General features: G+C 45.6%; 56 protein-coding genes and 1 other RNA gene (2 of these 57 only partly in view). 36 read left to right on the plus strand and 21 right to left on the minus strand.

Annotation, left to right across the window (positions count from 1 at the left end):
* Together ACZ5ZC_RS19660 and ACZ5ZC_RS19665 are read left to right on the plus strand one after the other, a co-directional pair.
* Positions 1–533: the 3' portion of a type IV pilus twitching motility protein PilT gene (locus tag ACZ5ZC_RS19660; RefSeq protein ID WP_464932212.1), read on the plus strand. It extends 508 nt beyond the left edge of the window; only the last 533 of its 1,041 coding nucleotides appear in the window; the start codon falls outside the window, past its left edge; the stop codon is at positions 531–533.
* Positions 534–553: 20 nt separating this feature from the next.
* Positions 554–1,660: a PilT/PilU family type 4a pilus ATPase gene (locus ACZ5ZC_RS19665; protein WP_006743091.1), complete on the plus strand. Its 1,107-nt coding sequence runs from the start codon at positions 554–556 to the stop codon at positions 1,658–1,660.
* Positions 1,661–1,721: 61 nt separating this feature from the next.
* On the opposite strand, the gene ruvX is transcribed toward ACZ5ZC_RS19665, so the two are convergent.
* The 8 genes from ruvX to metK form a co-directional block, all read right to left on the minus strand.
* Complete coding sequence (ruvX, locus tag ACZ5ZC_RS19670) at positions 1,722–2,147, minus strand: Holliday junction resolvase RuvX (protein ID WP_005381017.1); 426 nt, start codon at positions 2,145–2,147, stop codon at positions 1,722–1,724.
* A gap of 34 nt (positions 2,148–2,181) precedes the next feature.
* Complete coding sequence (locus ACZ5ZC_RS19675) at positions 2,182–2,745, minus strand: YqgE/AlgH family protein (protein ID WP_317387989.1); 564 nt, start codon at positions 2,743–2,745, stop codon at positions 2,182–2,184.
* Between the two features lie 127 nt (positions 2,746–2,872).
* Positions 2,873–3,823 carry a glutathione synthase gene (gene gshB, locus ACZ5ZC_RS19680; RefSeq protein ID WP_006743090.1) on the minus strand — a complete coding sequence of 317 codons (951 nt, stop codon included), beginning with the start codon at positions 3,821–3,823 and terminating at the stop codon, positions 2,873–2,875.
* Positions 3,824–3,836: 13 nt separating this feature from the next.
* Positions 3,837–4,568 (minus strand): 16S rRNA (uracil(1498)-N(3))-methyltransferase, encoded by a 732-nt coding sequence (rsmE, locus tag ACZ5ZC_RS19685; protein WP_054868099.1) that lies wholly within the window; start codon positions 4,566–4,568, stop codon positions 3,837–3,839.
* Between the two features lie 116 nt (positions 4,569–4,684).
* On the minus strand, positions 4,685–5,380 hold the full coding sequence (gene endA, locus ACZ5ZC_RS19690) for a deoxyribonuclease I (protein WP_005393967.1): 696 nt from the start codon (positions 5,378–5,380) through the stop codon (positions 4,685–4,687).
* Between the two features lie 150 nt (positions 5,381–5,530).
* Complete coding sequence (locus ACZ5ZC_RS19695) at positions 5,531–6,028, minus strand: SprT family zinc-dependent metalloprotease (RefSeq protein ID WP_054868098.1); 498 nt, start codon at positions 6,026–6,028, stop codon at positions 5,531–5,533.
* A 68-nt stretch (positions 6,029–6,096) separates the two neighbouring features.
* Complete coding sequence (locus tag ACZ5ZC_RS19700) at positions 6,097–6,894, minus strand: DUF2189 domain-containing protein (protein WP_005393959.1); 798 nt, start codon at positions 6,892–6,894, stop codon at positions 6,097–6,099.
* A 401-nt stretch (positions 6,895–7,295) separates the two neighbouring features.
* A complete protein-coding gene (gene metK / locus ACZ5ZC_RS19705) occupies positions 7,296–8,450 on the minus strand; it encodes a methionine adenosyltransferase (RefSeq protein WP_005381027.1) in 1,155 nt (384 codons plus the stop codon).
* A 315-nt stretch (positions 8,451–8,765) separates the two neighbouring features.
* On the opposite strand from metK, the gene tkt reads away from it, so the two are divergent.
* Entirely contained in the window at positions 8,766–10,760 is a 1,995-nt protein-coding gene (gene tkt / locus ACZ5ZC_RS19710; protein WP_124008530.1) for a transketolase, read from the plus strand.
* A gap of 94 nt (positions 10,761–10,854) precedes the next feature.
* Here tkt and ACZ5ZC_RS19715 read toward each other — a convergent pair whose 3' ends face one another.
* Entirely contained in the window at positions 10,855–11,748 is an 894-nt protein-coding gene (locus tag ACZ5ZC_RS19715) for a LysR family transcriptional regulator (protein WP_006743086.1), read from the minus strand.
* A gap of 140 nt (positions 11,749–11,888) precedes the next feature.
* Here ACZ5ZC_RS19715 and ACZ5ZC_RS19720 point away from each other — a divergent pair, with 140 nt between their 5' ends.
* The 5 genes from ACZ5ZC_RS19720 to mscS all read left to right on the plus strand — a co-directional run bounded on the left by ACZ5ZC_RS19720 (position 11,889) and on the right by mscS (position 18,863).
* Positions 11,889–13,847 carry a ligand-gated channel protein gene (locus ACZ5ZC_RS19720; RefSeq protein ID WP_054868096.1) on the plus strand — a complete coding sequence of 653 codons (1,959 nt, stop codon included), beginning with the start codon at positions 11,889–11,891 and terminating at the stop codon, positions 13,845–13,847.
* A 131-nt stretch (positions 13,848–13,978) separates the two neighbouring features.
* On the plus strand, positions 13,979–15,016 hold the full coding sequence (gene epd, locus ACZ5ZC_RS19725; RefSeq protein ID WP_006743084.1) for an erythrose-4-phosphate dehydrogenase: 1,038 nt from the start codon (positions 13,979–13,981) through the stop codon (positions 15,014–15,016).
* Between the two features lie 153 nt (positions 15,017–15,169).
* Entirely contained in the window at positions 15,170–16,330 is a 1,161-nt protein-coding gene (locus ACZ5ZC_RS19730) for a phosphoglycerate kinase (protein WP_054868095.1), read from the plus strand.
* A 154-nt stretch (positions 16,331–16,484) separates the two neighbouring features.
* Positions 16,485–17,561 (plus strand): class II fructose-bisphosphate aldolase, encoded by a 1,077-nt coding sequence (gene fbaA / locus ACZ5ZC_RS19735; protein WP_005393947.1) that lies wholly within the window; start codon positions 16,485–16,487, stop codon positions 17,559–17,561.
* Between the two features lie 435 nt (positions 17,562–17,996).
* Positions 17,997–18,863, plus strand: a complete 867-nt coding sequence (gene mscS / locus ACZ5ZC_RS19740; RefSeq protein WP_005393946.1) for a small-conductance mechanosensitive channel MscS — start codon at positions 17,997–17,999, stop codon at positions 18,861–18,863.
* Positions 18,864–18,909: 46 nt separating this feature from the next.
* Here mscS and ACZ5ZC_RS19745 read toward each other — a convergent pair whose 3' ends face one another.
* Both ACZ5ZC_RS19745 and ACZ5ZC_RS19750 read right to left on the minus strand, forming a co-directional pair.
* Positions 18,910–19,335, minus strand: coding sequence for a YbaK/EbsC family protein (locus tag ACZ5ZC_RS19745; RefSeq protein ID WP_464932384.1), 426 nt, complete (start codon positions 19,333–19,335; stop codon positions 18,910–18,912).
* A gap of 76 nt (positions 19,336–19,411) precedes the next feature.
* Positions 19,412–20,041 (minus strand): LysE/ArgO family amino acid transporter, encoded by a 630-nt coding sequence (locus ACZ5ZC_RS19750; protein WP_065646102.1) that lies wholly within the window; start codon positions 20,039–20,041, stop codon positions 19,412–19,414.
* A 146-nt stretch (positions 20,042–20,187) separates the two neighbouring features.
* On the opposite strand from ACZ5ZC_RS19750, the gene ACZ5ZC_RS19755 reads away from it, so the two are divergent.
* Entirely contained in the window at positions 20,188–21,084 is an 897-nt protein-coding gene (locus tag ACZ5ZC_RS19755; RefSeq protein ID WP_046875104.1) for a LysR family transcriptional regulator ArgP, read from the plus strand.
* 227 nt (positions 21,085–21,311) lie between these two features.
* Positions 21,312–22,004, plus strand: a complete 693-nt coding sequence (locus ACZ5ZC_RS19760; protein WP_005393939.1) for an oxidative stress defense protein — start codon at positions 21,312–21,314, stop codon at positions 22,002–22,004.
* 60 nt (positions 22,005–22,064) lie between these two features.
* Here the strand turns inward: ACZ5ZC_RS19760 and serA are convergent, their stop codons facing one another.
* The 5 genes from serA to ACZ5ZC_RS19785 form a co-directional block, all read right to left on the minus strand.
* Positions 22,065–23,297 carry a phosphoglycerate dehydrogenase gene (serA, locus tag ACZ5ZC_RS19765; RefSeq protein ID WP_005393937.1) on the minus strand — a complete coding sequence of 411 codons (1,233 nt, stop codon included), beginning with the start codon at positions 23,295–23,297 and terminating at the stop codon, positions 22,065–22,067.
* A gap of 273 nt (positions 23,298–23,570) precedes the next feature.
* Positions 23,571–24,227 (minus strand): ribose-5-phosphate isomerase RpiA, encoded by a 657-nt coding sequence (gene rpiA, locus ACZ5ZC_RS19770; RefSeq protein ID WP_005380982.1) that lies wholly within the window; start codon positions 24,225–24,227, stop codon positions 23,571–23,573.
* A gap of 53 nt (positions 24,228–24,280) precedes the next feature.
* Positions 24,281–24,880, minus strand: coding sequence for a 5-formyltetrahydrofolate cyclo-ligase (locus ACZ5ZC_RS19775; protein ID WP_258505862.1), 600 nt, complete (start codon positions 24,878–24,880; stop codon positions 24,281–24,283).
* Between the two features lie 5 nt (positions 24,881–24,885).
* Positions 24,886–25,070: non-coding RNA, 6S RNA (gene ssrS, locus ACZ5ZC_RS19780), on the minus strand.
* Positions 25,071–25,078: 8 nt separating this feature from the next.
* Positions 25,079–25,387 (minus strand): cell division protein ZapA, encoded by a 309-nt coding sequence (locus ACZ5ZC_RS19785; RefSeq protein ID WP_005393932.1) that lies wholly within the window; start codon positions 25,385–25,387, stop codon positions 25,079–25,081.
* Positions 25,388–25,636: 249 nt separating this feature from the next.
* Here ACZ5ZC_RS19785 and ACZ5ZC_RS19790 point away from each other — a divergent pair, with 249 nt between their 5' ends.
* Genes ACZ5ZC_RS19790 through ACZ5ZC_RS19800 form a run of 3 tightly spaced genes read left to right on the plus strand, consistent with a single transcriptional unit; the run spans position 25,637 to position 28,657 of the window.
* Entirely contained in the window at positions 25,637–26,215 is a 579-nt protein-coding gene (locus tag ACZ5ZC_RS19790; protein WP_054868091.1) for a YecA/YgfB family protein, read from the plus strand.
* A 23-nt stretch (positions 26,216–26,238) separates the two neighbouring features.
* Positions 26,239–27,417: a 2-octaprenyl-6-methoxyphenyl hydroxylase gene (ubiH, locus tag ACZ5ZC_RS19795; protein ID WP_047008827.1), complete on the plus strand. Its 1,179-nt coding sequence runs from the start codon at positions 26,239–26,241 to the stop codon at positions 27,415–27,417.
* A 31-nt stretch (positions 27,418–27,448) separates the two neighbouring features.
* Positions 27,449–28,657, plus strand: a complete 1,209-nt coding sequence (locus ACZ5ZC_RS19800) for an FAD-dependent 2-octaprenylphenol hydroxylase (protein WP_258460220.1) — start codon at positions 27,449–27,451, stop codon at positions 28,655–28,657.
* A 65-nt stretch (positions 28,658–28,722) separates the two neighbouring features.
* Here ACZ5ZC_RS19800 and ACZ5ZC_RS19805 read toward each other — a convergent pair whose 3' ends face one another.
* From ACZ5ZC_RS19805 to ygfZ, 3 genes are all read right to left on the minus strand, one after another.
* Positions 28,723–28,929, minus strand: coding sequence for a DUF1107 domain-containing protein (locus tag ACZ5ZC_RS19805; RefSeq protein ID WP_005380970.1), 207 nt, complete (start codon positions 28,927–28,929; stop codon positions 28,723–28,725).
* A 639-nt stretch (positions 28,930–29,568) separates the two neighbouring features.
* Positions 29,569–30,042 (minus strand): aminoacyl-tRNA deacylase, encoded by a 474-nt coding sequence (locus ACZ5ZC_RS19810; protein WP_031780369.1) that lies wholly within the window; start codon positions 30,040–30,042, stop codon positions 29,569–29,571.
* Positions 30,035–31,003 (minus strand): tRNA-modifying protein YgfZ, encoded by a 969-nt coding sequence (gene ygfZ, locus ACZ5ZC_RS19815; protein WP_170903473.1) that lies wholly within the window; start codon positions 31,001–31,003, stop codon positions 30,035–30,037. Before ygfZ ends, ACZ5ZC_RS19810 begins: the two co-directional genes overlap by 8 nt.
* A gap of 189 nt (positions 31,004–31,192) precedes the next feature.
* Between ygfZ and ACZ5ZC_RS19820 the strand changes: the two genes are divergently transcribed.
* Positions 31,193–31,453: an FAD assembly factor SdhE gene (locus ACZ5ZC_RS19820; protein WP_005393925.1), complete on the plus strand. Its 261-nt coding sequence runs from the start codon at positions 31,193–31,195 to the stop codon at positions 31,451–31,453.
* Complete coding sequence (locus ACZ5ZC_RS19825; protein ID WP_464932213.1) at positions 31,401–31,883, plus strand: protein YgfX; 483 nt, start codon at positions 31,401–31,403, stop codon at positions 31,881–31,883. Before ACZ5ZC_RS19820 ends, ACZ5ZC_RS19825 begins: the two co-directional genes overlap by 53 nt.
* A gap of 22 nt (positions 31,884–31,905) precedes the next feature.
* Here ACZ5ZC_RS19825 and nadB read toward each other — a convergent pair whose 3' ends face one another.
* Positions 31,906–33,519 (minus strand): L-aspartate oxidase, encoded by a 1,614-nt coding sequence (gene nadB / locus ACZ5ZC_RS19830; RefSeq protein ID WP_031780368.1) that lies wholly within the window; start codon positions 33,517–33,519, stop codon positions 31,906–31,908.
* Positions 33,520–34,072: 553 nt separating this feature from the next.
* On the opposite strand from nadB, the gene rpoE reads away from it, so the two are divergent.
* The 11 genes from rpoE (at position 34,073) to acpS (ending at position 43,311) form a co-directional block, all read left to right on the plus strand.
* Positions 34,073–34,651, plus strand: a complete 579-nt coding sequence (gene rpoE / locus ACZ5ZC_RS19835; RefSeq protein WP_005380946.1) for an RNA polymerase sigma factor RpoE — start codon at positions 34,073–34,075, stop codon at positions 34,649–34,651.
* A gap of 26 nt (positions 34,652–34,677) precedes the next feature.
* Positions 34,678–35,304, plus strand: a complete 627-nt coding sequence (locus tag ACZ5ZC_RS19840) for a sigma-E factor negative regulatory protein (RefSeq protein WP_046875100.1) — start codon at positions 34,678–34,680, stop codon at positions 35,302–35,304.
* The gene (rseB, locus tag ACZ5ZC_RS19845; protein WP_005393918.1) at positions 35,301–36,266 is read left to right on the plus strand and encodes a sigma-E factor regulatory protein RseB; all 966 of its coding nucleotides are present in this window, start codon (positions 35,301–35,303) and stop codon (positions 36,264–36,266) included. The genes ACZ5ZC_RS19840 and rseB overlap by 4 nt, the downstream gene beginning before the upstream one ends.
* Positions 36,263–36,733 carry a SoxR reducing system RseC family protein gene (locus tag ACZ5ZC_RS19850; RefSeq protein ID WP_005384575.1) on the plus strand — a complete coding sequence of 157 codons (471 nt, stop codon included), beginning with the start codon at positions 36,263–36,265 and terminating at the stop codon, positions 36,731–36,733. The genes rseB and ACZ5ZC_RS19850 overlap by 4 nt, the downstream gene beginning before the upstream one ends.
* Positions 36,734–36,891: 158 nt before the next feature.
* A complete protein-coding gene (gene lepA / locus ACZ5ZC_RS19855; protein ID WP_005393909.1) occupies positions 36,892–38,685 on the plus strand; it encodes a translation elongation factor 4 in 1,794 nt (597 codons plus the stop codon).
* A 104-nt stretch (positions 38,686–38,789) separates the two neighbouring features.
* On the plus strand, positions 38,790–39,689 hold the full coding sequence (gene lepB, locus ACZ5ZC_RS19860; protein ID WP_104974801.1) for a signal peptidase I: 900 nt from the start codon (positions 38,790–38,792) through the stop codon (positions 39,687–39,689).
* A 20-nt stretch (positions 39,690–39,709) separates the two neighbouring features.
* Positions 39,710–40,387 (plus strand): ribonuclease III, encoded by a 678-nt coding sequence (rnc, locus tag ACZ5ZC_RS19865; RefSeq protein ID WP_005393907.1) that lies wholly within the window; start codon positions 39,710–39,712, stop codon positions 40,385–40,387.
* Positions 40,380–41,342, plus strand: coding sequence for a GTPase Era (gene era / locus ACZ5ZC_RS19870; RefSeq protein WP_006743309.1), 963 nt, complete (start codon positions 40,380–40,382; stop codon positions 41,340–41,342). The genes rnc and era overlap by 8 nt, the downstream gene beginning before the upstream one ends.
* A gap of 115 nt (positions 41,343–41,457) precedes the next feature.
* Positions 41,458–42,189: a DNA repair protein RecO gene (gene recO, locus ACZ5ZC_RS19875; protein ID WP_006743310.1), complete on the plus strand. Its 732-nt coding sequence runs from the start codon at positions 41,458–41,460 to the stop codon at positions 42,187–42,189.
* Positions 42,186–42,920, plus strand: coding sequence for a pyridoxine 5'-phosphate synthase (gene pdxJ, locus ACZ5ZC_RS19880; RefSeq protein WP_005384579.1), 735 nt, complete (start codon positions 42,186–42,188; stop codon positions 42,918–42,920). Before recO ends, pdxJ begins: the two co-directional genes overlap by 4 nt.
* A gap of 10 nt (positions 42,921–42,930) precedes the next feature.
* A complete protein-coding gene (acpS, locus tag ACZ5ZC_RS19885) occupies positions 42,931–43,311 on the plus strand; it encodes a holo-ACP synthase (protein ID WP_301610318.1) in 381 nt (126 codons plus the stop codon).
* Between the two features lie 69 nt (positions 43,312–43,380).
* On the opposite strand, the gene barA is transcribed toward acpS, so the two are convergent.
* A complete protein-coding gene (barA, locus tag ACZ5ZC_RS19890; RefSeq protein ID WP_464932214.1) occupies positions 43,381–46,179 on the minus strand; it encodes a two-component sensor histidine kinase BarA in 2,799 nt (932 codons plus the stop codon).
* A gap of 192 nt (positions 46,180–46,371) precedes the next feature.
* Between barA and rlmD the strand changes: the two genes are divergently transcribed.
* The 10 genes from rlmD to surE all read left to right on the plus strand — a co-directional run.
* On the plus strand, positions 46,372–47,691 hold the full coding sequence (gene rlmD / locus ACZ5ZC_RS19895) for a 23S rRNA (uracil(1939)-C(5))-methyltransferase RlmD (RefSeq protein ID WP_464932215.1): 1,320 nt from the start codon (positions 46,372–46,374) through the stop codon (positions 47,689–47,691).
* Between the two features lie 123 nt (positions 47,692–47,814).
* Positions 47,815–50,034, plus strand: coding sequence for a GTP diphosphokinase (gene relA, locus ACZ5ZC_RS19900; protein WP_005393896.1), 2,220 nt, complete (start codon positions 47,815–47,817; stop codon positions 50,032–50,034).
* 209 nt (positions 50,035–50,243) lie between these two features.
* A complete protein-coding gene (gene mazG / locus ACZ5ZC_RS19905) occupies positions 50,244–51,041 on the plus strand; it encodes a nucleoside triphosphate pyrophosphohydrolase (RefSeq protein ID WP_054868083.1) in 798 nt (265 codons plus the stop codon).
* Positions 51,042–51,251: 210 nt separating this feature from the next.
* On the plus strand, positions 51,252–52,892 hold the full coding sequence (locus tag ACZ5ZC_RS19910) for a CTP synthase (RefSeq protein ID WP_005393892.1): 1,641 nt from the start codon (positions 51,252–51,254) through the stop codon (positions 52,890–52,892).
* 78 nt (positions 52,893–52,970) lie between these two features.
* Complete coding sequence (eno, locus tag ACZ5ZC_RS19915) at positions 52,971–54,272, plus strand: phosphopyruvate hydratase (protein WP_005383785.1); 1,302 nt, start codon at positions 52,971–52,973, stop codon at positions 54,270–54,272.
* Positions 54,273–54,738: 466 nt separating this feature from the next.
* Positions 54,739–55,020, plus strand: coding sequence for a cell division protein FtsB (ftsB, locus tag ACZ5ZC_RS19920; RefSeq protein ID WP_005380907.1), 282 nt, complete (start codon positions 54,739–54,741; stop codon positions 55,018–55,020).
* Between the two features lies 1 nt (position 55,021).
* Entirely contained in the window at positions 55,022–55,726 is a 705-nt protein-coding gene (gene ispD, locus ACZ5ZC_RS19925) for a 2-C-methyl-D-erythritol 4-phosphate cytidylyltransferase (protein WP_047008818.1), read from the plus strand.
* Between the two features lie 17 nt (positions 55,727–55,743).
* Entirely contained in the window at positions 55,744–56,220 is a 477-nt protein-coding gene (gene ispF, locus ACZ5ZC_RS19930; protein WP_253651598.1) for a 2-C-methyl-D-erythritol 2,4-cyclodiphosphate synthase, read from the plus strand.
* A 46-nt stretch (positions 56,221–56,266) separates the two neighbouring features.
* Positions 56,267–57,310 (plus strand): tRNA pseudouridine(13) synthase TruD, encoded by a 1,044-nt coding sequence (gene truD, locus ACZ5ZC_RS19935; protein ID WP_145532509.1) that lies wholly within the window; start codon positions 56,267–56,269, stop codon positions 57,308–57,310.
* Positions 57,310–57,671: the 5' portion of a 5'/3'-nucleotidase SurE gene (surE, locus tag ACZ5ZC_RS19940; RefSeq protein ID WP_005393882.1), read on the plus strand. It continues 415 nt past the right edge of the window; the window shows 362 of its 777 coding nt (coding positions 1–362); the start codon lies at positions 57,310–57,312; its stop codon lies off the right edge, out of view. The genes truD and surE overlap by 1 nt, the downstream gene beginning before the upstream one ends.

Genomic DNA, 57,671 nt, shown 5'->3' on the forward strand with positions numbered 1-57,671 from the left:
AATGTTTGATCAACCAGCGTGAAGTACACCGTGATACGCATAGTTTCCAAAACGCACTGCGCAGCGCATTACGTGAAGACCCGGATGTCATTCTGGTTGGCGAGATGCGTGACAAAGAAACCATCAGCCTTGCGTTAACGGCGGCGGAAACGGGGCACTTAGTATTCGGCACGTTACACACCAGCTCGGCGGCAAAAACCATTGACCGTATTATCGATGTGTTCCCTGGCAGCGATAAAGACATGGTGCGCTCGATGCTTTCTGAATCCCTTCGTTCGGTTATCGCACAAAAGTTATTGAAACGTAATGGTGGTGGCCGTATTGCATGCCATGAAATCATGATGGCAACGCCTGCGATTCGTAACTTGATCCGCGAAGACAAAGTCGCGCAGATGTATTCGATCATTCAAACTGGTGCGGCTCACGGCATGCAAACCATGGAGCAAAATGCTCGTCAGTTAATGGCACAAGGTATGGTCGCTCGTGAAGAGGTCGATAGTAAGATCGGGTTAGAATTGCAGCAATTCTCGTAATACGTAGGTGAACACGGAAGATGGATCTAAATAAATTTCTCGAAGGTATGCTGGCGCTGAAAGCGTCGGATCTTTACATCACGGTTGGTGCGCCAATTTTGTTTCGCGTGGATGGCGAATTGCGACCTCAAGGTGAAAAACTCACCGAGAGTGATGTAGCGGCATTACTCGACAGCGCTATGGAGCCAGATCGGCGTCAGGAATTTCGTAAAAGTCGTGAGTCGAATTTTGCCATTGTGAGAGATTGTGGCCGCTTCCGTGTTAGTGCCTTTTTTCAACGGGAATTACCGGGTGCGGTGATTCGTCGTATTGAAACCAATATTCCCACCTTTGAGCAATTAAAGTTACCGTTAGTGTTGCAAGATTTAGCGATAGCCAAGCGTGGTTTGGTGCTGGTGGTTGGTGCTACTGGGTCAGGTAAATCCACCACAATGGCGGCAATGACGGGCTATCGAAACAGCAACAAGACGGGACACATTTTGACGGTCGAAGATCCGATCGAATTCGTGCATGAGCACAAGCGCTGTATCGTGACTCAACGCGAAGTTGGGTTAGATACGGAAAGCTATGAAGTTGCGCTTAAAAACTCGCTGCGTCAAGCGCCAGATATGATTTTGATTGGCGAGATCCGTAGCCGTGAAACAATGGAATACGCGATGACCTTCGCCGAAACGGGCCATTTGTGTATGGCAACGTTGCACGCCAACAATGCCAACCAAGCCTTAGAGCGCATTCTTCACTTGGTACCGAAAGATCAAAAAGAACAATTCTTGTTTGATTTGTCGATGAACTTAAAAGGTGTGGTTGGTCAGCAGCTGATCCGAGATAAGAATGGGCAGGGGCGCCATGGTGTATTTGAGATCTTGCTAAATAGCCCACGTGTGTCGGATTTGATCCGTCGCGGAGATTTGCATGAGTTGAAGTCAACTATGGCTCGCTCAAATGAGTTTGGTATGCTGACGTTCGATCAATCTCTTTATAAGTTGGTGATGCAAGGTAAGATCAGCGAAGAGGACGCGCTGCACAGTGCCGATTCGGCGAATGATTTGCGCTTGATGTTGAAAACACAGCGTGGCGAAGCATTCTCTACGGGCAGTCTTGCTAACGTTAAGATCGATATGGATTAAGCGTGTTTAGACGAAAAAAGGTTGGCACTTGCCAACCTTTTCTTGTTTTGAGTATTGTGTTTTATTCACCCCAGAGGGCTTCAAACCAGCTTTCTAGAATCACCACCGCTGACTGGCAGTCCACATTCCCTTTCGATAGGGCTTTGTAGCCGCCCATGCTGAACAACTCCGCACGAGCTTCTGCTGTAGATAATCGCTCATCATGCAGTTCAACAGGTAAGCCGTATCGGCCTTGCAGACGCTTAGCAAATTTTCGTGCACGAGGGGTTATGGTCTCAAGGTCTTTGCCATGAAGATCAGTTGGTAAACCGACCACTAGCAAATCTGGCTGCCACTCTTTGATTTGCTTTTCGATATCGTCCCAATTTGGAATACCGTCATTGGCTTTAAAGGCTTTTAATGGGGAAGCCGTACCAGTAATTTCTTGGCCAATAGCGCTACCAATGCTTTTGGTTCCAAAGTCAAAAGCCATAATTGTGCGTGACATAAGGTGTCTCTATCTAATGTAACTGTATTTCGGACTAAGCATGTCCAGAGTCTGCTGAAAGATGACTGGGGTCGATGCCCAGCTTTTCGACCGCTTTCTTCCAACGCTCGTTGATTGGTGTATTAAAGATAATTTCAGGCGTCGCTTCAATGGTGAGCCAAGAGTTTTCGACCAGCTCATTTTCTAATTGGCCTGCACTCCAACCTGAGTAGCCAAGTGCCACTAAGTAATCACTTGGTTCTGCTTCTGTTCCTAACACCGAAAGAATATCACGTGAAGTGGTTACAGCGAGGTCATCGGTCATTTGGACGCTGGACTCGTAGTAATCTTTAGGTTTATGCAGAATAAAACCACGATCTTCCGAGATTGGGCCGCCATTGTAGACTGGTCTATCTAGGCTGGCTTCAAATAGGCACGGGTGTACTGGCTGAACTTCCACCTGCTTGAGCATGTTGCCGACGGTGATATCAACAGGAGCATTGATCATTAACCCCATAGCGCCGTCTTCGTTGTGCTCACAAACGTAGATCACGCTGTTTTGAAAGTACGGATCTTTCATCCCAGGCATGGCAACCAAAAAGTGATTTGTGAGATTCATACTCATATTGACCCTTAACTCTCGTAAATGCCCTAAGCAAACATCATACAGTTTACCATCTAGGTATGTGCATGAGTTTGCTTAAGTTAATGTACTACGCTCTCTATTAACTGTAATACAGTTTGAGTTATTCGCCTTTTACTCGACGCTCAATCGCATCCATCAGTTTGCCAGTGATTGAGATGTCAAAAGCCGCTTCAATTTCGCGAATACAGGTTGGGCTGGTGACGTTGATTTCTGTTAGCTTGTCGCCAATTACGTCAAGGCCAACAAAGATAAGGCCTTTTTCTTTCAGTGTAGGAGCTACAGTTTGAGCAATCTTAATATCGGTCTCGCTTAGTGGTCGAGCCTCACCTGTGCCACCAGCCGCAAGGTTGCCGCGCGTTTCACCTTTTGCAGGAATACGAGCTAGACAGTAAGGCATTGGTTCACCATCTACGACTAAGATACGTTTGTCACCGTTGCTGATATCTGGCACGAAGGTTTGCGCCATTGCGTAGTTTTGACCGTGGTTGGTCAGTGTCTCGATGATTACAGAGACATTAGGGTCGTTTTCTTTTACGCGGAAGATAGATGCGCCGCCCATACCATCAAGCGGTTTTAGGATGACATCACCATGTTTTTCACGAAACTCTTTAATTTTCTCTGCTTTTCGCGTCACGATTGTCGTTGGTGTCAGCTCAGGGAACCACGCTGTAAACAGTTTTTCATTACAATCACGTAGACTTTGAGGTTTGTTAACGATCAGTGCACCTTGTTCTTCTGCACGCTCAAGGATGTAAGTCGCGTAGATGTATTCTGTGTCAAACGGAGGATCTTTACGCATTAGTACAGCGTCTAGCTCAGACAGTTCGATCGTTTGCTCTGATTTGAACTCGTACCAACCGTTTGGATCTTCTTTTAGCTCCACCACTTTAGTATCTGCAATGGCAACGCCTTGATCGAGATGCAGATCATTCATTTCCATGTAGTGGATTTCATAGCCGCGTCGTTGCGCTTCAAGCATCATGGCAAAGCTAGAGTCTTTTTTGATGTTAATGGACGAAATTGGGTCCATCACAATGCCGAGTTTGATCATTATTTTTCTCCGTTTAACCAAGATCGCCGAAACGAACTTGTAAGGCTGTAATTGCTGTCAGAGCCGCTGTTTCGGTGCGCAGAACGCGAGGGCCGAGTAGCGTTTCTTCAAATTGATATTCTCGAGTCATCTCGATCTCTTCAGACGATAAACCGCCTTCAGGGCCGATCAGTAGGCGCACTTTTTCAACCGGTGTTGGCAGTGTGTTGATTGAGTAGTTAGCACGAGGATGAAGATTGAGCTTTAAGCCATCGTACTCTTCTTTACACCACTCTTCCAAGCTCATAGTTGGACGAATTTCTGGAACGACATTGCGTCCACACTGCTCACAGGCACTGATGGCGATTTTTTGCCATTGCGCGAGTTTTTTCTCAAAGCGCTTTTGGTCAAGCTTGACGCCACAACGTTCGGAAATCAGAGGTGTGATGGTATTGACACCAAGTTCCACTGACTTTTGGATAGTGAACTCCATCTTATCGCCACGTGAAATAACTTGACCAAGGTGCAGGTCTAAAGGGGATTCAATACTGTTTTCTACACGCTCAGTAATGTTAACCAAAACCGTCTTTTTGCTGACTTCACTGATAACCGCTGGGAATTCTGCGCCGCTGCCGTCAAATAGGAGAACGTCTTGGCCTTCTTTCATGCGCAGAACACGGCCGATATGGCCTGCTGCGTCGTCACTTAAAGCAAGTGAGCCAAGTTGATGAATGGTTTCTGGATGATAAATTCGAGGGATACGCATGAGATTTCCAGCAAGAGAATAAACTTAAACCCTAACATGGATGCTTTAAACCGAAAAAACAAGGGGCAAGAAGCGTTTCAATATCAGTTATTGAAACGCTTCAAGGTAGAGGAGCACTAGAGTGCGCGACAGGCTTTTTGAACAAATGGGTTATGATTGCCTTGTACTTTGGCAATGCGCTCGTCACGCTCACATTCCCATTTATCGACTGGGTAGGTTTTGTTCCAAGCACTCATCAACTGCGTTTGCTGTTTTGATAATTTAAAGCCGTACTCTTTGCTCATGTATAGGTAGGTACGAGCAATCGAACCTCGAGCACGGTCTGGTGGCATGACTTTACGCTGCTTAAAGTTCACTTGCATCTCACAGCGACCATAACTCACGCCATCGACGCCGTTCCATTGGCTAAAGTTGTAGTTCGAACGGTCACCGTTTACTTCACCAATAGCAGGGGTTAGGTTGTGCAGGTCTGCTTCCATCAAGCGAAAGGTTTTGTCTTTTTTCTTGCAGTTTTTACGTCCGCCATCTTGCCAGCATTGACGCTGGTGGCCAAATTGCCACGCAGGTACAACGTGCTCCCATTCGATTCGTGCGGCCCGCTTTTCCTGTTTACGGACTTGGTAACCGCAAGAGGCTAAATCTGGGGAGCCTTTTTTGCCTTGCCATTGAATGTTGCAGCCACAGTAAAAGCTCGTTGGATGGTCTTGATAAATTTTTACCGCCTCACGTTTGGCGGCAGAGAATGAACTTGGTGGCGCGGCAACCGCAGTGCTAGAAAGCGCGATAAGTAACAGAGAGAATAGGTATTTCATGATTAAAGTCTTTATAAAGTATGACTTTATTCATGATAACACGCATAAAATGTCTTTAGTGATGAGTAAGTTAACAATAAGTGGCGAAGGGAAGGTTTTGATAAACTCGATCTTTATTTTGGGAACGCAAGTAACACTATGAGATATAGATTACGATAACTGAACGCCCGTGAAGTTAAGTGGTTGGCGGCATTTTTGACAAGAGTACGTCGCCTCTTTGCGCAGCGCTTTATTATGACGGCGAATCGATAGAGGGTAGGTCATACAGCCACAACGATACTCAAAGGTTTTACCTTGAACGGATTTTACTTCAAAGCTGTGAGTGGTTTTGGCGGGCACTTTAAATACGGCTTCCATGACACCTTGCCATTCTTTGCCGTGAGGCCTAACTCGTCCGTAAACCTGATAAGTAATCAGGTGTGCCACCTCGTGAGGAATGACTTCATCTAAGAATGCTTGGGTGTTTTCGCGAAATAAAACGGGATTCAGGCGCACTTGATTCAATTGAAGGTAGGCTTTTCCTGCCGCTTTCCCGCGGACGTTGAAGGTGATTGTTGGAATCGGGAAAGAACGTTTGAAAGCTTGCTCTGCCATCGCGATGCAGTCCGCCATCACTTGCTTGGCTTTATAGCTTAGTTCTATATCCACAATTCACCTCGATAAATCAAATAAAAAAACCCCCGCATTTGCGAGGGCCAGATCATAGCATCAGTTAATTACGGAGTGTGTTTTTTCTTGATGGTGGCATGGTAAGCATGCCATGTACCGTAGCCTAGAATTGGCATGGTAAACAACATTCCGATCCCGTAGGTCGCAAAGCCGATAAGAATACCGCCGCAGATGATCGCTGCCCAAACAATCATCGCTGGAATGTTGGATTTCACGGCATTAAAGCTGGTAAATACAGCGGTCATCATGTCTACGCGACGCTCCATCATAAGCGGAATAGAAAAGGCTGAAATGCTAAACACCACACAAGCCAAAACAAATCCAACTAAAGATCCTATCACAAGGAAGGGTAGGAACTCACTTAAAGATGCCCCTTGAACAGAAGGGTAAAGCGCATGAAGTAGAGCGGCAATGCGCATCCAAAATATCATACACACTGCGAGTAACACGGCGAATGCCCATTGAGATGTTGAGTTACGACCGATCGCTTTCATGGAATGGAACAAGCTAGCTTTGTGTCCGCGCTCTCTCTCCCAACTGGCATCATACAAGCCGAGCGCGAGAAATGGACCGATTAACATGTAAACAATCAAACTGGGCATGACGACCAAGTGTGTGCCTTGCCACTGTACGAGCAAAACAATGCCTATGGCAGCTGCCATAAAACAGATGCCATAGAAAGCACTAATAAGCGGCATTCGCACGAAATCATGCAGACCTAATGCGAGCCAATGAAAAGGTGCAGAAAGATTAACCGTGTTGCACGGTATGGTTCTGGCGTATTCGTTATCTGGCACTTCCTTTCGCTTGTTGTGGAAGTCCGATGGATTAACAGTTCGAGGCATAACTCCTCCTTGATTTATTCCCACATTATCCGCTTATACCAACTGACAGCGGTTTTTGTTCAGTCAAACTTGAAGCGACTTTTTCAAGTTTACATCTGAGCATTGGCTTAGTTTGGTATCGGCCATAAAGATGCCTGACTCGTGTCTTTCGTAAGTGTTGCTGCCACAGTCGCCAGCATCCGACGTCTCTATTTAAATTGGAATTAACAATATTTTAACTATTGGCGGAGATGGGATAATTTACAAATAATTGCTGAAAATTTATTCGGTATAAAAATGAGGGAGAAACAGGACTGCTTCATGGGGCTGGGCGGTATGAGCCGAAATGGCTAGATAAAAGTTGCTGAAAATAAAAAGCCCCCGCCAGAGGCGAGGGCTTGATTGATTCTTGCTTGGCCTGATTATTTGATGCCAGCGAAATCGCGTAGAAGTGCAGCTTTGTCTGTCGCTTCCCACGGGAATTCTTCACGACCGAAGTGACCGTAAGCCGCTGTCTTCTTGTAGATAGGTTGAAGAAGGTTAAGCATTTCTTGTAGACCGTATGGACGTAGGTCGAAGAATTGACGAACCGCTTCAATGATGATGTCGTGAGATACTTTCTCAGTACCGAACGTTTCCACCATGATAGACGTTGGATCCGCAACACCGATTGCGTAAGAAAGTTGGATCTCACAACGGTCAGCCATGCCAGCCGCTACGATGTTTTTCGCTACGTAACGTGCTGCGTATGCTGCACTACGGTCAACTTTTGATGGATCTTTACCAGAGAACGCACCGCCACCGTGACGAGCTGCGCCGCCGTAGGTATCTACGATGATCTTACGACCTGTTAGACCACAGTCACCCATAGGACCACCGATTACAAAGCGACCAGTTGGGTTGATGAAGAAGTTTGTTTCTTTGTTGATCCACTCAGAAGGTAGCACTGGCTTAATGATCTCTTCCATTACCGCTTCACGCAGGTCTGAAGTTGAGATTGAATCACAGTGTTGAGTTGAAAGAACAACCGCGTCGATACCAACGATGTTACCTTGATCGTATTGGAATGTTACCTGAGATTTTGCATCAGGGCGCAACCAAGGTAGTGTGCCGTTTTTACGAACTTCTGCTTGCTTTTGAACAAGACGGTGAGAGTAAGTAATTGGCGCTGGCATTAGTACTTCAGTTTCGTTACAAGCGTAACCAAACATGATGCCTTGGTCGCCTGCACCTTGTTCTTTAGGGTCAGCTTTATCAACACCTTGGTTGATATCTGGCGACTGTTTACCGATTGTGTTTAGTACCGCACAAGAATCTGCGTCAAAGCCCATATCTGAATGTACGTAGCCGATTTCACGAACGGTTTCACGAGTTAACTCTTCGATGTCTACCCATGCTGAAGTCGTGATTTCACCACCCACCATTACCATACCGGTTTTAACGTAAGTCTCACATGCAACACGAGCCTTTGGATCTTGCTCTAGAATCGCGTCAAGAACCGCATCAGAAATCTGGTCTGCAATTTTATCTGGATGACCTTCTGATACTGACTCAGAAGTAAACAGGTGCTTAGCCATGTTAGCTCCACTATATCTGGTTTAAAACTGGGGAATGATAAACTCTCCAGCGCAAATTAATACTAATTTTTGTAGGTGTATCTACATCTAGACGTCTATTCTAAATTTGATTGCTCGAATTACAAGCTCTTTTTTGGTTTTTGTTATAACCAAACGTTTGCCTGATTTATTGATAATTTTAAGAACTTCGAACGATTTGGCGCGAAAGGTGCAATATTTGTGAGGTTTTGGACTGGAAAACGTTTGCACACCTAACAGGGCTTTGAGAGAATTATGACCTACTTTTCGTTTCGCTTAATGTACTCAGGAGCAGACATGTCGTCTCGTAAACATCTTGCCAATGCAATTCGTGCTCTAAGCATGGATGGTGTTCAACAAGCTAACTCAGGCCACCCAGGCGCACCAATGGGTATGGCTGATATCGCTGAAGTTCTTTGGCGCTCTCACCTAAACCACAACCCATCAAACCCAGAGTGGGCCGACCGCGACCGCTTCGTGCTGTCAAACGGTCACGGCTCAATGCTTATTTACTCTCTACTGCACTTAAGCGGTTATGAGCTATCTATTGATGATCTGAAAAACTTCCGTCAATTGCACTCAAAAACCCCAGGTCACCCAGAGTACGGCTACGCGCCTGGTATCGAGACAACAACGGGTCCTCTTGGCCAAGGCATCACTAATGCTGTTGGTATGGCTATCGCAGAGAAAGCACTAGCGGCACAGTTCAACAAAGAAGGTCACGACATCGTTGACCACTTTACGTATGTGTTCATGGGTGACGGCTGTCTAATGGAAGGCATCTCGCATGAAGCATGTTCTCTTGCTGGGACATTAGGTCTAGGCAAACTGATCGCGTTTTGGGATGACAACGGTATCTCTATCGACGGTCACGTTGAAGGTTGGTTCTCTGACGATACACCTAAGCGTTTCGAAGCTTACGGCTGGCACGTAATCCCAGCGGTAGACGGTCACGATCCTGAAGCAATCAACGCAGCGATTGAAGCGGCTAAAGCGGATCCTCGTCCGACTCTAATCTGTACTAAAACAATTATCGGTTTCGGTTCTCCTAACAAGTCTGGCTCACATGACTGTCACGGTGCACCATTAGGTCACGATGAGATTCAAGCGGCTCGCGAATACCTAGGTTGGGAGTACGGTCCATTTGAAATCCCTGCAGATGTTTACGCTGAGTGGGATGCAAAAGAAGCAGGTGCAGCGAAAGAAGCGGCTTGGAATGAAAAGTTCGAAGCATACGCAGCAGCTTACCCTGCAGAAGCAGCAGAGCTTAAACGTCGTCTAAACGGCGAACTTCCAGCGGAATGGGAAGAAAAAGCGAACCAAATCATTGCTGATCTTCAAGCAAACCCAGCGAACATTGCATCACGTAAAGCATCGCAAAATGCACTAGAAGCGTTTGGTCAAATGCTTCCTGAGTTTATGGGTGGTTCTGCTGACCTAGCGCCTTCTAACCTGACCATGTGGTCTGGTTCTAAGTCTCTAGAAACGGATGACTTCTCTGGCAACTACATCCACTACGGTGTACGTGAATTCGGTATGACCGCTATCATCAACGGTATCGCATTGCACGGTGGTTTCGTTCCTTACGGCGCAACATTCCTAATGTTCATGGAATACGCTCGTAACGCAATGCGTATGGCTGCGCTGATGAAAATTCAGAACATCCAAGTGTACACGCACGATTCGATTGGTCTTGGCGAAGATGGCCCAACTCACCAACCGGTTGAGCAAATGGCATCTCTACGCGTAACGCCAAACATGAGCACATGGCGTCCGTGTGACCAGGTTGAGTCTGCCGTAGCATGGAAACTAGCGATTGAACGTAAAGATGCACCAACAGCACTTATCTTCTCTCGTCAAAACTTAGCGCAACAAGATCGTACAGCTGAGCAAGTAGCGGACATCGCGAAAGGTGCTTACATCCTGAAAGATTGCGAAGGCAAGCCAGAGCTTATCCTTATCGCAACAGGCTCTGAAGTTGAGCTAGCAGTAGAAGCTGCGACTCAACTAACGGCAGAAGGTAAGAAAGTACGCGTTGTTTCAATGCCATCAACGGATGCATTTGACAAGCAAGACGCTGCTTACCGTGAAGCAGTATTGCCATCAGACGTAACAGCACGCATCGCTATCGAAGCGGGCATCGCAGACTTCTGGTACAAGTACGTTGGTTTCGACGGTCGCATCATCGGTATGACTTCATTTGGTGAATCTGCACCTGCTGGTCAGCTATTCGAGATGTTTGGCTTCACGACTGAAAACGTAGTGAACACAGCAAAAGAATTGCTAGCGTAACTGCTAGATTGTCTCAATAGTCCGAACGTAAAGGACGACTGTTAGATACTAAAGTTGGAAAGGCCATCATTGCGATGGCCTTTTTTGTTTTTTGTCAGGTTTTCCAACCTTGTGGAATGCTTTGGTGAATACAGTCTAAAAGTACGGATAAGCGCAGTGGTGGTCTTCCTGCAGGCGTATAGCAGTTAATGGAGATGGGCTCTGAAAGCCAACCTTCTAAGCAAGGTGTGATTCGACCCGGATGATGTTTCTCGTAGCCGCTTGCTGTCCAAGTTGGCAGCAGTCCAATACCATGACCATTCGCGATGCTGTCGATCTGCATTGCGATGTTGTCGCTGTATAAGCGACTCACAAATGGCTCTAAAAAGAACTCACCGTGTTGAGGGTGTGTGAGCATCAATCCATTTTCTTGTACCGAGCCAAAATCGATCCACGGATGCGCTTCAAGCTCTTTGGGGTGCAGGATCGAACCGTGTTGTTCAAGATAAGCTGGAGAGGCAAAGGGCGTGTAACGAAATGAGCCTAATACCTCTTTGCGCCAATCGAGATCTTTACGCTCACCGAGCCAGATGAACAAATCTGGGTCATGGTGCGCTTCAGAAAAGTCACTGGTAAGTTGAACCCTAACGTCAGGATTATCGGCAAGAAAACCGTTGAGCACACCACCTAGCCAACTTCTAACTAATGCTGTGTGACAAACAATATGTAGCGGCCCTGAAACTTGGTTTGTTAAACCTTGAAGCGCGTCATAACTCTCTTCACTTAGCTCAAGAATCTGGCGACTGTAGTGGGCAAAAATTTCTCCTGCTCTTGTCAGAACTAATCGGTTACCTTGTCTTGCGGTTAGAGCCTGACCGAAATCTTCTTCTAATTGTGCTAAGCGACGACTCAGCGTTGATTTAGGCTGGTTGAGGGCCTTGGCAGCGGCGGTCAAACTCTTATGCTGATTGAGCGCATCAAAGGCTCGAATTGATGCTAAGTCGTGCATATTTCATTAACTCCTTACTGCGTTATGCACGGGTTCCATAAATGGGAAGAACCGTTCCATAACTCTTACTATGCATCTCATTCTATTTGTGAATAATTCACTTTCGAAAATAATAATCATTATCAATTATGGAGATGTAGATGTCTACTCTTAGACTGCCGGTTATTACTGCAACTGGTATTTTAGCCTTCGTCAGTGTCCCTCATGTGTTTGCCAATGATGCGGTTTCTAAAATGGAAACAGTGGTTGTAACTGCATCAAGTTATGAGCAATCTCAAGCGGACGCGCCTGCAAGTATTAGTGTGATTTCACGTGAGGAGTTGGACTCTCGTTATTACCGCGATGTAACTGATGCACTAAAAAGTGTGCCTGGTGTCGTCGTAACAGGTGGTGGTGACACTATCGATATCAGTATCCGTGGTATGGGTTCTAAATACACTTTGATACTGGTCGATGGTAAACGTCAAAGCACACGTGAAACTCGCCCAAATAGTGACGGCCCTGGTATCGAACAAGGCTGGTTACCCCCTCTTCAAGCGATTGAGCGAATTGAAGTTATCCGTGGTCCAATGTCGACGCTTTATGGCTCTGATGCGATTGGTGGTGTAATTAACGTGATCACGCGAAAAGACGCGATGGAGTGGACAGGTAATGTTCAGCTAGGCACGGTTCTGCAAGAAAACAGTCGCTCGGGCGGAGAGCAGAGCGCGAATTTCTTCGTCAATGGGCCGCTAGCCGAAAATCTATCTCTCCAAGTATACGGTCAGTATACCGCAAGAGAAGAAGACGATATTGAATACGGCTATGAAGATAAAGATATGCAAAGTATCTCTTCAAAACTGACCTACCAGATTAATGACCGCCATTCTGTGCAACTAGAGGGTGGCACATCGGCACAAAGTCGTCGCGGTAACGTTGGCCTTTCCGTACCAACGACGGGGTGCCGAAGAGGTTGTGAGGATTCACTCAACGAATATCGTCGTAATTATGTAACGCTAAGTCACAATGGCGACTGGGACTCGGTTGGCATCTCAGATACTTACTTACAACGTGAAGAGAGCGAGAACAAATCTCGCGAGATGACGATCACCAACACCACGTTCAAATCGAGCTTAGTGACTGGTATTGGAAACCATACGCTGACAACCGGTGTGGATGCTACTCACGCCGAGCTTGAAGATTTTACTTCCAATAAAGCGTCATCGAAGACCGAAACATCGAATACGCAGTGGGCTGTTTTCATTGAAGATGAGTGGAGAATCGCCGATCCGTTTAGCGTTACGCTTGGTGGTCGTCTAGATCAGGACGAAAACTATGGTGCGCACTTTAGTCCGCGTGTCTATGGTGTATGGCGAGTTGACCCATCTTGGACTGTGAAAGGTGGCGTGGCAACAGGTTTCCGTTCTCCGCAATTACGTGAAATTACTCCTGGTTGGGCGCAAGTCAGTGGCGGCGGTAATATCTACGGTAACCCAGACCTTGACCCTGAAACGTCGCTAAACAAAGAAATCAGTGTCTTGTATCAAGGTGACTCTGGTTTAGATGTCTCTTTGACTGCGTTCCATAATGAGTTCAAAGACAAGATCACACGTGTTGTTTGTCCAGATACCATCTGTACAGATGGACCAAACCAATGGGGTGCAGATCCAACGTACCGCATTAACGTGGACGAAGCGGTCACACAAGGTATTGAAGCGACCTTAGCATCGCCATTAACGGAAACCATTTACCTCAGTTCGAGCTACACATTTACCGACTCAGAGCAAAAAACAGGTGAATACAAAGGCATGCCGCTGCAGCAGTTACCAAAGCATCTGTTCAATGTGGATGTAACTTGGCAAACAACAACAGATCTAGAAAGCTGGGCTAAAGTCACTTACCGAGGTAAAGAAATGGATCCGGTTACTGGCCCATCAAGAAACAGTATTGTAGAGCCTGCTTATACCTTTGTGGACGCTGGTGTGACATACCAGTTAACCGACAATACTCGTATTAAAGGCGCGATCTATAACTTGCTGGATGAGGAAATCAGTTACGAAGAATACGGATATGTCGAAGATGGTCGTCGCTACTGGTTAGGTTTAGACGTCGCATTTTAATTATTGTTGTAATAAGGCCGAGCATTGTCTCGGCCTTTTTTAATCCTGCTTTACTATGATTCAACAGGTGCGTTTTTCAGCCTGATCAGGTAGTATCTGTGACACGAAATTTTTGGTAGGGCGAAGGATAAATGCTAAAGGTTGCGATCAATGGATTTGGACGTATAGGTCGTAATGTTCTGCGAGCCGTATATGAAAGCGGAAAACATCAGCAGATCAAGGTTGTGGCGGTTAACGAATTAGCGCAGCCAGAAGCGATGGCGCACCTACTGCAATATGACACTAGTCATGGTCGCTTCGGTAAAAAAATCTCCCACGACCAAGAACACTTACATGTTCATCATGACAGCGGCGAATATGACTCTATTCGCATTCTTCACCTCTCTGAACTCGAACTACTTCCTTGGCGCGATTTAGAAGTCGATATTGTCTTGGATTGCACTGGCGTGTTTGGTTCGCAAGCCGATGGGCAAGCGCATATAGAAGCTGGCGCGAAGAAAGTGCTGTTTTCACACCCGGGCGCAAACGACATAGATAATACGATTATCTATGGTGTGAACCACGAAACTCTGAAAGACGAGCACCGTGTTGTCTCCAATGGCTCTTGTACTACCAACTGTATCGTTCCCATCATTAAAGTGTTAGACGAAGCCTTCGGTATTGAGTCCGGTACCATAACCACGATTCACTCTTCCATGAACGATCAGCAAGTAATCGATGCGTACCATAACGATCTACGCCGTACCCGCGCAGCGAGCCAATCTATTATTCCGGTTGACACCAAGTTGCATAAGGGGATTGAAAGAATCTTCCCGAAATTTTCCAACAAATTCGAAGCAATTTCTGTTCGTGTCCCAACCGTTAACGTCACCGCAATGGATTTAAGTGTCACAATTAATACAAATGTGAAAGTTAATGACGTAAATCAAACCATTGTTAACGCATCTCAGTGTACATTACGTAACATTGTTGACTATACTGAATCGCCACTCGTTTCCATCGACTTTAACCACGACCCCCATAGTGCGATTGTTGATGGAAGCCAGACTAGAGTGAGTAACGGGCAACTCGTAAAAATGCTCGTTTGGTGCGACAACGAATGGGGCTTTGCTAACCGGATGCTGGATACTGCCTTAGCAATGCAAGCTTCTTCTCAAGTGGAGCAGTAATGACGAAGAAGTAATGGAGAATTTTTATTTCAAGACTTGAAATAAATCCATGATATCTCCATATCATCTATAACCAGTTTGAAGAATTAACAGGCTTGGCAGGGTTGCCGAGTTTTCAAAAACTTTAATTATCAATATTTGAGAGGACACATCATGTCTGTAATCAAGATGACTGACCTGGATCTTGCAGGTAAACGTGTATTTATCCGTGCTGACCTAAACGTGCCAGTAAAAGACGGTAAAGTAACTTCAGATGCACGTATCATCGCATCTCTTCCAACTATTAAGCACTGCCTAGAAGCAGGCGCTAAAGTAATGGTTACGTCTCACCTAGGTCGCCCAACTGAAGGTGAATACGCTGAAGAGTTCTCTCTACAACCAGTTGTTAACTACCTAAACGACGCACTAGATTGTGAAGTTAAGCTAGCTAAAGACTACCTAGATGGCCTAGAGCTAAACGCTGGTGAACTTGTTGTTCTAGAAAACGTTCGCTTTAACAAAGGCGAAAAGAAAAACGACGAAGAGCTATCTAAGAAATACGCAGCACTATGTGACGTATTCGTAATGGATGCATTCGGTACGGCTCACCGCGCTCAAGCGTCAACTCATGGTGTTGGTATGCACGCACCTATCGCTTGTGCTGGCCCTCTTCTAGCAAACGAACTTGAAGCGCTAGGTAAAGCAATGGACAACCCAGCTCGCCCTATGGTTGCTATCGTAGGTGGTTCAAAAGTTTCTACAAAACTGACTGTTCTTGAGTCTCTGTCTAAAATTGCTGACCAACTTGTTGTTGGTGGTGGTATCGCAAACACATTCATCGCGGCTGCTGGCCACAACGTTGGTAAGTCTCTATACGAGGCAGACCTAGTAGATACAGCTAAAAAGCTAATGACTGATTGTGCAATCCCAGTCGCGACTGACGTTGCATGTGCGAAAGCATTCGACGAAAACGCAGAAGCAGAAATTAAGCACGTTTCTGAAGTACAAGACGACGACATGATCTTCGACCTTGGTCCAGATTCAACAGCAGCATTGGCTGAGATTCTTAAAAACGCGAAAACTATCCTATGGAATGGTCCTGTAGGTGTATTCGAATTCAAGAATTTCGAAGCAGGTACTAAAGGTATCTCTGAAGCTATCGCAGCATCTGAAGGCTTCTCTGTTGCAGGTGGTGGTGACACGCTAGCAGCTATCGACAAGTTCGGTATCAAAGCTGACGTTTCTTACATCTCTACAGGTGGCGGCGCTTTCCTTGAGTTCGTAGAAGGTAAAGTTCTTCCAGCAGTAGAAATGCTAGAAGCACGCGCTAAGTAATTAAAGCAAAGCGGGGGAGTGATTCTCCCGCTTTCTTGTTTGCTGCAACGTGTGAGGAACTCTGCTAGAATAGCCTCAGTTGTGAGCAAACGTTTGCAAGATTTTCAACTTAACAAGTTTTGTTTAAAAACGACAGATAAATAGGATTACATCCATGTCTAAGATCTTCGACTTCGTAAAACCAGGTGTTATCTCTGGCGATGACGTTCAGAAAGTATTTGAAGTTGCAAAAGAAAACAGCTTTGCACTTCCAGCAGTAAACTGTGTGGGTACTGACTCTGTAAACGCAGTACTTGAAGCAGCTGCAAAAGTTAAAGCTCCAGTTATCGTTCAGTTCTCTAACGGTGGCGCTGCTTTCTTTGCTGGTAAAGGTCTAAAACTTGAAGGTCAAGAAGCTCAAATCCTAGGTGCTGTTGCTGGTGCGAAATACGTTCACGCTGTAGCTGAAGCTTACGGTGTTCCAGTAATCCTACACACTGACCACGCAGCTAAGAAACTACTTCCTTGGATCGACGGTCTACTAGACGCTGGTGAAGAGTACTTCGCGCAAACTGGTAAGCCACTATTCTCTTCTCACATGATCGACCTTTCTGAAGAGTCTCTAGAAGAGAACATCGAAATTTCTGCTAAGTACCTAGAGCGCATGGCTAAAATGAACATGACTCTAGAAATCGAACTAGGTTGTACTGGTGGTGAAGAAGACGGCGTTGACAACTCTGATATGGATGCGTCTGAGCTATACACTTCTCCAGAAGACGTTGCATACGCATACGAGAAACTAAGCGCAATCAGCCACCGTTTCACTATCGCAGCATCTTTCGGTAACGTACACGGCGTGTACAAGCCAGGTAACGTTGTTCTAACTCCAACTATCCTACGTGATTCTCAAGCGCACGTTTCTGAGAAATTCGGTCTTCCAGCGAACTCTCTAAACTTCGTATTCCACGGTGGTTCAGGTTCTTCTCTAGAAGAAATCCGTGAGTCTATCGGTTACGGTGTTATCAAAATGAACATCGATACTGATACACAGTGGGCAACTTGGGATGGTATCCGTAAGTTCGAAGCTGAAAACCACGATTACCTACAAGGTCAAATCGGTAACCCAACTGGTGAAGATGCACCAAACAAGAAGTACTACGATCCACGCGTATGGCTACGTGCTGGTCAAGCTTCAATGGTAGCTCGTCTAGAGCAAGCATTTGCTGACCTAAACGCAGTTGACGTACTATAATCGTTACTGATTAAGTTACTTAAAAACCCGCTTTTTGAGCGGGTTTTTTTATGTCTATCATTTCGCCCCTATGTTTCTTTCCCTGTTTTCCTATTGATATCTTTATGCGTCAGGTTGTATTTTCTGGTGGGATGTTCCCCCTTTAACGTTTTTAAATAAAAACATAGGAATATCAGTCATAGGAGTGGCGAAATAAGAGTGCATTGCGTAACCTGTAACAAGCCAATATCAGAAAACTCTGATAAAGTCTTGTTTTGCATATCTTTGCGAAACTCTGACTTTGAAAAAAGTCAAAGTTGGGATATTGTGCCAAAAATCTGACACTGCTCAGTGGGGCAATAGGGATGTTGTTTTAGAAAAGAGCCTTTAAAAAAACAAGGTTCATAAATTAACGGCAATTGGATTTATATATCTTTATTTTTGAGGATAAGAATTATGGCAGGTGAATCGGTGGGTATCGATACCACTTTAACGGATGGTCTAACTCAGGCTGAAACTTGGCTGACAAACAACTCAGATCTACTGGTTCAGTACGGTGTGAACATTATCTCTGCGCTGCTTATTCTGTTTATCGGTAATATTATCGTTAAAGCAGTCGCTGGTAGTGTTTCTAAAGTACTAGAAAAGAAAAACATGGATAAGGCTGTCGTTGAATTTATTCACGGTCTTGTTCGTTACTTGCTATTTGTAATCGTACTTATCGCCGCTCTTGGTCGATTAGGCGTTCAAACCGCTTCAGTTGTGGCTGTAATCGGTGCGGCAGGTCTTGCTGTTGGTCTTGCGCTACAAGGTTCACTATCAAACTTTGCAGCTGGTGTACTCATTGTTGCGTTCCGTCCATTCAAATCTGGCGACTACGTAGAAATTGGCGGTGTAGCGGGTAGTGTTGAAGCAATTCAAATCTTCCAAACTGTTCTAAAAACACCAGACAACAAGATGGTTGTTGTGCCTAACTCGTCAGTAATCGGTGGTGCAATTACTAACTACTCTCGTCATGCAACGCGACGTGTCGACTTAGTGATTGGTGTGTCATACAAAGCGGATCTTAAACTAACGAAGAAAGTAATTCGCGAGACGCTAGAAAAAGATCCGCGTATCTTGAAAGATCCTGATATCACAATCGGTGTACTTACACTGGCAGACTCTTCAGTAAACTTTGTGGTTCGCCCATGGGTGAAAACTGCAGATTACTGGGGCGTATACTTTGATGCAATGCAAGGTATTAAAGAAGCACTGGATGAAAATGGTATCGAAATTCCATTCCCACAAATGGATGTTCATCTGAACAAAATCGACGCTTAATACAAGCGGTAGATATTCGAAAGCGAGGCCAATTGGCCTCGCTTTTTTATATCTCATAAAGAATGTGATTACCGGCAAGCAATAGACGTTTTAGATGTTTACCGGCAAAGCCAAAGGTGAATTCAGGCAACCCTGGCGTATAGAGCAACTCTTCGTGTAGATACAGGGTTGTATCTACAATGAGCGTGACATATTCAGGTAAGCCAATCGGACATACCGCTCCAGGCAAACAACCTAACACTTCGACCATTTCACCGTCGTCACAAATTGATGGGCGTTTACCTGTGACGGCTTTTATTTGTTTGGCATCGAGGCGAGAGTCTTTTTCTGTTAGATAAATTGCGTAGCCTTGTCCTTTAAGTTTTAAGAAGAGGCTTTTGGTGTGCGTGCCTGTCCATCCAAGCTCGGACGCAATTCTTATATCCGTGTCAAAGTCTAAGATGGCTTCATGCTGCCATTCCCGAAAAGGAATAGAGAGCGCGTTGAGTCGCTATCTATTGATATCATAGATACGCTTTAGTGACTCAATGTCTATGTTGTCCTGTTGATTACCAGTACTTTTCAATAAGTTCGCTAGCTAAAATATACGCTATCGTGAACATCATTACTGCGACCGCGATGTCGATGCCTTTTTTCACTCTTGGCTTTGATAGGGTAGGGCCTAGTTTTGCGGCTCCTATCGACAAGGTATAGAACCAAACAAAGGAAGCCATCATCGTACCTAGTGCAAAAGCAATTCGGTCATGGCCTTCAAACTGCCCACCAATAGAGCCCAGAATAACGACTGTATCTAAGTACAAATGTGGGTTAAGTACAGTGACGGCTAACGCGCCTAATATGACCGTTCGACGACCACGAGCGACGACTTCACCTTTTGATTCTGAGTCACTGTCTGACTTAAACGCGCTCTTAAGTGACAGTAATCCATAAAAGCTCAGGAAGGCAATACCACCAAGGGTCACCGATGTTAGTAAGATTTCATTTTGAGACAAAATCGCACCACCACCAAAGATACCTAGAGAAATGAAGATCATATCTAGGATGCTACAAATAGTGGCAGTCGTCAGGTGATGATTGCGCTTTATGCCTTGATTTAAGACATACGCATTTTGTGCGCCGATCGGAATGATCATTGATGCCCCTAAACCAAATCCTTGCAATAGAACCCACAAGCTCACACTTCACCTCACTTCAAAATAACCAATAAATGCTCAGAAGAGTGAAAGATAAAGAGTTTATCTAAATAAGTATAATTAATGATTTTAATATTATATTAGTCAAGCTAATTTAAGGGTTGATGTTTTATCAGGAGAGGAAGAGCAGGATGAGAGGGTTGGACTATAAATGGATTGAGGCATTAGATGCCGTGGTTTATCAGGGGAGCTTTGAGCGTGCAGCTGAGCATTTATTTGTCTCGCAATCAGCGATTTCTCAACGTATTAAACAATTAGAGAAGTTTCTTGCACAACCCGTTTTGGTTCGTAGTCAACCACCCAAGCCAACGCCGATTGGTAAAAAGTTATTAGGCCTTTATCGTCGAGTGCGCTTACTCGAGCATGAAATTCTGCCCGAACTCAAGAATGATACCAGTACTCGGCCTGTACAACTCTCTTTGGCGACCAATGCTGATAGCCTTGCTACTTGGCTACTGCCTGCACTGCAAGATGTCATGAAGCAGCGTCAGGTTGAACTCAAACTCACTATCTATGGTGAATCTCGTTCCATCGAAAAGCTAAAAAGTGGCGAAGTGACGGGGGCGATCAGCTTAGAATCCCAGCCGATACCTGGCTGTAGAGCGGATTACTTGGGACGTGTTGATTACGTTTGTGTCGCGAGCCCGGAGTTTTATCAGCGTTACTTTGCTCAAGGCGTTAATAACCAGACTTTGGCCAAGGCGCCGGCCGTTTCGTATGATCAATATGATGACCTACATAAAACCTTTCTTACCGAGCATTTCAATGTCAGCCCTGATAGCGTCATTCACCATAACATCAGCAGCTCTGAAGCGTTTCTAAAAGTGGCGTTAGCTGGTGTAGCCTATTGCTTAATCCCTCGTTTGCAAATTACCGACGAGCTAGAGCGTGGCGCGTTAGTTGATGTTACTCCCGGTTTTTTAATGTCCCATCGGATTTATTGGCATCATTGGCAACTGGAAACGGGGGTTCTACAAGAAATCTCACACGCGATAGTCGGGTATGCTCAGCGACACTTACCTCAATAAGTTCATTGTCGCAGCGATGGGTTCATTGCCGATAGAGTGTTTCGTTGAAAAATTACGCCAATGTTACATAGTCAAAGTTGTGTTAGAAGTCATTCTGAGTGCTTGGATAATCGACAGAAGTTTCTATTATGAAACCATACACTTTCTCAGTAGTGATAGTTTTGTTTGAATCTTGAGCCTTTCTGCTGAGAGTAAGTACTTTATTTTTGTATGGATGGATTTATTGAATGAGACTGTATTCATTTTTGCTGGCTTCTGCACTCAGCCTTACTAGTGCTTCAGTGTTGGCGAACTCGCCTGAATTTGCTCACGTAACGACGACGGGTTATGGTGAAGTTATTGCTACACCAGATATGGCGACGTTTTCTGTGAAAGTGGTAGATACGACAATGACTGCTGAACAGGCCAAGCAGTCAGTTGACAAAACCGTTGAGCAATTTCTGAAAAATCTGTCCGATGCTGGCTTATCAAAAGACAATGTTACCAGCTCGAATTTATACCTTGCGCCTCAATACCACTACCCTAAATCTGGTAAAGCAGAGCTCGTTGGTTATCGCGCTTCTCGTAGCATTGATGTGACGGTTACGGATCTAAAAAACCTAAACCAGTACCTAGATATGGCGTTAGAAGCAGGGATTAATCAGGTTGATAATATTCAACTTAAGGTAAGCAACCAGGCTGAGTATCAGCAAAAGGCACGCATGGCGGCTATCCAAGATGCGCGAGAAAAAGCAGCGTCACTGGCTACTGGCTTTGAGAAAAAATTGGGTGATGTCTGGCAGATCAATTACAGACAGATGCACGTTCAGCCAGTTCTAATGCGCTCGATGGCGATGGACAGTAAAGAAGGGGCAAACAGCTACCAGGATTCTACCATGATTATTCGCGATCAAGTTGACGTGATTTACAAGCTGAAGTAATACTGGGTGCAAAAAGAAAAGGCAGGGTATTCCCTGCCTTTGTTATTTCTGCTTCACAAATTAGTGAAGGATACGAGCACGGATAGTGCCTTCAATACTTTTCAGTTTCGCTAGCGCTTCTTCTGAGCGCTCGGTTTCAACATCGATCACTACGTAGCCGATTTCAGCGGCTGTTTGTAGGTACTGTGCAGCAATGTTAATACCGTCTTCCGCGAAGATGGTGTTGATCTGAGTAAGAATACCAGGACGGTTTTTATGGATGTGAAGCAAGCGAGAGCATTCACCACCGTGCTCTGGCAGTGACACCTCTGGGAAGTTTACGCTTGAAAGCGTAGAGCCGTTGTCAGAGTACTTCGCCAGTTTTCCTGCGACTTCAACACCGATGTTCTCTTGTGCTTCTTGCGTTGAACCACCAACGTGTGGAGTGAGAATGACATTATCGAACTTCTGCAAAGGAGATTCGAACGGGTCGGCATTCGTTTTCGGTTCTGTTGGGAATACATCAATCGCAGCGCCCGCAATATGACCTGCTTCTAAACTATGGCAAAGCGCTGGAATATCCACGACAGTGCCGCGTGCTGCATTAATAAAGATTGAGCCTGGCTTCATGCGAGCAAACTCAGCTTCACCCATCATATTTTTTGTTTCTGGCGTTTCAGGAACGTGCAGAGAAATTACGTCACACTTGTTTAGTAGTTCACTCATGGTATGTACTTGCGTCGCATTACCAAGGGACAATTTGTTCTCGATGTCGTAGTAGTAAACGCGCATACCTAAGTTTTCGGCAATAATACCTAGCTGCGTACCAATGTGGCCGTATCCGATAATGCCAAGACGTTTGCCACGTGCTTCGTAAGAGTTGTCAGCACTTTTCTTCCAAATACCGCGATGTGCAAGCGCATTCTTTTCAGGAATGCCACGCAGAAGTAGTAGGATTTGACCAAGCACTAGCTCAGCCACACTGCGTGTGTTAGAGAACGGTGCATTAAACACAGGAATGCCGCGTTTTGCTGCTGCGTCTAGGTTTACTTGGTTAGTACCGATACAAAAACAGCCAATTGCAACCAGTTTATTCGCCGCATTGATTACCTCTTCGGATAGGTTCGTACGGGAGCGAATACCGATGAAGTGCACGTCTTTAACCGCTTCAATCAATTCTTCTTCCGGAAGGGAACCTTTATGGTACTCAATGTTGGTATAACCAGCTGCTTGAAGAACTTCAACTGAAGAAGGGTGTAGTCCCTCTAACAAGAGGATCTTAATCTTTTCTTTTTCCAGTGAAACTTTGGCCATTTTTTCTCGTCCTTAAAATGGAAAGGTGGGCTAATGTGGCGCACATTGGGCAAAACTATTAAAAAGGGGATAATTGATAGTTTTGTAGGAGGACAAACGTTTCCTTGTGCGTCTTCTGTTCAATAAAGTAACAAAAAAAAATTGCTTTGGGTAAGAAAATTACGGAATAAGAGATAATTTTCTTAGAGAAAGGAATAAAAAACGGTGCCTTGCAGCACCGTATGTAATGAAATAACAGAAAAGTGAACCAGATAGGTCGATTTGAGCTGTTATTTATTCTTCAATTTTTGCGCCTTCTGGTGTGCCTGTGATTACGACGTCAGCACCACGGTGAGCAAAAAGACCCACAGTCACCACACCCGCGATACCGTTGATCTTGTCTTCCATTTCTTTCGGGTTAGTAATCTGCATGTTGTGTACATCCAAAATTACGTTGCCGTTGTCAGTCACAACGCCTTCACGGTAAGCCGGGTCACCACCCAGTTTTACTAATTCGCGCGCAACGTAAGAGCGTGCCATTGGGATCACTTCTACAGGTAGTGGGAACTGACCTAGTACGTCAACTGCTTTGGTGCCGTCAACAATACATACAAACTTATCAGAGATTGCTGCGACAATTTTCTCACGAGTCAGAGCCGCGCCGCCGCCTTTGATCATTTCACGTGCTGGGTTAATTTCGTCTGCGCCATCAACATACACATCCAGCTTCATTACGTCGTTACACTCGTATACTTCAATACCAAGCTCTTTAAGGCGCTCAGTTGAAGCGACAGAGCTAGACACTGCACCTTTAATATCGTCTTTGATAGTGCCTAGTGCATCGATGAAGTGATTCACGGTAGAGCCAGTACCAACACCGACAATGCTGCCTTTCTCAACATATTTTAGTGCTGCCCAACCAGCCGCTTTTTTCATTTCATCTTGAGTCATGCCAATCTCCTGAATAGATGTTCGTTAACGTTTGCGGGCGTGATTATAGCGGCTTACTTGCCACTTTCCCATTGCCATATTCGGCTTGGGGTCACGATCTTAGGTAATGGAATGTCCCAGCTTTCAATTGGTAAGCGTTCTACATGTTGGCAGTCGTGAGCGATACCAACAGGCTTGGCACCTTCTCCGGTTGTAAACCAATGAGACAGGGTACGGTCATAATACCCTCCGCCCATGCCTAAGCGGTGGCCGATGCTGTCGAATCCAACCAAAGGCGTACAAATGATATCAAGTTGACGAACGGGCTTGAGGTGGCGGATGTCCAGTTTGGGCTCTAAGATGCCGTATTTGTTGTAGACCAATTGGTCATCACTTACGTACAGAAGAAACAGTAACTGACCTTTGGAAAACGGATGGATGACAGGTAGATAAACCGATTTTCCCTGTTGCCACAACCACTCAATGAGCGGCTTGGTATCAAGTTCACCGTCAGCAGAAAGATAAATAGCAATATGCTGTGCTTGCTGGATTTCAGGAAGTTGAGAGAACTGAGTGACAAGGTCGATCCCCGCTTGGAATTGCGTATCGCTACACAATGCGTTGCGCTTTTCACGAATCAGTTTGCGGAAGTCTTGTCGAGAGAGGTCTGACATAGAGAGAATACCCCAGGGTGCCGTTGAGGATTGTGGCCCTTGAACCAGCTGGTTCAAGGCGGATCAGCAATGATAACCGTAGGCTTCTCGGTGCATGCCGAGCTTGCTCAATAGTTACCAAATACTAACCCTTAGGTATTGCTTATCGGCTCAGGGACTTAAATCCTGCTGACGCACACCCCAGGGTAAATTTTGTATTTACTGCTGTCCTTGCGTAACTTTGCTTAGTGCGTTCTCAAGAGACGCAGTGAGCTTTTCCATTCGCTCAGTAATTTCTTGCTGTTGACCGTTTGATTCGTATGACTTGGTGTGCAACTCATAACAAATATTCAATGCAGCGAAGGTCAGCAGTTGGATTTCATTGGTTACCTTAGTACGTTCGCTCATTTCTTTCAATCGGCGATCCAGATCTTTTGCCGCTGCAACAAGAGACTCTTCTTGTCCTGTCGGACAATTCACTCGTGTAACTTTGCCTAATATTTCAACGTCGATCGCTTGATTGCTCATGATGAATAAACTCTATATTCGCGCTATCTAAGGTGTTGCTTCATACAACCACCGAGGAGCAAACTATAGGAAAACCGCTATTAAGATTCAAGCATTTCCCATCACAGAAAGAGAAATGATGACGAGATCACACAGGAATTGGGCAAATTGAGCAAATGCTGTTCAAAATTGAATTTGATAGCCGTTTCAGACCACTAACCTTGATGGTAGGATATACCAATACATTATTATGCAAGAATGAGCCAAGTTATGAGTGAAATCACCCTTCCTGAATACCAATCTATTGCTGCTGAACTGCAATCTGCAAGCCTAGCAGTAACACCTGCGGAATTACATGGCTTATTTGTCGGCATGTTAAGTGGTGGATTGGCGATTAATGATCAAACTTGGCAGCCTATTCTGTTTGACTACACCAATGATGGTATGGGTTGGCCTTCTACCGCGCTAGCTTTTGCTCAAAGCGTATTCACTGTTACTGTCAATGAACTAACGGGCACGTCGATGGAGCTGTCTTTATTATTGCCAGATGAGCCGGGAGAAGAAGGCTTATTCGCGTTGGCTGACAGCGTGTCCGATTTCGTAAACCACTTTATTTCTGGTTTAGGTCTAGCAGGTGTTGCGCTAAATAAAGCGTCAGATGACGTTAAAGAAGCATTGGCTGACCTAGAAGAGATTGCCAAATTAGGCATTGATGAAGATGATGACCTCGGTGAACAAGCGCAATTGCTAGAACAAGTGATTGAACACATCAAAGCTTGCGTACTAACGATTCATGCTGAGTTTGGTGTTCGCCCTGAAAGTAGCGATAAAAAGCCTACTATTCATTAATCGTAGATGGTCCAGAGGTTAGCATGAAGCAATATGATGTAGTCATTGCTGGTGGTGCCATGGCAGGGGCAACGTTAGCATTGGCGATTGACCATTTGTCCCAGGGAAAGCTCCGCATTGCCGTCGTTGAGCCTTTTAAAGCGCAGTCAGATATGCACCCTGGTTTTGACTCTCGCTCAATCGCATTGTCTTACGGTACTGTCAATCTGTTGCGTCAACTACAGCTCTGGACCTCGATAGAGCCGTTTGTCACACCCATTGAACATATCCACGTTTCTGACCGCTCTCATGCTGGGATGACGGAAATTACCAAGCAAGAGATTGGCGTTGAAGCACTAGGGTATGTTGTCGAATTAGCCGATGTTGGTCGCGTATATCAAGAATTATTAGATAGCAGCGCATCCATTACGCTGTTTTGCCCTGACTCTGTTACCGATATCGAGCGCGAGCAAGACTGTACCCATATTACGTTGAAAAGCGGTGGGAAGCTTGAAGCAAAACTGCTGGTGGCAGCCGATGGTGCTGTTTCGACTTGTTGTCAGAAAATTGGTTTAGAGCTTTCTGAGCAAGATTTTGAACAAGTGGCTGTCATTGCCAATATTGTGACTCAAGAACCTCATCAAGGTCGAGCCTTTGAACGTTTTACTGAAAATGGCCCTGTTGCTTTATTGCCAATGAGTGACAATAGAATGTCCTTAGTTTGGTGTCTGCACCCTGAGGAAGCCCAAGCAGTTCTTGAGTTATCTGACCAAGCATTTCTCCAACGTTTACAACAAGATTTTGGCTGGCGTTTGGGCGCGATGAAAAAAGTGGGACGACGTGCGAGTTACCCATTGCTTCTTCGCCATCGAAAGCAAAATATCTCTCATCGTTTTGCGATTGTTGGGAATGCGGCGCAAACGCTGCATCCGATAGCTGGACAAGGTTTTAATCTTGGTATTCGCGACGTTGTCTCGCTAGCAGAAGAAATCGTGCAGCAAAGTGATGATGTTGGTCTTTATCAAGGCTTGATGCGCTTTAGTCAGCGTAGAGAGGCAGATCGAAGCGAAACGATCTGGCTAACCAGTGCCTTAGTGCATATTTTTTCAAATGATTTACCCGCGATGCGAATTGGGCGAAATACAGCCTTAGCAGCGATGGATAACCTTTCTATTTTTAAGCAGCCGCTACTGCGCCATACGCTTGGTTTGGTAAAACGATGAACGGCCGCACTGAATTAGGTAATAAAAAGCAATGATGCAAAGTGTAGATATCGCCATCATCGGCGGAGGGATGGTTGGGTTGGCACTTGCTGCCGCGTTCAAGGACAGCGATCTGCGTGTCGCCGTAATAGAAGGCAAGGTGCCAGATGAGTCGTTGAAAGAGTTACCTGATGTGCGTGTGTCTGCGTTGAGCCGTTCTAGTGAGACGATCTTGCGTAATCTTGGCGCTTGGCAGGGGATAGAGCAACGCCGAGCTTCACCATACTACGGTATGGAAGTGTGGGAGCAAGATAGCTTCGCTAGTATTGAGTTCAATGCACAAAGCATGGCACAACCTGATTTAGGGCATATTGTTGAGAATCGAGTGATTCAACTCGCACTGCTCGAACAAGTCCAAAAGCTCGATAACGTCACTATGTTTATGCCTGCACGTTGCGCGACCTTAGCGGTGGGCGAACAAGAAAGTTGGTTGACGCTCGACAATGGTCAAGCCATGACGGCTAAGTTAGTGGTCGGAGCCGATGGGGCAAACTCGTGGCTTCGTCATCAAATGGATATTCCGTTAACGCATTGGGATTATGGACATCATGCTCTGGTCGCGAATGTTAAAACCGCTGCTCCGCACAATAGCATTGCACGACAGATTTTTACTCCTCAAGGTCCATTGGCGTTTTTGCCAATGTCGCAACCAGATATGTGCTCTATTGTTTGGTCCACTGAGCCAAATCGTGCAGAGCAGCTATTGGCAATGAGTGAGCATGATTTCAACAAAGCGTTGACGAGCGAATTTGATACACGACTTGGTCTATGTGAAGTCGTGGGAGAGCGTGCCGCGTTTCCTCTGAAAATGCGTTATGCGCGAGATTTTGTTGTGGAGCGAGTCGCGTTGGTTGGCGATGCAGCCCATACCATTCACCCACTAGCGGGCCAGGGGGTAAATTTAGGTTTATTAGATGCAGCAAGCCTTGCTCAAGAGGTGTTAGCGCTATGGAAGCAAGGCCAAGATATTGGCAGCAAACGCAATCTAAGAGGTTATGAGCGTTGGCGCAAAGCGGAAGCAGCAAAGATGATCGCTGCAATGCAAGGATTCCGAGACCTGTTCTCTGGAGAGAATCCTGCTAAGAAGCTGGTTCGTGGCATTGGTTTGAGTTTAGCGGGTCAACTGCCGGGAGCGAAAGATGAGATCATGAAGCGTGCGCTTGGTCTAAAAGGTCATCTGCCGGATCTGGCACGTCAGTAGGTGTAAAGCGAACTTCAAATACACAAAAGGCTGGTTAATCCAGCCTTTGTTTTATCAACGTTTTGCTAAGCATATGCGCATCGGAGTTTCATTATTTCTTGGTTGATCTCTTTGACCGCTCGGAAATGGCGTTGCTCTGCTTTCTCCGGCAGTATTAACTTGCCGTTATCAAACTCGAATCTACCGACCCCGTAAATATAAATTCTTCCTTTAAAAAGACGACTTATATGTTTAGCAATCATACTTGGTGTATAGCGCTTAAACAGTCTCATATTTACTTTCCTTTTATCTAACCTAGCCTAGGTATTCTACGTTTTGGACGCGAAAATTATTGTGACAGCCATAGTATTAAATACAGATGTAGGGTGTTGCGTCAGAGATTTGTGTTGTCTTAGACAATTTGACAGTGTCATCTCTTAAATAGCGTGAGGATTACCCCAAAAAATCACCGTTCAAGGAACCCTTACGACAATACACTCCTTTTTACGTGACGCATTAAGCAATAGTTTTGTTACAGAATTAAGAATAGAACGAAAATGATTGTTTGCTAATTGTTTCTATTAAGGTGGTATCCAACAGAACAAACTTTACGTCCTAACCGTTAGAGAAAGAGGAAGAGAAAAAAGTTCCGTACAAAAAAAAGCCCGCTTCAGCGGGCGAATAGTCACAGATGCATTACACAAAAGTGGACAGCTGACGGTATGAATACTGTCATTCAGTCAGCTGATTCACTTTATGTTGGTTAAGTGCTTGTTTGAAACTTAACCAACAAATTCAGCATATACGAGTTTTATCTTTGTGACTATTTATGTTTTATATGTGATTAAAAATTCTCTCGTCTATTTTTATAGATATGAGCGAGATCACGTGATGATAGAAACACTACGTGCTATTACATTATTTTTAGACGATTAACGACAGATCTCAGCTACGGTCGGCTGACACAATTGGATAAGATCTTGGATAGAAAGCGCCAGTCCAGCCATGCGATCGCCACTGCTGATCGTGACTTCCTGTTCTTCTAGTAAGCTAGGATCGAACACGATCGGCATGTGTCGTTTGAGTAATAGTGGAGTGACAGTACCAATTTTGTAACCCGTGATGGCCTCAACGTCGGCTTGATCAACGCAAGTCATCCGGCGGCATTGCAGTAACGAGCGCACTTTTTTGGGATCGACACTACGATCACCAGGTGCACAGGCGAGTGCATATTGATTACCCATGTCTCGTAGCAAGATCGCTTTTACCATTTGAGAGGGGCGAATGCCGCGTTGTTGCGCGGCATCCTCAATAGTGGTTGCTGGTCTTTGATGCGGTAACAGACGAAACGGAATGTGTTGGTCTGTGAGAAATTGCATCAAAGGAGTATTGATTGTATTACTCATCATCAAGGCTGTAAGGCAGTGATTCGATTGTCCATTCACATTCTGGTTGAGCAACCAAACGAAGACGAGTGTCTTCATCGAGATTATTAGGCAGTACGATCAGGCCAATCGCTTGATTGTCGCTGAACTGGTAGTGGTTTAATAAAGCACCCACTGAACGCCAGTTTTCACCCACGCTGCGTTCGAGCTCAATTGGCTCGTCACTGAATGGAGCTGAAGTTGCCCCTTTTACGATGTACATCGCACGTTTATTTGTACCGCGATACTTAGCTCGTGCTACCGTTTCTTGTCCTGTGTAGCAGCCCTTTGTGAAGCTAATGCCTCCTAAAGCTTGCACGTTGAGTGCTTGTGGAATGTGAGCATTCTGCGCGGATGCAGAGACAAATGGTAAACCAGCTTCAATGTCGAAACGATTCCAAAGCTCATTTGTCGTAAGGGCAGCATCTGTATTTTCAACGACTTGTTGCGCAGCTGGCGCACTTAATATCAGTAGCCAGCGGTTTTGTGAAACTTGTACCGCGGTGCCGCCTTCAACAGGGCGAACGCTGCCAGTCGTTTTGCTCATTGAAGAAATAAGCTCATCGGCTTTGACGCCGGCAACACCTAAGATAACTTCATCAGAAGCTTCAATCGTTACTTTAGAGAAAATGGCGTATTTTTTTATTTCGCTAAGTTCTACGTCAATCGCCGATTTTGGTTGGATCATGCCGTAGCCATCATGGTGATGGAAAAGGCGGAACACACTCCACACTTTACCTTTCGCATCACAATGTGCGCCTAATGTTGATTGGTCTTGTTCTAAAGAAACGACATCGCAGGTAACCTGACCTTGTAAGTATGATTTTTTATCGTCACCGACCATGGTGATCATGCCGAAATTGTCCAGCAGCGAGATAGATAACTCTGGAAGTGCGTCTTGAGTTGAGAGAGGTAGTGCTGAAAAACGAGTTTGCCATTCCATAATTACAATGCCTTTTGAAGATATTTTTCCGCTATGTTATACCCAAATAACCTTGAGATACTAGGGGAGCGATTTACGAATCAACATTTGTCTGCTTTCACTATCGTATTGTGACCCGCACACTAGTGACGTAGCACATCCCTTGTTACACTCCGCACTAACAACAAGACATCTATGAAGGAATAGTGAATGTACACTCCGGAAGAAAAAGCGCGTATTAAATGGGCTTGTCGTCGAGGCATGCTTGAGCTTGACGTAGTAATTATGCCGTTTTTTGAAGAGTGCTTTGATACTCTGAGTGAACAAGAGCAGCGTGACTTTGTTTCTTTACTTGAATGCGATGATCCTGATCTGTTTACTTGGATAATGGGGCATGGCCGCAGCGAAAACTTAGGTCATGCTGCAATGGTTGATAAAATTGTCGCCCATAACCTCAGCAAAGTTCGTTAATTTTACCGCTTCTCCCTCTCTGACTGCCCGAGTTCTCAATGTAATACTTTTCTTACTGATGACTTGGGCCGTTATCCTCTCTAGCATCCCTCTCGTATTATCGATTTATTTGTTATTAATGATTGTTAAGGCACTATTGAGCCAAGGCTTTGTTAAACCGACAAATCAGGGGTATTGGTATGTGCATTGCGATGGCTCGGTTAGGTTTGAGGCCCTTGAGTATAGTGAATGCTCGGCGGCTCTTGAGTCTGAAAAGGATCAGTTACAACGAATCGATACATCGACATTGCCATTCAAGATAACATTTCGATTGCAGTCTGGCCGTAGCGTCACGATTTGGCGTGATAGCTGTGACGATCAGCATTACCGTCAATTATCTTTGGTATTACGCCAGTGGGAAATGAAACAGGGAGCCAATGCTCCCTGTTGATGTAATAGTTTATTTTGTCGAATTAAAGCTGTTTAGCTGGAACCAAAATCGTTGGTCCGCTGTTTTCCAGTTGGTTCGGATAATCAAGCGTGTAGTGCAAACCTCGACTCTCTTTACGCTGCATCGCACAACGAACCATCAGCTCTGCTACTTGTAAAAGGTTACGCAGTTCTAATAAGTTGTTCGATACACGGAAGTTGCTGTAGTACTCATGCGTTTCTTGTTGCAACAGTTGGATACGGCGCAAGGCGCGTTCTAAACGCTTGTCAGTTCGTACAATGCCCATGTAGTCCCACATAAACAGTCGAAGTTCGTGCCAGTTGTGCTGAATGATCACTTCTTCATCACTGTTGGTCACTTTACTTTCATCCCAACATGGCACCTGTGAAGGAAGCTCCACGTTAGTGTGATGTTTTAGAATATCTTTTGCCGCAGACCAAGCATAAACCACGCATTCGAGAAGTGAGTTTGATGCCATGCGGTTAGCACCATGCAGCCCGGTGTAGCTAACTTCACCAATCGCATACAAATTTTTCAGATCAGTGCAACCATTTCTATCCACCATGACACCGCCACAAGTGTAGTGCGCAGCAGGTACGATTGGGATTGGCTCTTTGGTCATATCAATGCCCAAGTCCATCAAGCGTGAGTAAATAGTTGGGAAGTGTTTCGTAATAAAGTCCGCAGGTTTGTGACTGATGTCGAGGTACATACAGTCGGCACCCAAACGCTTCATTTCGAAGTCGATAGCACGAGCCACGACGTCACGCGGAGCAAGCTCTTTACGCTCATCGAAATCTGGCATAAAGCGAGAACCATCTGGACGACGCAGGTAAGCACCTTCACCACGTAACGCTTCGGTCAACAAGAAGTTACGCGCCTCGGGGTGGTATAAACACGTCGGGTGGAACTGGTTAAACTCCATATTTGCCACACGACACCCTGCACGCCAAGCAATCGCAATACCATCACCAGACGACACATCTGGGTTAGAGGTGTATTGATAAACTTTTGAAGCGCCACCTGTAGCGAGAACCACAAATTTGGCCCGCACGGTTTCGACATGCTCTTCGTTGCGGTTCCAAATATAAGCACCGATAACTTTGTTTTTATCACCGCCAATTTTGTCTTCGGTGATTAAGTCCAGCGCATTGTGGCGTTCGAGAACATGAATATTTGGATGGTTGTGAGCGTTATCTTGCAGAGAGGTTTGCATCGCCATACCTGTTGCATCTGCCGCGTGAAGAATACGACGACGACTATGGCCACCCTCACGAGTTAAGTGATAACGAGGCTCATCGTCAGAGTCATCCTCTTCACGATCAAATGGGACACCACCGTCGATCAACCACTGTACGCACTCTTTTGAATGTTCAGCAATGAACCTCACGGTATCTTCGTCACAAATACCATCGCCGGCGATTTGCGTGTCTTCAACGTGTGAATCAATGGTGTCTGACTCATCAAATACAGCAGCAATACCACCCTGGGCATAATAGGTCGCCCCTTCGCTGCGTGGCCCTTTACTCAGCACCATCACTTTACAGTGGTTAGCAACGCGCAAAGCCAACGACAAACCAGCCGCGCCACTCCCTACCACTAACACATCACACTCATGTTCACGATTTGTGTTCATATAACTTTTATAATCCCAAGCTAAGGTAACAAAGTCACCTTGTGTATTATTTGCACACCATGTGCATTCCATTATCGCGACACCTGTCGCTAAGGGCTAAGTTGGGAGACCTATCGACATCCGTGTTACTGCGGTGACTGAGCCACTCTTCTTTTTCATGCAGAGCATGAGCATGCTTCCTAAGTTATATTTGTAACGCGGTGTTCAGATAGCCATTAGCCATGCAAATGAAAAGTAATAGTTTGTCAATGCCATTGCTTTTCCATGCTCGACCCAGCACAATCTGGGACAGAGATCATTCATTATACCCATTTCCCCTCAAGATGCTCGCTTGTCAAACTTAGACTAAAGTCAGGCAAAGGTGGTCATTTGGGTATAGACATCACACTGTGAAAAAACAATGACAAAAAACTTGAGAAACCATGGAACTTTCTCATTCACGTTAGGGTCACAATAGTGCTCAAGTAAGCAGTGGTGTCAATACTACGTTTTGCATAATTAGTACCCATATCTGAGAAGAGTAGGGGCATAACAAATAGGAGTATCCGCTCGAATGAACGAGCAGCTGACCGATCAAGTATTGATTGAGCGAGTTCAGAATGGCGATAAGCAAGCATTCAACCTGTTGGTAACAAAGTACCAGAATAAGGTATGTAATCTTATTTCCAGATACGTTAGTAATCCTGGCGATGTACCAGATGTAGCACAAGAAGCGTTTATTAAAGCTTACCGAGCTATTCCCAGCTTTCGTGGGGAGAGTGCGTTTTATACGTGGCTGTATCGCATTGCAGTGAATACTGCGAAAAATCACATTGTTGCTCAAGGGCGTAGACCTCCAGCGACAGATGTCGATGCTGAAGATGCTGAATTTTACGAAACAGGTAGTGCACTTAAAGAAATATCGAACCCTGAGAACTTAACGTTGTCCAAAGAATTGCAACGGGTGGTGTTCAGTGCAATCGAAGCTTTACCTGAAGATTTAAAAACCGCAATGACATTACGAGAGCTCGATGGCTTGAGTTATGAAGAAATTGCAGAAGTGATGGATTGCCCGGTAGGAACGGTACGATCGCGTATCTTCCGTGCTCGTGAGGCGGTGGAAAAGAAAATCAGACCTCTTTTGCAACGCTAGTACAAGTAATAACTATGGTGAAAATAATGGCTGACAAAGAAAAACTTTCAGCTCTCATGGATGGAGAATTGGTCGATAAGGCTTTAATTCAAGAGTTAGAGCAAGACCAAGAGAGCCGTGATGCTTGGCAGAACTATCACCTGATTGGTGATGTGATGCGAGGCGAAGCGCCAGCAAAACCTGAGTGGAATATTGCTGAAAGCGTGGCGTTAGCGTTAGAAGATGAACCTGCACATCGTGCGTTTGATTCGCACGGTGCAAATGTTATCTCAATTGCTGATACGCCAAAAGAGTCGCAACCAGAACCGCAAAAAGCAAAACGTCAGTTGCCAGGTTGGTTGACACAGTTTGGTCAAGTTGCTGTTGCTGCATGTGTATCGCTTGTCGTTATTTTAGGTGTACAGCAGTACGGTGGTAGCGATTCAATGTCGCCGCAAACAGACCAATTGCCTGTGTTGCAGACAGTTCCGTTTGCTGGCAGCGCAGAGCCTGTGAGTTTAACTCGTGAGTCTGTTGAGCGTTCTGTAGGTGAAGCAAATATGCAAGAGCAACGTAAGCGTGTTCATGCTATGCTGCGAGACTACGAATTGCAGTTACGAATTAACAGTGATGCATCTCAACAAGATGCAAATCTGAATCCGGATATTGAATGAAAAAATTTCTGATCAGCGCTTGCGCTCTGTTCAGTATGATGTCTTCTCAAGCCTTTGCTGGTGATAAGCCAGCGGAGGCTTTATTGCATCAAATGAGCGAGGCGAGTAAGAATTTAAGTTACGAACTCTCTTATATCCTTATCAAAAAGAACAGCATTGAGCCGTTGCTGTATCGTCATGCGACGCATGGTGACGATCAATATGCTCATCTTGTCTATTTAAGTGGCCCTGTACGCGAAGTGATTCGTCGCGGCACAGAAGTAAGCTATATCGAAACGGGTTTAGAACCATTCACCATCGAGTCAGGTAAAATGGTCGCTCCGACCATGCCTATGCTCAATACCAATATCGATGAGCTAAACTTGTATTACGACTATGTAAAAGTGGGTAGAGCTCGTGAAGCAGGTGTAGCAACACAAGTGCTGCGTGTCGTCCCTAAAGACGGTCTGCGCTATTCATACGTACTATGGATCGATGAAAAGAGTAAATTGCCGTTACGTGCCGACCTTGTGGACCGTGATGGTGAGATGCTTGAACAATATCGCACTATTTCTTACACAGTGAATCCAAAAATCGCAGAGTTAATGAGTGGCCTACAAGATGTTCAATTACCAGCTGTTCTCACCATGCCAAAAGGCGATATTGGAACCAGCAATTGGCAGGTAGGTTGGATCCCTGAAGGTTTCGAACCGAACGAGCTGAACCGCTACCGCATGGCTGTTACCAATCAAATGGTGGAGAGTCAGCTGTATTCTGATGGTCTGTTTAGCTTCTCTGTTTACGTAGCAAACAAAGATGAGCATTCGTTAAAAGGTCAGTTGGTTCGCCAAGGCCGAAGAACGCTGCATAGTTTTGTGAGCGGTCAACATGAAATCTCCGTAGTTGGAGACATTCCGCCGACCACAGCACAACGTATCGCCCAATCTGTCACATTTAATGTAACAAAGAGTAAACAACAATGATGACCGCGTTGGCTACTGTGACAGACGTACATCGTCGCGGTAAACAATACGAAATTGATTTAAGCTGCGAACAGCAGACCAGTTGCAGTAGTTGCTCTTCACAGAAAAGCTGTGGAACGGGCGTTGTGACTAAAGCCATTGGTAACAAGAGTTTATCTTGGCACCTGCGCACGGATAAATCAGTGAAGATAGGTCAAGTCGTTGAGATAGGCTTTCCTGAGTCGAGCCTGATAAAATCAGCAATGGCGGTTTATTTACTGCCGTTGTTTGGTTTGATTATCGGTGCGATGTTTGGTCACTTCCTATTAGCGCCGCTGACCGCGGGCGGGGAAGGTATCATCATATTGGCATCAGTATTATTTGCAGCTGGTGGAATGTGGATCGCAAAACGTGTTTCTCGTCCGTTAGAGGATGAATCCAAGCGCCAAGTTACCCTTGTTAGGGTACTTGGGGAGCCAATCCAGTAAGCGCTGTCCCCCTCCACTTAAGGTTATTTGGGTATGTACTTTAAATTACGTGCGCCCGTTAACGAAATTCGGTAGAATCTGCCAACTTGATTGAAATGCCGTCAGTAGATGGCGTTTCTTACTGTCCCTATTTGTAAAGAGTTAGTCACCCTAAATCTATGAAGCACATTCGTAACTTTTCGATTATCGCCCACATCGACCATGGTAAGTCGACCCTATCAGACCGTCTAATCCAAGTTTGTGGCGGGTTAACCGATCGTGAAATGGCCGCACAGGTTCTGGATTCTATGGATCTTGAACGTGAGCGTGGTATCACCATTAAATCTCAGAGTGTGACGCTAAACTACACCGCTAAAGACGGTGAAACGTATCAGCTGAACTTCATCGATACTCCGGGGCACGTTGACTTTGCATATGAAGTATCACGTTCTCTAGCGGCTTGTGAAGGTGCGTTATTGGTTGTAGATGCGGGTCAAGGTGTTGAGGCTCAAACACTGGCTAACTGTTACACCGCGATTGAGATGGATCTAGAGGTTGTGCCAATCTTGAACAAGATTGACCTACCAGCAGCCGATCCTGAGCGCGTGGCAGAAGAAATTGAAGAAATCGTTGGTATCGATGCAATGGAAGCAACCCGCTGTTCTGCGAAGACAGGCATCGGTGTTGATGACGTTCTAGAGAACATCGTATCAGCGATTCCAGCACCGGAAGGTGACCCAGATGCGCCATTACAAGCGCTGATCATTGACTCATGGTTTGATAACTATCTTGGCGTTGTTTCTCTAGTACGTATTAAAAACGGCGAACTGAAGAAGAACGACAAGATCAAAGTGATGAGCACGGGTCAAGTTTGGGGTGTAGACCGTCTTGGTATTTTTACGCCAAAACAAGTAGATACCGATATCCTTCGTACTGGTGAAGTAGGTTGGGTGGTTTGTGGTATTAAAGACATCCTTGGTGCACCAGTTGGTGATACGCTGACTATGGCTAAGAATGGCTGTGAAAAACCGCTACCAGGCTTTAAGAAAGTAAAACCTCAGGTTTACGCAGGTCTGTTCCCGGTATCTTCTGACGATTACGAGAACTTCCGTGATGCGCTGGGCAAATTAAGCCTAAACGACGCATCGCTATTCTACGAGCCAGAAAACTCAGCGGCACTTGGCTTTGGTTTCCGTTGTGGTTTCCTTGGCATGCTGCACATGGAAATTATCCAAGAGCGTCTAGAGCGTGAATACGACTTAGATCTTATCACCACGGCACCAACGGTAGTTTACGAAGTTGAAAAGACTGATGGTGAACTGCTGTACGTTGATAGCCCTGCCAAACTACCAGCGATCAATGATATTGAAGAAATTCGTGAACCGATCGCTCGTTGTAATATCCTGGTACCTTCAGAGTACCTAGGTAACGTGATCACGCTGTGTGTTGAAAAGCGTGGTACTCAGGTCGATATGGTTTACCACGGTAACCAGGTTGCCGTGACTTACGATATTCCAATGGCAGAAGTGGTACTGGATTTCTTCGACCGTCTGAAATCGACATCTCGTGGTTATGCGTCTTTGGATTACAACTTCCAGCGTTTTGAAGCTTCGAATATGGTACGTGTAGACGTTCTTCTGAACGGTGACACCGTTGATGCATTGGCGATGATCACACACAAAGACCAGTCTCAGACTCGCGGTCGTCAGCTGGTAGAGAAGATGAAAGAATTTATCCCTCGCCAAATGTTTGATATCGCAATCCAAGCAGCGATTGGTAACCACATTATCGCACGTTCAACTGTAAAACAGCTGCGTAAGAACGTAATCGCGAAATGTTACGGCGGTGACGTAAGTCGTAAGAAGAAACTTCTGAAGAAACAGAAAGAAGGTAAGAAGCGCATGAAGCAGATCGGTAACGTTGAGCTGCCTCAAGAAGCGTTCCTAGCCATCCTTCACGTAGGTAAAGACTAAAGTTGAACTTTGTCTCACACTTGTCGGTCTTAAGACGTTAGATATTAAAATAAGTGAAAGGGTTTCGGCTCTTTCACTTTCGTATTTTTAGATAAGGGAATTTAATGGCGAATACATTCTCACTGATGCTGGTTATTGCGACTTTGGTAACTGGCGTGGTTTGGCTATTGGAAAAGCTGGTTTTCGCGAAAAAGCGTCAGGAAAAACTGGCGGAGATTCAAGCTCAGACGTCTAATGGTTTGGATGCAGTGACCTTGCAAAAAGTTGAGCGTCAGCCTTGGTGGGTTGAAAATAGCGTCTCAATTTTTCCTGTGATTGCGTTCGTTTTAGTATTACGTTCTTTTATCTACGAACCATTTCAAATCCCATCAGGCTCAATGATGCCGACTTTGTTGGTGGGTGACTTTATCTTGGTAGAAAAATACGCCTATGGCTTGAAAGATCCGGTATGGCGCACGCAGTTAGTTGAAACAGGTAAACCTGAGCGTGGTGATATCGTGGTATTCAAATACCCGCCACAACCAAGTGTGGATTACATTAAGCGTGTTGTTGGTTTGCCTGGTGATATCGTGCGTTATTCAAGTGATAAGCAGCTTTGCGTGCAAAGCCAAGGTGAATCGGCGTGTAAACCAGTTAAACTGAGCAATGTTGAAGAAAGTCAGTTTAGCTCGAACGGTATTCCAATGATCCAACTGGATGAAAAATTGGGTAACGTGGAGCACAATGTTTTGGTTAACCCTCTTGTTCGTAACCGTGTGGAGCAATACTTCCCACGTAGCGGCACGACAGAGTGGGTTGTACCACAAGGTCAGTACTTTGTGATGGGTGATAACCGTGACAACAGTGCTGACAGCCGTTACTGGGGCTTCGTTCCTGAAGCAAACTTAGTCGGCAAAGCTGTCGCCATTTGGATCAGCTTCGAGTTTGATCGTGGCGCAGATAGCGTTCTACCTTCATGGATTCCAACTGGTGTGCGTTTTAACCGCATCGGTGGTATTCACTAACCATTTTATATCGAGAGAGTATGAATTCTCCAATTGATAAACTAGAGAGAAAGCTCGGCTACCAGTTTCAAGATGCCGGGCTTATCAACTTGGCGCTGACTCACCGCAGCGCCAACAGTAAGCATAATGAACGTCTTGAGTTTCTGGGCGATTCAATTTTAAGTTTTGTCATCGCTGATGATCTGTACCATCGTTTCCCGAAAGTGAACGAGGGTGACATGAGCCGTATGCGTGCTACTTTGGTTCGTGGACATACATTGGCGGAACTGGGTCGTGAATTCGATCTAGGAGATTATTTAAAATTAGGTCCAGGTGAATTGAAGAGTGGCGGTTTCCGCCGAGACTCTATTTTAGCCGATGCGGTTGAAGCCATTATTGGCGCAATTTACCTAGACAGCGATCTTGAAGTCGTGCGAGGCATTGTACTGAGTTGGTACAACTCACGCCTTGAAGCCATTAAACCTGGCGTCTCACAAAAAGATCCGAAAACTCGCCTACAAGAGTTCCTACAAGGCAGAAGAAAACCGCTGCCTGTGTACACAGTGACTAATATTAAAGGTGAAGCGCACAACCAAGAGTTTACGGTTGAGTGTGAAGTAGCAGGTGTGGACAAGCCTGTAATCGGGAAAGGCACCAGCCGCCGCAAGGCAGAACAAGCGGCCGCTGAAACAGCACTTGAGCAATTAACAAATGGCTGATAACGAATTCGATATCGATGCGTTTTTCGCATCACAAGGTGAGCCAAGCTCGCCAGAAAACCAGCACTGTGGCTTTATTGCTATTGTTGGTCGCCCAAACGTAGGTAAGTCGACACTTCTGAACAAAATCTTGGGTCAGAAGATTTCGATCACCTCACGTAAGCCACAAACAACACGCCACCGCATTATGGGCGTGGACACGGACGGCGATTACCAAGCGATTTACGTTGACACGCCAGGACTTCACATTGAAGAAAAGCGTGCGATTAACCGCCTGATGAACCGTGCGGCTAACTCATCTCTAAGTGATGTAAACCTAGTGTTCTTCTTAGTCGATGGTACGCATTGGACCAAAGACGATGAGATGGTGCTAACTAAGCTTCAAAAATCGAACTTCCCAGTTGTGCTTTGTGTCAATAAAGTCGACAACGTGCAAGATCGTAACGAAGTGATGCTACACATGGCTGAGATGTCTAAGAAGATGGACTTCGTGGACGTTGTGCCTATCTCTGCGAAGCAAGGGAAGAACATTGATGTACTGCGTAAGCACGTGCGTAATCACTTACCTAAAGCAACGCACCACTTCCCAGAAGAATACGTGACTGATCGCTCCCAGCGCTTTATGGCATCTGAAATTGTGCGTGAAAAGTTAATGCGTTTCACGGGTGAAGAATTGCCATACTCGGTAACGGTCGAGATTGAACGTTTTGATTACAACCCAGAAACCGACGGTTTCCACATCAATGCCTTGATTCTTGTTGAGCGTAATGGCCAGAAGAAAATGGTGATTGGTAAAGGTGGCGAGAAGATCAAAACCATTGGTCGTGAAGCGCGTTTAGATATGGAAGAGTTGTTCGGTCGTAAGGTTTACCTAGAAACATGGGTAAAAGTGAAATCTGGCTGGGCTGACGATGAACGAGCACTGCGCTCGTTGGGCTATATCGACGATTTATAATCTTGGCTGCGAAGATGCTTCGCTCCAACATCGATGAAAAATTAGTATCGATTAAAATAAGGAGCCGCTCGGCTCCTTATTTTTTATTTCACACTTTTTAGGCACAATGACTTAGATGAGTAATCTGTCTTCCGAAGGTTTACAGCGCTGCTTTGTTTTACATCGCCGCCCTTACAGTGAATCGAGCTTAATCCTTGATGTATTCAGTGAGGAATATGGTCGAATGACTTTAATGGCCAAAGGCGCGCGCAGTAAGCGTTCGAACTTAAAAGGCGCATTGCAACCTTTTACTCCGCTGTTACTTAAATGGTCGGGGAAAGGTTCGATGAAGACTTTGCGTCAAGCCGAGCCGATAAGCCTAGGCTTACCGCTAACGGGCATTAATCTCTACTCAGCCATGTACGTCAATGAACTGATTGGCCGTATCTTGATGGCTGAAGTGCCAATGCCAGCGCTATTTCATGATTATTTGCATGCGTTAACAGAGTTGGCACACAACGAGAACCCTGAGCCAGCACTGCGTCGTTTTGAGTTAGCATTGCTCTCTTCTATGGGGTATGGCGTGGATTTCTTGCACTGTGCAGGTACTGGCGAGCCCGTCGACCCAGAGATGACGTATCGTTACCGGGAACAAAAAGGCTTCATAGCTTCGGTTAGGCGCGATAACCTCACGTTTTTAGGGAATGAACTGATTGCTATCAGTGAGCGGCGGTTCGTCACTAAAGAGCAGCTAAAAGCGGCAAAACGCTTTACACGTATAGCCTTAAAGCCGTATCTTGGCGGCAAACCTTTAAAAAGTCGTGAATTTTTCATTCAGACCCCCAGAGCACGGAGTAACGGAAAATGAGCTCAATTTATTTAGGCGTCAATATCGACCATATTGCCACTCTACGTAATGCACGTGGTACAAAATACCCTGATCCTGTTCACGCTGCAGAAATTGCTGAGCGTGCAGGCGCGGATGGTATCACAATTCACTTACGTGAAGACCGTCGCCATATTTTGGACCGTGATGTACGTATTCTGCGTGAAACCATTCAAACGCGTATGAATCTAGAGATGGCTGTGACGGACGAAATGGTTGAGATTGCGCTGCAAACTAAACCAGAGTTTGTGTGCTTAGTGCCTGAAAAACGTGAAGAACTGACGACGGAAGGTGGCTTGGACGTTGTGGGGCAGCTTGAAAAAATTAAAGCTGCGACGAAAAAGCTGACAGATGCAGGCATTAAAGTTTCACTCTTTATTGATGCTGATCGTCAACAGATTGAAGCGGCGAAAAAGTGTGGTGCTCCGTTTATTGAGCTACACACTGGTCATTATGCTGATGCGACGACAGAAGACGAACAGCAAGCAGAACTGAAGAAGATTGCCGCTGGTGCGAGTTATGCTCATGACCTAGGTATTATTGTTAATGCCGGGCATGGCCTGACTTATCACAATGTCGCGCCAATTGCTGCATTACCAGAAATTTACGAACTCAACATTGGTCACTCAATCATTGGTCGCGCGGTATTTGATGGTTTGAATAAAGCGGTTGCGGACATGAAAGCACTGATGATTGAGGCACGCCAGTCATAGGGTTATCTAGATGGCGATTATAGGGTTAGGGACCGACATTGCAGAAATTGAGCGTATTGAAAAAGCGTTAGCTCGTAGTGGTGAGTCTTTTGCTCAGCGTATTCTTTCAGAAGAAGAAATGGCTAAATTTTCACAGCTTAAGCTGCAAGGCCGTTATCTTGCTAAGCGCTTTGCGGTCAAAGAAGCGGCCTCAAAAGCATTGGGGACAGGGATCGCGAAAGGGGTCACGTTTCACGATTTTTCCATCTCGAACGATGCGCTTGGAAAACCAGTGCTCGCATTGACGGGCACAGCAAAGCAAATAGCGGATGCGATGGGCGTTAACCACATTCACCTGTCCATTTCCGATGAGCGTCATTACGCTGTGGCGACGGTCATTTTTGAATCCTAGCTTGTAAGTCTTAAACAAAATACTAAAAAGCCAGAGCAGATGCTCTGGCTTTCTTGTCTCTCGAGCAGATTACTGTTCAAGGTATAATTTTGCAGTCGTTGTGACTTTAATCATTTCATCTTGCAGCTCGAACATTTCAGGCTCAACCTCCTCAAGACTGATCCCTGAGCGCAGTGCTTGCTCAAGCGTCGCACAGAGTGATTTCAGCCTAGGCACTCCGCAATATGAGCTACTGCCGTGCAGCTTATGGATGACATGAATTAGGTCATCACGGGAGATATCTTCTTGCTCCAGAGCTTGGTCAACGACTGCTTCTACTTCAGGGATAAACTCAACCAACATGCGCAGCATGTCTTTGGCTAGATCTTCTTTATTCGCGCTCTGTTTTAAGGCAGCTTGCCAATCAATAATCACATCCTGCTGAGGCGAAGAAACGGATTGTGGCGCGCTCCCTTCAGGCTCATCAACGTATGAAGGGGCGACTTTGCCAATGCTCTCTGTACAAGCATTTGGGTTCCAGTGAACCAAAACCTGTTGTAGCACATGCTCTTCAATAGGTTTGGTCAAGTAGTCATCCATTCCTGCCGAGAGCAAGCGATCTCTTTCACCCGCCATGGCATGCGCAGTTACCGCAATCACTGGCGTGTCTTTATTTAACTCCAACTCTTTAATGTGCTGACAAGCGGTCACACCATCCATTTGTGGCATTTGGATATCCATGAAGATTAAGTCGTACTTTTTCTCCGTCGCAAGGTTCACCGCTTGCTGGCCATTGCTACAGGCGGTGACGGTTTCTACTCGTTCGCGAAGCAGAGCGGAAATCAGCTTCAAGTTCGCTGGGTTATCATCCACCGCTAACACCGTCAGAGGTAAACGCTCCCCTTCGCTTGGCGTAATTGGAGCACTCAATGTTGGTGGTGATTCGACATGTTCGCTAATCAGGCTTTGTAGCAGTTTACGGCGAGACAATGGCTTCGTCAGGCATTGGACGTGATGCTCTGTCATAATTTGGTCGGCAAGTGCCAGTTCGGTACTCGGCGTCCCTAGGATCACACTCGGAGCCATGCGTTTCGCTTGTTCTATCCAAGGTGTAATGACGTCTACATCATGCGTTTGATTCGCCGCTAAATTCAGTAATACATAGTCATATTGTTCTTCGTTTTTCGGTAGCGAAGAGCGGTAGGTTACTAAGATACCTTCTTGACTTAGAATCTGTTGGGTTACGGATGCGGCTTGCATGTTTGGTTCAATCAACAGCAACTGTTTGCCCGTTAGAAGCTCCACTTCAATCAGTTCGCTCATTGGCATTTCGGTTGAGTGCAAGCGCACCGTAAACCAGAACGTCGAACCTTGGTGTAAGCGACTGGTTAAGCTGATCTCGCCACCCATCTGGCTTACCAATTTCTGCGTGATAACCAAACCTAACCCAGTGCCGCCGTAGCGACGTGAAATGCTGGCATCCGCTTGGCTAAATGCTTGGAATAATTGCGCTTGCTGACGTTCAGAAATACCAATGCCGGTATCGCGCACCATGAACTGCAACTCGACGGAGTCCCCAGATTGAGAGCGCATTTCAACACTAACATCAATGTTGCCTCGCTCGGTAAACTTGATTGAGTTACCGACTAAGTTCGTCAAAATTTGCTGGATACGTAGTGGGTCCCCAACTAAACCCGGTGGAATTTTAGGGTCCACTTTTAGGGTGATTTCTAACCCTTTCTCATGTGCACTCGTGGCTTGTAGGTTAATAACTTCTTCTAAACTTTCTCGGAAATCAAACGGAATGTTTTCCAGCGCTAGCTTACCCGCCTCAAGTTTCGAGAAGTCGAGAATGTCATTGATGATGTTCAGTAGATTGTTCGCCGACTTCTCAATCGTCTGTAGGTAATCAGTTTGGCTGTTAGAAAGCTGCGTTTTAAGCATTTGACGAGTAAAGCCAATAACCCCATTGAGCGGAGTACGCAGTTCGTGCGACATGTTCGCCAAGAACTCAGATTTAACCCTGGCCGCTTCTTGCGCGCGTTTCTTCGCGATATCTAACTCAACGTTCTGAATCTCTAGCTGCTCAAGCGTTTCACGCAAGTCTGATGTGGCTTGGTCTATACTGTGCTGCATCTCCACGTGATATTCCGATAGCGATACCGCCATGGCGTTAATACCGTTTTTCAGTTGGTCTAACTCACCGTGCATTTTACCTTCGATACGCACGTCTAAGTGACCACGGCGAATGCGGTCAACGACATTCTTCATGTGGGTGATAGGCTGGGTAACATCGTGCATCAGACGTGAAGCAAACACACTTGCCAAGCCAAGACCGAGTATAAGAACTAAAAAAGCAGAGAAAACTTCTTGATACTGTTGCAGCCTTAAAGAGGAGAGATCTAACTCAACGGCAATATAACCAATTGCTTTGGTTCCTTGGCTTTCGTTCGACAGCTCAGCTAAATAGTGACCCTCGGACAAAATAGGTACGCGCAATATCAGTGAGTTTTCGTAGATTTCCGAATTGCCCAGTTGCGGGATCGGTTTATTTTTGGGGAACATCAAGGCTTCGAAATTAGGGTGAAAGTTAGATGTCACGAAGAGCTCATGATGTTCATCAAACACCGCGATACTACGAACCAGTTTAGAGTTTTTGCGATGGGCGTAGCTTATCAAGCGACGTACCGCCTCTCGGCTTTCTGATAGTAGATGAGTTTCACTGGCAATTGCTAACGGCTCAATGATGCTGTTACCAGTGGTGATAACTTGTTTCTCAAGGTCTTGGTAGCGATTAAATGAGAAAAAACCGCTCAGTAATAAACCAATGATGAGAGTGGGAGCGAGAGTCAGTGTAATTACACGTGCTCGTAAGCCATATCTGGTCATGTTATCTAATTACATCGGAGTCTGGATATGGGAAAATAACGCATTATTTCTCAAGCGCACGATAAGGCGTTGAGCAAAGAAGTGACGTCACCTAATAAACGGTAAGCATAATCAAGTCACTCGAATCACACAACGGCTGCAATCAAGAATAGTGAAGCCGAAGAGCAATTAGACATAAATCAGGCATAGAGCATGGCACGCATCTTTCAACCGAAAAAGAAAACCCAACTCAATACTCGTCATCAAGCGGTGCAAGTGGAGCGTTTAGATCACCACGGCGCAGGTATTGCTTACCTAAAGAAAAAACCGCTGTTTATTGATGGCGCATTGCCGGGAGAAGAAGTCGTCACACAATTAGTGGAAGAAAAAAGTAAATTTGCTCGCGGTAAACTGATTAAGATTCTCAAGCCGAGTGACACTCGCGTGGAGCCATTTTGTCCGCATTACCACGAGTGTGGCGGCTGTGATTTGCAACATCTAGATTATGACCAACAATTGACGTACAAACAGCAAACACTGCGTCAGCTGATGCGAAAATTTTCAGGCAATGATATCGAGCTTGATGCGCCATTATTAGGGGATTCACTGGCCTATCGTCGTCGTGCGCGAGTGAGCTTATTTGTCGATAAAAAAACACGTCAGCTACATTTTGGTTTCCGTAAAAAGCAGAGTAAGCAAATCGCGCAAGTGACTGACTGCCCAGTGCTGGCGCCGGAACTGAACGTTCTGCTTCCAGAGATTTATTCAGCACTAAAAGCGTTTAAAAAGCCGGAGCAATTGGGCCATGTAGAGCTGGTACTTGGTGATAATGGGCCGTGTATTACGTTGCGTCACTTGAGTGCTCTGACAGCGAGTGAAACTCAATCTCTAATGGAGCTGGCAAAACGTCGTAATGCATCGCTGTACTTAATGCCAGCAACAGATCAGCTAAACCTTGTTGAAGGTGATATGCCTTTTTATCAAGAGGTTGGCGTGAAAATTCCTTTTGCGCCAAATAATTTCATTCAAGTGAACCAAGCCGTAAACAAAAAAATGGTCAAGCAAGCGGTTGAGTGGTTAGACCCGCAAAAGAGTGACCGAGTGTTAGATTTGTTCTGCGGCGTAGGCAACTTCAGTTTACCGATTGCGAAGTTAGCTAAGCACGTAGTTGGGGTCGAGGGTGTTGCAGAGATGGTCGAAAAAGCTACAAATAATGCATCCTTGAACCAAATCAATAATGCGCAATTTTATCACGCTAACCTTGAGCAAGATTTTGAAGGGCAGGTCTGGGCGGCAGAACAGTTTGATAAAGTGCTGTTAGACCCAGCACGCGCGGGGGCAAGTGGGATCATCGATCAAGTTTCTGAGCTTGGCGCACAGCGTGTAGTTTATGTTTCTTGTAATCCTGCTACCCTTGCTAGGGACAGCCAAAGCTTGATGGAGCAAGGCTATAAATTAACTAAATTAGGTATGCTGGACATGTTCCCTCATACCAGTCATCTAGAATCGATGGCATTGTTTGAAAAGTCCTAACTTTAGGACTTTGGCCCCTTATTTGTGGTGGGTGGTCATAAAGCCAGCGTTTACGCGCAGGTAAAAGAACTAACCTGGACGGTGTTAGTCAAACCACACGAATATAATAATTAGGATGATGAGATGGTTGCGGTAAGAAGCGCGCATTTAAACCAAGATGAACAGTTTGAACTCGAAAACTGGGTGGCTAGCCTGGGACAAGAGAAAAACACAGCCTCACGCTTAATCGAAGTATATCGAGATTGCCAGACGGTATTAGCCGATAACGAGCAAGCGGAACTGTTGTTGTGGCGTGGACGAGAAATGATCGAAATTTTGATCACCTTGTCTATGGATCAGGCCACCTTAGTGGCTGCTCAACTGTTTCCTTTGGTTTCAAGTGGTGCTTTTAACAGAGAAATTCTGGAAGAGAAATACAGCAAAGAAATCATAAAATTAATCGACGGCGTTGAAGAAATGGCGGCTATTGGCCAACTCAACGTCAACATGGAAGGCAGTGCAGCGTCATCTCAGGTAGATAACGTACGCCGCATGCTGCTTGCCATGGTGGATGACTTCCGCTGCGTAGTTATCAAGCTCGCGGAACGAATTTGTAACCTTATTGAAGTTAAAAAAGCGCCTGATGAAGTTCGACGTGCGGCGGCAAAAGAGTGTGCCAACATCTATGCGCCGCTAGCAAACCGATTAGGCATCGGTCAGCTGAAATGGGAAATTGAAGATTACGCTTTCCGCTACCAACAGCCGGAAACTTACAAACAAATTGCCAAGCAGCTTTCTGAGCGACGCATCGTTCGTGAACAGTACATCAAAGACTTTGTTGAAGACCTCACGCACGAAATGGAAGTGTCAGGTATTAACGCCGAAGTGAGTGGTCGACCTAAGCACATCTACAGCATTTGGCGAAAAATGCAGAAGAAGAGTTTGGCATTCGATGAGCTGTTTGATGTTCGAGCAGTACGTATCATCGCAGACAAACTGCAAGACTGTTACGCGGCTTTGGGTGTAGTTCACACCAAATACAAGCACCTACCGAGCGAGTTTGATGACTACGTTGCTAACCCTAAACCAAACGGTTATCAATCGATCCACACCGTAATTCTAGGGCCAGAAGGCAAAACCATCGAGATCCAGATTCGTACCAAGCAAATGCATGAAGAGTCGGAGCTGGGTGTTGCAGCGCACTGGAAATATAAAGAAGGGGCAAGCAGCCGAAGCGGTTATGATGAGAAGATTACGTGGCTGCGTAAGCTACTGGATTGGCAAGAAGAAATGTCAGATTCTGGCGAAATGCTTGATGAGCTACGTAGCCAAGTCTTTGATGACCGCGTCTATGCGTTTACGCCTCGTGGCGATGTTGTCGATTTACCTATGGGGGCAACGCCGCTAGATTTTGCCTACCATATTCACTCCGAAGTGGGACACCGTTGTATTGGCGCCAAAGTCGGAGGCCGCATAGTACCGTTTACTCATAAACTACATATGGGTGATCAGGTTGAGATTATCACTCAGAAAGAGCCTAACCCATCGCGAGACTGGTTAAACCCATCATTAGGCTTCGTTCATTCTGGCCGCGCGCGTGCCAAAATTAACGCCTGGTTCCGAAAGCAAAGCCGTGAGAAGAACCTCGAAGCGGGTCGTGAAATTCTTGAACATGAGTTAGCAAAAATTGGCGCAACGTTAAAAGATGCTGAGCATTACGCTCTGAAACGGTTTAACGTCAAAACACCAGATGAGCTTTACGTTGGTGTTGGTAGCGGTGATTTGCGTATCAACCAAATCATTAACCATATTAATGCGCTCGTTAACAAGCCAACGGCAGAAGAAGAAGACCAGCAAGCACTGGAAAAACTGCAAGAAGCAGAGCACAAATCACCAGCGCAAAGCCGACCGAAAAAAGACGCCGTCGTTGTAGAAGGTGTCGATAATCTAATGACGCACCTAGCGCGTTGCTGTCAGCCGATTCCAGGTGATGATATCTGTGGTTACATCACGCAAGGTCGCGGGATTTCAGTACACCGCAGTGACTGTGAGCAGTTAGAAGAACTGCGCCATCATGCGCCAGAGCGTATCATTGATACTGTCTGGGGCAGCGGCTTCGTCGGGTCATACATCCTCACCGTCCGTGTTGAAGCGATGGAGCGAGGTGGTCTACTCAAAGACATTACGACACTGTTCGCCAACGAAAAGATCAAAGTGACCAGTATGAAGAACCGAGTCGATTACAGACGTCAACTTGCCATCATGGACTTTGACCTAGAAGTCACCAATATTGAGGTGCTTTCTCGTGTTTCGAAGCGTGTTGAGCAGATTAAGGATGTGATGACGGTGAAACGCCTCGGCTAACTTTCACGTCGTACTTGTCACTTTTATTGCGTTAACTGCGTTTTCTTGCTCCATCACATAGGCGAGCTATGCTCAGGAGTCGCGAAAACTTGTTGCCTTGTCAAAGTAACAATTACTTAGTGAAAGCTGCTGAGAAAATATAATGTAGAAGGTGAGCGGTTTTGGCTGCTCACCTTTTTCTTTAGTAGAAAGGTTTAAAGGAACAAAAAATGAGTCATCCAATTGAACAATTAGAACAAATCATGGCGAAGTTGCGTGACCCAGAAAACGGTTGCCCTTGGGACTTAAAACAAACCTTTGACACCATCGTTCCGCACACCATCGAAGAAACTTACGAAGTGGTGGACGCGATTCAAAATCGAGACTGGACCAATCTAAAAGAAGAGCTAGGGGATTTGTTGTTTCAGGTGATTTTTTACAGTCAGCTAGCGAAAGAGCAAGAGCTGTTCGACTTTTCGGATGTCGTCGAAACCGTGAATGAAAAACTGACTCGCCGTCATCCTCATGTTTTTTCAGATGTTGAGTTTGAATCGGACGAGGAAATCAACGCCAACTGGGAAGCCGAAAAAGCAAAAGAAAAAGCGCAGGTGGGCAAAGCGGAAGAAAGTATCCTAGACTCAATACCAAACTCTTTGCCAGCACTTTCTCGTGCTACAAAGATACAGAAAAAATGTGCGAAATATGGATTTGACTGGGACTCTCTTGGCCCGGTCGTCGATAAGGTGCGAGAAGAAATTGATGAAGTCATGGAAGAAGCACTACAAGTCCAGCCAGATGAAGAAAAAGTGGAGTTGGAGCTCGGCGATTTGCTATTTGCGACCGTCAATTTGGCACGCCATCTTGATAAAAATCCAGAAGTCGCACTAGGTAAAGCAAACTTAAAGTTTGCGAGACGTTTCAAGCAAGTTGAAGGAAAGGTCCAGCTGTCAGGCAAAGCGCTTACAGATTGTTTTTTATCAGAGCTCGATGATTTCTGGGATGAAGTAAAGCGAGAAGAGTCTAGATAGGGGAAATAGGCGGAATATACAATATGAGGCCAGTTTGCCTCTTAACACGAAAACGGACTTTGGTTTGTCTTTGCTCACTTTGATTTGAAGCAAAAAATAAAAAATTACGGTGTGATAGATTTCACGTTGTGGCGGTAAGGAGCTTCTGGTATATTTATCTCCCGTCCAGAAGCACTCCATTTCCCTCATTCAACCAATTTCAGGTTAAACATGACGACAAATTACATTTTTGTTACTGGCGGGGTTGTATCCTCTCTAGGTAAAGGTATTGCAGCAGCATCTCTTGCGGCTATTCTAGAAGCTCGTGGTCTTAAAGTGACTATGATGAAGCTTGACCCTTACATCAACGTTGACCCGGGCACAATGAGCCCTACTCAGCACGGTGAAGTGTTCGTTACAGAAGATGGCGCAGAGACTGACCTTGACCTTGGTCACTACGAGCGTTTCATCCGTACCAAGATGACCAAGCGTAACAACTTCACTGCAGGTCGTGTTTATGCCGACGTACTTCGTAAAGAACGTCGTGGTGACTACCTAGGCGCAACTATTCAAGTTATCCCTCACATCACTAACGCGATCAAAGACCGTGTAATTGCTGGCTCTGAAGGCCATGATGTGGCTATCGTTGAAGTTGGCGGTACCGTTGGTGATATCGAATCACTACCATTTATGGAAGCGATTCGTCAGCTAGCCGTTGAACTAGGCCGTGAGCGCGCAATGTTCATGCACCTAACACTTGTTCCTTACCTAGCGGCAGCGGGCGAAGTGAAAACTAAGCCAACTCAACACTCTGTAAAAGAACTTCTATCTATCGGTATTCAGCCAGATATCCTAGTTTGCCGTAGCGACCGCGTTATTCCAGCGAATGAACGTAAGAAAATCGCACTATTCTGTAATGTTCCAGAAAAAGCAGTAATTTCAATGAAGGACGTAGATTCTATCTACAAGATTCCTCAATTGATCAAGTCTCAAGGTCTAGATGATCTTGTGTGTGCTCGCTTTGGCATCACAGCTCCTGAAGCTGATCTTTCTGAGTGGGAACAGGTTATTTACGAAGAAGCAAATCCTACTGGTGAAGTAACCATCGGTATGGTTGGTAAATACACTGAATTGCCAGATGCATACAAGTCTGTGAACGAAGCGCTTAAACACGCTGGCTTGAAAAACCGTCTAAGTGTCACAATTAAGTATGTAGACTCACAAGATATCGAAACAAAAGGCGTTGAGCTGCTAGAAGGCTTAGACGCGATCCTAGTTCCAGGTGGCTTCGGCGATCGTGGTATTGAAGGCAAGATCCGTGCGGCTCAATATGCACGTGAAAACAATGTGCCTTACCTAGGTATTTGTTTGGGTATGCAAGTTGCACTAATTGAATACGCGCGTAACGTTGCGGGTATGGAAGGTGCACATTCAACAGAATTTAACAAAGAGACTAAGTACCCTGTGGTAGGTTTGATCACAGAGTGGGTAGACGAGTCAGGTAACGTAGAAGAGCGTACTGAAAAGTCTGACCTAGGTGGTACGATGCGTCTTGGTTCACAGCTATGTCACCTAGAGAAAGGTACGAAAGCTCGTGAACTTTACGGTAGCGCGACGATCCATGAACGTCACCGTCACCGTTACGAAGTGAATAATGTGCTTCGTCCGCAAATCGAAAAAGCAGGTCTGAAAGTTTCTGGCCTATCAGCGGACAAGAAGTTAGTGGAAATGATTGAGAACCCAGCTCACCCATGGTTTGTAGCGGCTCAGTTCCACCCAGAATTCACATCGACTCCTCGCGATGGCCACCCATTGTTTGCAGGTTTCGTTAAGGCTGCGGGCCAAAACGCACGCGGCGAATTCGAGAAGTAAAAGGATACGGGCGGCGGCGAAGGTTGTGCTGCTGCCCTTTAAAATTGACATTTATATTTGAAACGAGAGGAAACATTAATGTCTAAGATCGTTAAAGTTCTAGGTCGTGAAATCATCGACTCACGTGGTAACCCAACTGTAGAAGCTGAAGTACACCTAGAAGGCGGTTTCGTAGGTATGGCGGCAGCTCCATCTGGCGCATCTACTGGTTCTCGCGAAGCTCTTGAGCTACGTGACGGTGACAAAGCACGTTTCCTAGGTAAAGGTGTTCTTAAAGCAGTTGAAGCTGTAAACGGCCCAATCGCTGAAGCTCTAGTTGGTAAAGACGCTAAAGACCAAGCTGCAATCGACGCAGTAATGATCGAACTAGACGGCACTGAAAACAAATCTAAATTCGGTGCTAACGCTATCCTAGCTGTTTCTCTAGCAAACGCTAAAGCTGCTGCTGCAGCGAAAGGCATGCCTCTATACGAGCACATCGCTGAACTAAACGGTACAGCTGGTCAGTTCTCTATGCCTCTACCAATGATGAACATCATCAACGGTGGTGAGCACGCAGACAACAACGTTGACATCCAAGAGTTCATGATCCAACCAGTTGGTGCTAAGACTCTTAAAGAAGGTCTACGTATCGGTGCAGAAGTATTCCACAACCTAGCTAAAGTTCTTAAGTCTAAAGGCTACAGCACTGCAGTTGGTGACGAAGGTGGTTTCGCTCCTAACCTTAAATCTAACGCTGAAGCTCTAGAAGTTATCGCAGAAGCTGTTGCAGCTGCTGGTTACGAACTAGGTAAAGACGTTACTCTAGCTATGGACTGTGCAGCATCTGAGTTCTTCGACAAAGAAGCTGGCATCTACAACATGAAAGGCGAAGGTAAAACTTTCACTTCTGAAGAGTTCAACCACTACCTAGCTGAGCTAGCTAACCAATTCCCAATCGTTTCTATCGAAGACGGTCTAGACGAGTCTGACTGGGATGGCTTCAAGCACCAAACTGAACTACTAGGTGACAAACTTCAACTAGTAGGTGACGACCTATTCGTTACTAACACTAAGATCCTTGCTGAAGGTATCGAGAAAGGCGTAGCTAACTCTATCCTTATCAAGTTCAACCAAATCGGTTCTCTAACTGAGACTCTAGCTGCAATCAAGATGGCTAAAGACGCAGGTTACACAGCAGTAATCTCTCACCGTTCTGGCGAAACTGAAGATGCAACTATCGCTGACCTAGCGGTAGGTACTGCTGCAGGTCAAATCAAAACTGGTTCTATGAGCCGTTCTGACCGTGTTGCTAAGTACAACCAACTAATCCGTATCGAGGAAGCTCTAGGTGAGCGCGCTCCTTTCAACGGTCTTAAAGAAGTTAAAGGTCAAGCTTAATTCTTAATTGAATAAGTTTAGCTAAATAGCTTTCTAGAAACGCTCCACTTCGGTGGAGCGTTTTTTATTTAAGAGCGATGAGCCGTTCTGGCCGTGTTGCTTGCCATACCTAAAGAAAGCAACCCATTTATCTGCATCGAGGAAGCTCTAGATGAGCACGCTCCTCCATGTTTCAAAGAAGCGGTCTTAAAGAAGTTCAAGCTTAGTTCTTCATTGGATTAACCGCTTAGATTGAAGCTTTGAAAATACCCTGATTTTGCGGGGTGTTTTTGTATCTATAGGCTTGTATTTCTTGGTCTTACTTTGGTGAGTGCTAAGAATAGCTTCATATGTCTTTGTTTCATTTTGCTGCTTATTTCTTGTAAGGAGCGTGTGAGTCTCCCTTTCTCCCCTAGAGGCGACCTCGCATTTATGCTATATATGTCACCTTATCTAATTCCTTCCGGTACAGAATGTTAGCAGCGATATGCGAATCTTTGTTATAGCCCTTACGCTACTGTTTGGCTTGCTTCAATACACTCTATGGTTTGGTAAAAACGGAGTGTCTGACTACTACACAGTAAAAGATGAAATTGAAGTTCAGCAACAAGTGAACAGCAAGCTACAAGCTCGCAATAATGAAATGTTTGCTGAGATTGATGACTTAAGGCAAGGTCTTGATGCGATTGAAGAACGTGCGCGTCATGAGCTTGGTTTAGTTAAAGATGGCGAGACTTTCTACCGCATTATAGGTGAGGAAAACCATTAAAATGTTGGATGTGAACTCATCGCATGTCGCAATTGTTCCTGCTGCCGGTGTCGGTAGTCGAATGAAGGCTGACCGCCCTAAGCAATATTTATTGATCGACGGAAAAGCGGTGCTGGAACACACTGTAGAAAAGTTGCTGTCGCACCCGCGAATTTCGAAAGTGGTTGTCGCCATTACCGAAGGTGACCCTTATTTTCCTGAGTTAACCATCGCGAACCATCCTGATGTAATTCAAGTCGCGGGTGGCAAAGAGCGCGCTGATTCCGTACTTTCAGGGCTAAACTATGTCAATGAACATCTGGAAAGCGAGTGGGTATTGGTCCACGACGCTGCAAGGCCATGTGTATTAACATCCGACATTGACCGTTTGATTGATGTTTGCTGCGCTCACCCAACGGGTGGCATCCTCGCATCTCCAGTGAGAGACACAATGAAGCGAGCAAACGTAGCACAAGATATCGGTCATACGGTAGAGAGAGAAGCATTGTGGCATGCATTAACTCCACAAATGTTTAAAACTCAACAACTGACTCGAGCACTGGCTGACGCATTAGAACAAGGCGTAGCCATCACGGATGAAGCATCGGCTTTAGAGTGGTTGGGCGAAACGCCTGCTTTAGTCCAGGGTAATGCGAATAACATAAAAATTACTCAGCCAGAAGATCTCGCGTTAGCCGAGTTTTATCTGAGCCGTGAGCGCGGCTAAAAAAGAAAGGATAAAAAATGATTCGAATTGGTCACGGTTTTGACGTGCATAAATTTGGTGGTGAAGGCCCGGTCATTATCGGTGGTGTTGTTATCCCTTACGAGCAGGGCTTAGTAGCCCACTCAGATGGTGATGTTGCTCTTCATGCTTTGACTGATGCGCTACTCGGGGCGATTGCTGCGGGTGATATTGGTCGTCACTTCCCGGATACCGACGATAAATGGAAAGGGGCTAATAGCCGCGAATTGTTGAAAGACGTTTATCGTCGTGTCAAAGAGCAAGGCTACCGCCTTGGTAATGCCGATGTCACCATCATGGCACAAGCACCTAAGATGGCCCCTCATATTGACGCGATGTGTGCGGCGATTGCGGAAGACCTAGAAACCGATATTAGTAACATTAACGTAAAAGCGACGACGACAGAGCGTCTCGGTTTTACTGGGCGCAAAGAAGGCATTGCAACGGAAGCCGTGGTGCTTCTGTTCAAGCAATAATTAACCAACTTGCTCCTTAATGCTGTGTAAACAGCGGAAAAACATCATGTCAGATATTTTATCTTCATTGGCTTATCTAACGGGTAAGCCTGTTGCATCGGCAAAAATCAAAGCGCAACCAGAACATTTTCAGGTTCGTGAGGATTTAGGTTTTGCCTTTACGGGCGAAGGCGAGCACCTAATGGTGCGTATTCGAAAAACTGGAGAAAATACCAGTTTTGTTGCGAATGAGTTGGCGAAAGCTTGTGGCGTAAAGTCGAAAGACGTTAGCTGGGCAGGCCTTAAAGACCGCCATGCTGTGACGGAACAGTGGCTGAGTGTCCATTTACCGAAAGGGGAAACTCCGGACTTCTCGGCATTCCTAGCTCAATATCCGAGTATTGAAATCTTAGCGACTGATCGACACAACAAAAAACTGCGTCCTGGAGACTTAATAGGGAACGAGTTTGTTGTCACTTTGTCTGAAGTGACTGACGTTGAAGATGTAGAGCAACGCCTTGAAAAAGTGAAACAAGTTGGTGTGCCAAACTACTTTGGTAGTCAGCGTTTTGGCAATGATGGCAACAACCTTGAAGAAGCACGTCGATGGGGACGCGAAAACGTTCGTACCCGTAATCAAAATAAGCGCAGCATGTATTTATCAGCGGCGCGTTCGTGGATCTTCAACCGTATCGTTTCTGCTCGTCTAGAAAGTGGTGTGTTTGATAAATTCATCGATGGTGATATTGCACAGACAAGTTCTGGCACTCAGTTGGTTGATGCAAGCAATATCGCAGATCTACAAGCACAATTTGCTGCAGGTGAAGTGGCAATTACCGCTGCGCTTGCTGGCGATAATGCACTGCCTACTCAAGCTGAGGCTTTGGCGTTAGAGCAACCGTTTTTAGACGAAGAGCCTGATCTCATGGCGCTGATTCGTGGTAATCGCATGCGCCACGACCGTCGCGATATTGCGCTGAAGCCACAAGATTTAGCTTGGACGGTTGAAGGTAACAACATTACGCTGACTTTCTCACTGGATGCGGGATCTTTTGCAACCTCTATCGTTCGTGAGTTAGTTAATGAGGTTGAAGTAGAAAGAGAATACTAATGGAACAGGATTCACTAAACGCGAAGCCCCTAAGAGTCTTAATCAGCAACGACGATGGCGTACATGCCCAAGGGATTCATGCACTTGCTGATGAGTTGCGAGATATCGCTGAAGTGACCATTGTCGCACCCGACCGAAATCGTTCAGGTGCTTCGAACTCACTGACACTAGAGCAACCATTACGCGTAACTGAAATTGCCCCAAATATCTATTCAGTGCAAGGAACGCCTACAGATTGTGTACATTTTGCGCTGAATGAGCTGATGAAAGATGATTTGCCCGATCTTGTTTTATCAGGCATCAACCACGGTGCAAATTTGGGTGATGATGTTCTTTACTCAGGAACGGTAGCTGCAGCAAT

This window comes from Vibrio sp. JCM 18905 (assembly GCF_055393305.1).

Coding starts and splice junctions, on each gene's coding strand:
- ACZ5ZC_RS19665 (WP_006743091.1), top strand. CDS start 554: ATGGATCTAAATAAATTTCTCGAAGGTATGCTGGCGCTGAAAGCGTCG.
- ruvX (WP_005381017.1), bottom strand. CDS start 2,147: ATGTCACGCACAATTATGGCTTTTGACTTTGGAACCAAAAGCATTGGT.
- ACZ5ZC_RS19675 (WP_317387989.1), bottom strand. CDS start 2,745: ATGAATCTCACAAATCACTTTTTGGTTGCCATGCCTGGGATGAAAGAT.
- gshB (WP_006743090.1), bottom strand. CDS start 3,823: ATGATCAAACTCGGCATTGTGATGGACCCAATTTCGTCCATTAACATC.
- rsmE (WP_054868099.1), bottom strand. CDS start 4,568: ATGCGTATCCCTCGAATTTATCATCCAGAAACCATTCATCAACTTGGC.
- endA (WP_005393967.1), bottom strand. CDS start 5,380: ATGAAATACCTATTCTCTCTGTTACTTATCGCGCTTTCTAGCACTGCG.
- ACZ5ZC_RS19700 (WP_005393959.1), bottom strand. CDS start 6,894: ATGCCTCGAACTGTTAATCCATCGGACTTCCACAACAAGCGAAAGGAA.
- metK (WP_005381027.1), bottom strand. CDS start 8,450: ATGGCTAAGCACCTGTTTACTTCTGAGTCAGTATCAGAAGGTCATCCA.
- tkt (WP_124008530.1), top strand. CDS start 8,766: ATGTCGTCTCGTAAACATCTTGCCAATGCAATTCGTGCTCTAAGCATG.
- ACZ5ZC_RS19715 (WP_006743086.1), bottom strand. CDS start 11,748: ATGCACGACTTAGCATCAATTCGAGCCTTTGATGCGCTCAATCAGCAT.
- ACZ5ZC_RS19720 (WP_054868096.1), top strand. CDS start 11,889: ATGTCTACTCTTAGACTGCCGGTTATTACTGCAACTGGTATTTTAGCC.
- epd (WP_006743084.1), top strand. CDS start 13,979: ATGCTAAAGGTTGCGATCAATGGATTTGGACGTATAGGTCGTAATGTT.
- ACZ5ZC_RS19730 (WP_054868095.1), top strand. CDS start 15,170: ATGTCTGTAATCAAGATGACTGACCTGGATCTTGCAGGTAAACGTGTA.
- fbaA (WP_005393947.1), top strand. CDS start 16,485: ATGTCTAAGATCTTCGACTTCGTAAAACCAGGTGTTATCTCTGGCGAT.
- mscS (WP_005393946.1), top strand. CDS start 17,997: ATGGCAGGTGAATCGGTGGGTATCGATACCACTTTAACGGATGGTCTA.
- ACZ5ZC_RS19755 (WP_046875104.1), top strand. CDS start 20,188: ATGAGAGGGTTGGACTATAAATGGATTGAGGCATTAGATGCCGTGGTT.
- ACZ5ZC_RS19760 (WP_005393939.1), top strand. CDS start 21,312: ATGAGACTGTATTCATTTTTGCTGGCTTCTGCACTCAGCCTTACTAGT.
- serA (WP_005393937.1), bottom strand. CDS start 23,297: ATGGCCAAAGTTTCACTGGAAAAAGAAAAGATTAAGATCCTCTTGTTA.
- rpiA (WP_005380982.1), bottom strand. CDS start 24,227: ATGACTCAAGATGAAATGAAAAAAGCGGCTGGTTGGGCAGCACTAAAA.
- ACZ5ZC_RS19775 (WP_258505862.1), bottom strand. CDS start 24,880: ATGTCAGACCTCTCTCGACAAGACTTCCGCAAACTGATTCGTGAAAAG.
- ACZ5ZC_RS19785 (WP_005393932.1), bottom strand. CDS start 25,387: ATGAGCAATCAAGCGATCGACGTTGAAATATTAGGCAAAGTTACACGA.
- ACZ5ZC_RS19790 (WP_054868091.1), top strand. CDS start 25,637: ATGAGTGAAATCACCCTTCCTGAATACCAATCTATTGCTGCTGAACTG.
- ubiH (WP_047008827.1), top strand. CDS start 26,239: ATGAAGCAATATGATGTAGTCATTGCTGGTGGTGCCATGGCAGGGGCA.
- ACZ5ZC_RS19800 (WP_258460220.1), top strand. CDS start 27,449: ATGATGCAAAGTGTAGATATCGCCATCATCGGCGGAGGGATGGTTGGG.
- ACZ5ZC_RS19805 (WP_005380970.1), bottom strand. CDS start 28,929: ATGAGACTGTTTAAGCGCTATACACCAAGTATGATTGCTAAACATATA.
- ACZ5ZC_RS19810 (WP_031780369.1), bottom strand. CDS start 30,042: ATGAGTAATACAATCAATACTCCTTTGATGCAATTTCTCACAGACCAA.
- ygfZ (WP_170903473.1), bottom strand. CDS start 31,003: ATGGAATGGCAAACTCGTTTTTCAGCACTACCTCTCTCAACTCAAGAC.
- ACZ5ZC_RS19820 (WP_005393925.1), top strand. CDS start 31,193: ATGTACACTCCGGAAGAAAAAGCGCGTATTAAATGGGCTTGTCGTCGA.
- ACZ5ZC_RS19825 (WP_464932213.1), top strand. CDS start 31,401: ATGCTGCAATGGTTGATAAAATTGTCGCCCATAACCTCAGCAAAGTTC.
- nadB (WP_031780368.1), bottom strand. CDS start 33,519: ATGAACACAAATCGTGAACATGAGTGTGATGTGTTAGTGGTAGGGAGT.
- rpoE (WP_005380946.1), top strand. CDS start 34,073: ATGAACGAGCAGCTGACCGATCAAGTATTGATTGAGCGAGTTCAGAAT.
- ACZ5ZC_RS19840 (WP_046875100.1), top strand. CDS start 34,678: ATGGCTGACAAAGAAAAACTTTCAGCTCTCATGGATGGAGAATTGGTC.
- rseB (WP_005393918.1), top strand. CDS start 35,301: ATGAAAAAATTTCTGATCAGCGCTTGCGCTCTGTTCAGTATGATGTCT.
- ACZ5ZC_RS19850 (WP_005384575.1), top strand. CDS start 36,263: ATGATGACCGCGTTGGCTACTGTGACAGACGTACATCGTCGCGGTAAA.
- lepA (WP_005393909.1), top strand. CDS start 36,892: ATGAAGCACATTCGTAACTTTTCGATTATCGCCCACATCGACCATGGT.
- lepB (WP_104974801.1), top strand. CDS start 38,790: ATGGCGAATACATTCTCACTGATGCTGGTTATTGCGACTTTGGTAACT.
- rnc (WP_005393907.1), top strand. CDS start 39,710: ATGAATTCTCCAATTGATAAACTAGAGAGAAAGCTCGGCTACCAGTTT.
- era (WP_006743309.1), top strand. CDS start 40,380: ATGGCTGATAACGAATTCGATATCGATGCGTTTTTCGCATCACAAGGT.
- recO (WP_006743310.1), top strand. CDS start 41,458: ATGAGTAATCTGTCTTCCGAAGGTTTACAGCGCTGCTTTGTTTTACAT.
- pdxJ (WP_005384579.1), top strand. CDS start 42,186: ATGAGCTCAATTTATTTAGGCGTCAATATCGACCATATTGCCACTCTA.
- acpS (WP_301610318.1), top strand. CDS start 42,931: ATGGCGATTATAGGGTTAGGGACCGACATTGCAGAAATTGAGCGTATT.
- barA (WP_464932214.1), bottom strand. CDS start 46,179: ATGACCAGATATGGCTTACGAGCACGTGTAATTACACTGACTCTCGCT.
- rlmD (WP_464932215.1), top strand. CDS start 46,372: ATGGCACGCATCTTTCAACCGAAAAAGAAAACCCAACTCAATACTCGT.
- relA (WP_005393896.1), top strand. CDS start 47,815: ATGGTTGCGGTAAGAAGCGCGCATTTAAACCAAGATGAACAGTTTGAA.
- mazG (WP_054868083.1), top strand. CDS start 50,244: ATGAGTCATCCAATTGAACAATTAGAACAAATCATGGCGAAGTTGCGT.
- ACZ5ZC_RS19910 (WP_005393892.1), top strand. CDS start 51,252: ATGACGACAAATTACATTTTTGTTACTGGCGGGGTTGTATCCTCTCTA.
- eno (WP_005383785.1), top strand. CDS start 52,971: ATGTCTAAGATCGTTAAAGTTCTAGGTCGTGAAATCATCGACTCACGT.
- ftsB (WP_005380907.1), top strand. CDS start 54,739: ATGCGAATCTTTGTTATAGCCCTTACGCTACTGTTTGGCTTGCTTCAA.
- ispD (WP_047008818.1), top strand. CDS start 55,022: ATGTTGGATGTGAACTCATCGCATGTCGCAATTGTTCCTGCTGCCGGT.
- ispF (WP_253651598.1), top strand. CDS start 55,744: ATGATTCGAATTGGTCACGGTTTTGACGTGCATAAATTTGGTGGTGAA.
- truD (WP_145532509.1), top strand. CDS start 56,267: ATGTCAGATATTTTATCTTCATTGGCTTATCTAACGGGTAAGCCTGTT.